We start from the raw sequence: 52,402 nt of genomic DNA on the forward strand, positions 1-52,402 counted from the left end.
GTGAGATGGATCTATCTCCTGACTTTAAGCGGCGCGCAAATCTATGGAACGAAGGTGGGAAGAATGGACGGAGCGCTAGCGTGCTTGCGCTGACCGCAGGTCTGGGCAGTTGCCAAGCAAGATGAGTGGTGATTTCTGAATGCTCTCAGTTCTAAGGAGGGCTTATCACATCAAATTTCCGGAAGTACGAAGGGGAGGATTTCTGGCATGCCAGTTCCCATAATTGATATTTTTGCTGGCCCAGGAGGGCTCGGGGAAGGATTCGCGTCCCTGCGGGGCCACAAGAGGCAGCCATTCTTCGAGATTGCCCTTTCTATTGAGAAGGATGCTGTCGCACATCGCACGCTGTCGCTCAGGGCAGTGTTCAGGCGCCTGCGTGGCACCAAGGACGTCAAGCACTACTACAGCTACATACGGCGCGAGATCGATGAGGCTGCTTTTCGCAAGATCCCTGCCGTGGCCAGCGCCTTTGAGCATGCTGCCACCGAGGCGAGATGCCTAGAACTTGGCAAGTCCGATGAAGTCAGTATAGACAAGGAAATTCGGGCTGCACTTAAGGGGCAGGAAACCTGGGTGCTGATCGGCGGCCCACCCTGTCAAGCGTATTCGCTGGCGGGGCGCTCCAGGCGTGCCAACGACAAAGACTTTCACAAGGATGAAAAGCACTTCCTCTACAGGGAGTACCTGAGAATCATCCAAGTGCACAAGCCCACCATTTTCGTAATGGAGAATGTCAAGGGTTTGCTTTCCTCCAAGCACTCCGGCAATCCGATGTTCGAGAAGATCATCGCGGATCTTTCAATGCCGACCGAGGGGCTCGAGTACGAAATCCGATCCTTCACCAAGAAGGGCGACGAGAGCTCGCTGGAACCTACCGACTACCTTATTCATTCCGAGCGACATGGGATTCCGCAAAGCAGGCATCGCGTGATTCTGCTCGGAGTGAGGAAGGGGTTGGATATTCCTCAGCATCAGTTGCTGGCACCCGTGGCAAAGCCTGTCACGGTCAAGCAGGCCATTGACGATCTTCCTCGAATCCGCAGCAAGTTGTCGCGTGGCGATTCGGTGGAGGCGTGGCGCAAAGCTGTCCAAGCTGCCCCCTCGTGCGTCAAGGGCTGGAAGACAGAGAATGAATCTGCCATTATCGAGAAAATGCGTTCCTTTGCTGCTGCGGCAACCAGCACTACCACTGGTGGCGCCTTTATTTCACGGGACTACAAAAGGCTAAAGAAGCCAACAGAGCTTCAGCAATGGCTTCACGACCGAAGTTTGGGGGGGGTTTGTCAGCATGAGGCGCGTGGGCACATGGCATCCGATCTTGCTCGGTATCTTTTCTCGGCCAGTTTTGCTCACTTATCGGGATACTGCCCGACGCTGGATGTCTTCCCTCCCAAGCTGCTTCCTGATCACATCAATGCGCATGTCGATCGGGAATCCGAAGTGATCCCATTCAAGGACCGGTTCCGCGTGCAGTGCAGGAATGAACCGTCCACCACGGTGGTGGCCCACATTGCGAAGGATGGGCACTACTACATCCACTACGATCCCTCGCAATGCAGAAGTCTTACGGTCAGGGAAGCAGCACGGCTCCAGACGTTTCCCGACAACTACCTCTTCGCGGGCAACCGCACGGAGCAGTACACCCAGGTCGGCAATGCGGTGCCTCCGTTGCTTGCCCACAAGCTAGCCAAGACCGTTCGTAGCCTTTTGAACGAAATGAATAAGAGGAGGCGAAGGCAGATTGGTTACATCTTAAAGAAGATGCCGGCGGGAAGTATGTAGCGAAACCTGCCGGAACAGCTTCCGGTACTTATTGAAGCGGGCTAGTCAGTGCTTTGACCGATCACCAAGACATCCTCGCCGCTATGCAGCCATTCCTCAACCACCTGTGCAGTCTCCTCGCGCGAGTGCTTCAAGGCACACTCCCATACGACCGCCATACGCCAGCCAAGCGCATGAATCATCTCCGCATGGCGCGTGTCGCGAGCGACATTTCCCTGGAATTTCTGCAGCCAGAAATCTTCATTGGTACTGGGAGTGGTTGTATAGCGGCACCCTTCATGTCGGTGCCAGAAGCACCCATGGACGAATACCACTGCTTTGTGCTTCGGGAACACAAGGTCGGGGGAGCCGGGCAGCCCCCGCACATGAAGTCGATATCGAAAGCCCCTGGCGAAAAGAAGGGAGCGAAGTATCCGCTCCGGCCGGGTGTTCTTTCCGCGAATGCTCGACATCATGCGGCTGCGCTGCGGAGTGGTTGGAACGCGCATGGTCTTGAGCATCTTCCGCCTGAATGTCTGCAGGAATGGCAGCTCCGCACTTCCGCTTGGCAATGCGAACGGATGAATACGATACCCGAAGCAGCAATTCGGAGCTTACCATGCGCTTGACTCACGAGAAGACGCAAGAGGAAGCCGATGGCTCGTGATCGCAGTCATCCGCCGAGCGCGGCCTGCCTTTCGGAATCGATGCGGGACCTTGGGTACTCACTCGAAACTGCGATTGCCGATCTGATCGACAACAGCATTTCCGCTGGCGCGGACACCATCGACATCATTTGCGATGCATCCGGTAAGCATCCTGTGATGGTCATCCTCGACAACGGCAAGGGGATGACAGAAGACGAGCTGCTCGGTGCAATGCGTCATGGGACCGGCAACCCCAGGCAGCATCGGTCGCCGCAGGATCTAGGGCGCTTCGGCCTTGGCCTGAAGACAGCCTCGTTTTCCCAATGCCGCTCATTGACCGTTGTGAGCACACGCGATGGAACTTTCTGCGGAGCCGAATGGAATCTGGATCGCATCGATGCTGCCGACGACTGGATTCTCTCCATCCTGGACGATGCGGACATCCATGGGTTCCCTTACGTCGAACGGCTCGGCGCCCGCGGCACGGCCGTTATTTGGCGAGAGCTCGATCGATTGATGGAGGACGAAGCCGGGCATCGTCGAGACGAGATTGTCAATGAGAAGCTTGAGGCGGTGGGCAGACATCTGTCACTTGTCTTCCACCGGTTTCTCTCGGGTGAGATCAAGGGACATGCCAGGATTTCTCTCACCGTCAATGGCCGTCCGATTACGGCATTCGATCCCTTTTGCAGGAAGAATCCTGCCACCCAGGTGCTTCCAGAGGAGATCGTCCGCATCGGCGAGGCCGAGGTGCGCCTGCAGCCTTACGTGCTTCCGCATCACAGTCGTCTGTCCGCGTCCGAGTACGACTACTACCAGGATCGTAGTGACTTCATCTCTAATCAGGGGGGCTACGTCTATCGAAACGGCCGCCTAATGGCTTGGGGCGACTGGTTCAGACTCGTGCCGAAGGGTGAGGCCACCAAGTTGGCCCGGGTACAGATCGACTTTCCCAACAGTCTGGACGAAGCCTGGACCATCGACATCAAGAAATCGCGTGCCCGCCCGCCGCATGGGGTGCGGGAGCGGCTGCGTCAGATCATCAACAGGATTACTGCCCGCAGCGTGACGGTGCATAGGGGGCGCGGGCAGAAGCTCTTTCAGGAAAGCCAGGCCCTATTCTGGGAGCGCTACGCCGATCATGGCGGCATCCGTTTCGCAATCAACGAGCAGCACCCTCTCATTGCATCCCTGGGCACAAGACTTTCGCCCGAGGATGCGGATCTGCTTCGTGTCCTGCTGGATTCGATTGCCGCCTCCCTGCCGGTGGAGATGATCTATTCCGATTACTCGACCCATCCGCGCCAGATCAACCGGAGGGCGGTGGATGAAAGCCAGACTCTGGAGCGCCTGAAGAGTCTCAGGAAGGTGCTCTACGGCGACGGGCCGGGCGATCCGAATGCCTTTCTCCAGATCGTGCGCTCGACGCACCTTTTCGATGGCCAGATCGAACTGGCCGAAAAATTCATCAGCGAGACCTTTGCATGAGCCTCACAGTCATCACGGAAGAACGAAACATCGCCAACGCGCTCATCTCAGGCCTTGCCAACATGGCCGAGACGCCGACGCGCGAGCAGGTGGAGGAGAAGGCGATAGAGATCGCCGCGATCTTCGGCTATACGGGCGATCTCCGCAATATCGTCACCGAGGCGATGATATCGGTTGACACGCGCATGGGGGCCGGTGTTTCGCTGGTGGATGTCACTGCGAAGCATGATGATCAGTGGGTCCACAAGCGTGATGATGTCGCTTGGACATATGCGGAATCCTATGGAAACTTTCTTCTCAAGGAAGGTTGGCCGCCGCAGATGGTCCAGTCGCTGAGCGATGTCACGACCCGCATTCTTGGCCACCTGCAGGATCCGTTGAGCGAGGGCACAACCTGGAACCGTCGCGGCCTTGTCATCGGTCATGTGCAGTCGGGCAAGACGGCCAACTACACCGGCCTGATAGCACGCGCCGCCGACGCCGGCTACAAGTTCATCATCGTCGTCGCCGGCATTCACAACAATTTGCGCAAGCAGACGCAGCAGCGCATCGATGAGGCCTTCATCGGCCGGTCCAGCGATCCCGAGGATCGTCGCAACATCGGCGTCGGCCTCGCGCCGGGCTATCCGCATCCGGCCACCCTCACCAACATCAACGAGGACTTCAACAAGAACACGGCGGAAAAGAGCGGCTGGAAGATCAACGACTTCAGTAAGCCGATCATTCTGGTCATCAAGAAGAATGTGACGACGCTCACGGCTCTTCACAAATGGCTGAAGGAGCTGAACGCCGAGGGCGATGGCCGGATTTCCGACGTGCCGATGCTGCTGATTGACGACGAGGCCGACAACGCGTCGATCAACACGAACAAGGAGGATCTGGATCCGACACGAACGAATGCAATGATCCGGCGCATCCTCGGGCTGTTCGCAAAATCGTGCTATGTCGGCTACACGGCGACCCCATTCGCCAACATCTTTATCAACCCCGACGCCTATGGCGATGATGTGCGTGAGGAGCTGTTCCCTCGCGACTTCATCTATTGCCTGGACGCGCCAACGACGTACTTCGGTGCCGAGAAGGTGTTCCTCGACGAGGCGACCAGTCAATCGATCGTGAGGCCGATCGACGATTGTGAGAATCTCATTCCGTACGCCCACAAGCGTGACGATGCTGTCCCCGAGTTGCCCCCCAGCCTCTATCGCGCACTCGACGAATTCATCGTCGCTCGCGCCATCCGCAACCTGCGTGGGCAGACAGGAAAGCATTGCTCAATGATGATCAATGTGTCGCGCTTCGTGCCCGTTCAGAAGGCCGTGCGTGACTTCCTGAGTCTCAGGGAGAAGAAGATCAGGGAAGCGGTTCTCGCCAACTACGCGATGCCGGAAGAGGTTTCCGCAAGAAACGCGTACATGCAGGGCCTGAAGCACGCCTTCGATGCGGAGTATGCCGATGCTGGGTTTACTTGGGCGGAGGTGAAGGCAGCCCTCAGCGGCGTCTTCGAGCACCTCCACCTCTATGTCATCAACAGCAAGAGTGACGAGGTGCTCGACTACGCCCGCTACGCGAAGGAAGGAGTCGGGCTGACCGCGGTCGCGGTCGGTGGTCTGAGCCTCTCCCGAGGCCTGACCATCGAGGGATTGACCGTCAGCTACATGTACCGCAATACGAAGATGTACGACACCCTCATGCAGATGGGGCGCTGGTTCGGTTACCGGCCAGGCTTCCAGGACCTCTGCCGCGTTCATCTCTCTCGCGATTCGATTGATTGGTACTCTCATATTGCCGAGGCAGCAGAAGAACTTGTCCAACAGGCTAAGCAGATGAGTCGGAATGGATTGAGTCCTGATTATTTCGGCTTGTACGTTCGGTCACATTCGAAGAGCCTGTTGATTACTGCGGCGAATAAGATGCGCGCGGCAGAAGAGGTTGTCATTAATCAAAACCTTACCGGGCAGCTCGTTGAGAGCACCTCGCTGCCATTTGACAAGGAAATCAACAGTGCAAATGAGCGGCTGATAGAGGATTTATGGAAAAGACTCAGCAGCCGAGCTCAGTCAACGGACAAGGGGTGGTTCATACCCAATGTTGGAGTTGGCGATATTGAGGACTTTTTGATTGAATTCAAAACACACAAGAATTCATCCCTGAAGAAGATGATGGCTCTGGATTATTTGGAAGCCATAAGAGATCAGTATCCGAATGGCGATGTTTTACTGATCTCTAAGGGGGCTGGTGATGCTGATAACTTCAGGCTTGGTCCACAGGATCGGACGGCAGAAGGGGCGACTATGGATGAATGGAAAATATCCGGATATCGGGTTGCGAGTCGAGGCGACGAGAAATTTGGGTTGAGTGAAGAGCAAATTCTTGACGCTCAGCGCAAAGCGGCCTCCGATATCAAGAGTAAAACGGGGAAGCCGTCGGATTACCATTATCGAGTGGTGCGGAATAAGCCGCTATTGATGCTTCATGTGTTGACCCCAATGGATAACGAAGAGTTTACAGGGTGTCGTATCCCTGCTTTCGGCGTGAGTTATCCAGATGGTCTCTATAGAACTGAGGTTAAGGTTGTTGTCAATCGAGTCTGGCTGAAGCAGATGCAGGGCCCTGCGGACAACCCTGATGAAGAGGATGACTACGATGCCTGATTCCTCTCCTTGGGATGACATTGCCGTCCCGGGATCGGACTTCAATGTCCGCCAAGTTGCGGTGGGAACGGCCGTGCCCTGTTTCTGGGGACGCGATGCCGGGGGCGCCTGCCTGTTCATCGTAGAGCTCCAGGGGGATCATGCAGCCCAGTACCGGAAGAATGCGGTCACGGTGAACGGCATCGACGTCGATCTCCGTGCCGGAGTTCAGGGGCAGCAGCACTTGGTCCTCGCCCTTGAAAGACAGGTCGATCGCGATCTCTTCGAAGGACTTTGCCGCACCCTTGCATCCTCGCTGGAGCACGCCACCGATTCGGCCAGCTCTCTCGCCGTCTCGCTGGCGCACATCTGCCGCTGGAAGACCTTCCTGTCAGGCCGAAGTCAGCATCTGTCCATCGAGGAGGTCCGCGGCCTCTTCGCCGAAATCGTGTTTCTGATGGAACTGATCGATCGGCAGATGTCGAGCAGGGCCGCCGTCGAAGCCTGGCTCGGTCCGGAACGATCGCATCAGGATTTCATCTTCGGCAACACAGCCGTCGAGATCAAATCGCTCTCGGGCGCGGAGCGGAGCAGCGTCCGCGTTTCGTCGGAAGACCAACTCGAATCACTGAACGACGCGCTGTTCCTCCGCGTGTACCGGCTGAGCGATCTGGCCGATACCGCAGGAGCCCGCTCGCTCAACGAGATCGTTACCGCAGTCCAGGCACGACTCGGCGAGGCGGATGCCGTCGAGGCCTTTGACCGGAAGCTGGTGGCGCATGGTTATGCGCCCCTTCTTGGCTACGATGAGCCGCGCTTTGTCGTCAGCGACGTGCGCAGCTATCGTGTTGGTGACGGATTTCCGCGTTTGATGCGGTCGCAACTGCCGCCAGGGATTACCAACGTGGCCTATGACATCAGGCTGGAAACGATTGCTCCGTACGAGTGTAACGAAGCGGCCATCTTCGGGGAGGATTGATGGAGCAGACCGAAGAAGAGTTCTTCCACGACTTCCGACAGGAACTGTTGGCGGGCGCCGAAGCCAATGGCAGCTTCCAGCTCTCCGAGTTCATGGAGACCATCGCGAACGACCTTGTCGAGACCGGCTTCACGGAAGGTTTTGAACTCTGCCATTTCCGGGCGCAGCGTGGCATGCGCGTGGATGGATACTGGTTCAATGACGAAGGAGTTCTGGACCTTTTCATCGCGGACTTCGATTCCCGGAACGAGCTGGCATCGCTCACCAGAACGGAAGTGGCCGCGGCATTCAAGCGTGTTGCCAACTTCCTCGAAGCCAGCGCCAACAAGGGCCTGGCCGGCGAACTTGAGGTCACATCGCCGGAGTACGGCCTTGCTAGGCAGATTGCGGATCGCAAGGACGCCATTCGGCAGGTCAACTTGGTTCTCTTCTCCGAACGCACGCTCAGCGAGAAAATCCAGGCCCTTCCTGATGTGGAAGTGGCAGGAGTTCCGGCTGCTCACCACATATGGGACATCTCGAGGCTTCATCGGCAGCGAAGCTCCCGCAGCCACAAGGAACCACTCGACCTCGACTTTGAACAGATGTTCGGTAAGGGCATCGCCTGTCTTCCAGCACATCTGGAGACCGACGCCTATCAATCCTATCTGATGGTCATGCCTGCCGAAGTGTTGGCAGCTCTGTACGAAAAATTCGGAGCGCGATTGCTTGAGCAGAACGTCCGAACTTTCCTGCAGGCTCGCGGCAATGTGAACCAGGGAATAAGGGCGACGATCCTGAACGAACCAGGGATGTTCTTTGCCTACAACAACGGGATAACAGCCACAGCACAGAGCGTCGAAACAGGGATGACGGATTCCGGTCTGGCAATCACGAGGGTTGTCGACCTCCAGATCGTGAATGGTGGCCAGACCACTGCATCGCTGTTCCACACACGCAAGCGCGACAAGGCCGATCTTTCCCAGATATTCGTTCAGTTGAAGCTGTCCGTCATCGACAATCTAAAGAGCGAAACGGTCGTTCCAAAGATATCGGAATATGCGAACACCCAGAATAGGGTGAATGCCGCCGATTTCTTCTCGAACCACCCGTTCCATGTGCGGATGGAAGGATTTTCCCGTCGGATCTGGGCGCCGGCGCAGAAGGGAGCCCCGCGCGAGACGCGCTGGTTCTACGAGCGCGCGCGCGGCCAGTATGCCGATGCGCACTCGAAGCTCACTCCTGCGGAGCAGCGTCGCTTCAAGGCGGAGCATCCCAAGCCACAAATGTTCACCAAGACGGATCTTGCGAAGTTCGAGAATGTCTGGGATGACCACCCCAGGTGGGTTAATCTTGGTTCCCAGAAGAACTTTGCACGCTATGCCGCCCGCATCGGCAGTGAGTGGGAGAAATCATCCGATGCGTTCAACGAGTTCTATTTCAAGAGGGCTGTCGCACGTGGCCTGATCTTCCGCGCAACGGAGCGCATCGTTTCTGCACAGCCTTGGTACAACGGCGGGTACCGAGCAAACATCGTCGCTTACACGCTGGCAGTACTCGGTGATATCACAAGGCGTAGGAAGGAGTGCATCGACTTTGTCGGCACTTGGAATGCACAGAAGGTCGACCCAGTGCTCGAAAGTGCCATCGCTGTCGTGTCGGCGGGCGTGAACGATGACATCATCAGGCCACCGCAAGGAATTTCCAACATTTCCGAGTGGTGCAAAAGGGAGGCGTGCTGGACTAGGATACAGGCCCGTACCGACGCCATTGCCAATCTTCTCCCACCCGAGTTCTACGATCGACTTGTCCCGCAGGACGATCAGGCAGCGATCGTGAAGACTGCGAAGGAGACGCAGAGGATCGACAACGGTATCGAAGCGCAGCGAAAGGTGCTGACGATTCCCGGCACGGAGTGGGCTCGCATCTATCAGTCACTACTTGAGAGGGATCTGCTCACGCCAAAGGAAGACGGAGTGCTCAAGGTTGCTATGCAGATTCCCTCCAAGCTTCCGACTGAAAGGCAGAGCGTGGTGTTGCTAGATATTCTCGAGAAAGGGGTTCTGGAAGGCGTGGTTGTAAATGCGGCACTTAGATCGTGCGACGCAGATCGAGCACCGTGATCGGCTCCAGAGGTGGGCCGCCGGCCTTGACCCGCTCTGCGACGAATTGGGTGACTTGGTTCAGAGCCGCGTGAGCCCTCCAGCGATCGGAGTTGTAGCGCGACGGCAGCATCGGTTCGGGACCGGCTACGCAGGTTTGCTGTGCGACCAAGATGCCGAGCGCATGATGCTACAGACCGACCACATACGGATTGCGTTCTTTCATCCGCTGCTTCGGAAACGTCAAGGGACACTCTGAACATGCCTTCGGGTAGTACCGGCATCCCCGAAAAGAATGACGACACAAATTGAGGAGCCATCCAGGCAGCCATCTGCTGTGGCCGTGGGATCCATTGAGCGACGCGGGCGAGGAGGAAGCATTGCGCGAGTTTGCCTCGATGCGATTATTCACCCGACTCAGCGGCCTAGATGCGATTCCGGGTGAGACCACGAGATTCCACTTCCGTCGTCTGCTGGAGAAGCGGGATCTGGTCGCTAGGATGCCCGAAGTGGCGAACGCGTATACTGCCTGCAGAGGCTAGAGGCTGCGCGCAGGCACGCTCTTGGAATGGACCATTGCCTATAAGCCCAGTTCGACCAAGAACGCGGGCGAGGCGCGCGATCCTGAGACGCATCAGCTCCGCGGAGGCAGCCGTCGACACCAGCCCATGATGGTGCATATCGGCGTGGATGAGATTTCAGGTCTGGCTCACCACGTGAAGTGCACTGCAACCAATGTGGGCGATGTCACGGTCATTGAAGCAATGCTCCACGGCAAGGACGGCTGCGTGTTGGGCGATCGCGGCAATACCGGCGCAGACAAGCGAGTGGCCTGGCCGACTGCAAAGCGCCGATCATCAACACGGCTAAGAGATCCGGGGCGAAGACAATCAGGAGCGCGCGAGCGAAAGCAGGCGCAGCTCCGGGAGGCGTGCAAAAGCCAGCTTGCGCGCCAAGATTGAGCATCCGTTCGGGGTGATAGGCAGTAGTTCGGCTGCGCCCGGTCAGCTGCCGAGGGCCGGCCAAGAGCACCGTGTGGGTGCTCACGATGTTCGCGCCGTCGAATATGGGGCGCCGGCAGCTGGTTCTACCATGGCGTCAACTGCGTCCCGAGATGCTGGTAAGGGCACTACGGGGCGTAAGAATATGCCAAGACTCTGCGTAAGATAGCCCCGGATCACTCCGGCGCTGGAGATTCAGGACTCAGCCGTGATTGGTTCAGGGCGTCCCCAAGGTTCTATTCTGAACTTTCATCTTCGCCGTATTCAACTTTCATCCATTCTCCAAATGCATTTCCAAAGCCATTTTCCATTTCGTCGACTCGCTTCTGTCCATCCAAGATAGGCTTGAGATCCAGATCTAAGAATCGGTAGCCAGACACGATCCGTAGGTACATAAGAGAGAAGCAGTCCGAAATTAGGCGTGAGAGGTGCGCTAGTTCTAGAGCATCTCGCCTCTCCTCGTCTCGGGACTCTCTGTCGTATGGGAGAGAGATTCCAATGTAATCGGCATGCTGGATATGGCTTGACAAAGAGTAATTGTGAAGCAGGGCATCATATCTAGGGACTCGATGCGGGGCGTCTTTGCGGAGTGAGTTCAAAAGTCCACCAACTCCCCAGCGCGATTCGATCGAGCGACGCTTAGTCTTGTCGTAAAGTCGGCCAAGCTCATCCAATTCTTCTTCGCTAAGAAGCCTCTCCCTAAGAGGAAGCCACTCACGTGAATCCGGTTCAGACAGTGCCGCAAGGGTACTTCTCAGTTTTGAGTCGTCCTTGAGTAAAGAAATGTTGAAATGGTCGGTGGAGTATTCAGCAACCCTCGCTTTGAATTCATCTTCACTCTGCAGTATGTATGCAGTCTTCAGTGTAGCCTCCGCCACTGCACGAAGGACCATCTCGGCATCCCACAATTGCCCGTAAGAGCAGAGCAGGAAGACGCTTTCGGTAGAGCGGGCAGAGGAAGTTAGCAGCATTGCAAGAAGAGACCGCTCTTCGTGAGACCATCTCGGGTGCACCGCAATCGGCTTGGTAAGCTGAAGTAGTTCCCGCATAAGCTCCAAGGCTTTTGAAGACCTATCTCGTTCTATCTGTAAAAGCTGATCGTGATGCATTTCCATCCTTTTTCAGGCTGAAGGCGCTACAAATCTCTGCGGGTACTGGTCAGTCTGTAGATTCGCTCATGTGAGAAGAGAATTCATCCAAGGTCGCCTCCACTTGACGCGTGAAGAGTGTGTGCAGTTCCATTGGTTAGTGAAGGAGACTGGCGCTACGCCTCAGTTCAGTACGTTATAGCGCTGCATCGATGCTTTGGCTACTTTCTCAAGCCTCCCTGCCTCGCAACATTCCCCGAAAATTCGTCATGCTGGCGGCAATTCCTCCCTGCGCATCCTCCGCGGAATGCATGCACATCATGATCCAATCTCCACTGGATCGCATAAGCTTCCTATTCTTTACCAGCAAGGATCAGGTGTCAGCACAATCCGCCTACTCCAACGCAACAGCACCGGCTCAATGCAGGGAACATCAACTTCCCTGCCCGCATACAACACAGTCAAAGGCTACTCCAACGAGTTGTCCGCCAGCATCACAGGTGCGCTACGTCAACTGACTACGAAGCATCTATCACTCGGGTGCCGCGCTTCATACATTATGCCTCCACGCGCAAATCGAATTGCTTCTTTGCATATGACAGAAAAATTTGCATCGGAGACCATGCGAAAGGTTTATAGTTTCAAGCCGGCTTGAGGGGCGTGATGGCTGGCGGTCGTCGCGGACAGCGCCGCCAGCAGAACAGCGCCATAAATCACAGGCTTCATTTGACGCTCTGCGGATAGGGGATGGACTAGAAGACGAACGATCCGCCGATAGCACCTGGATGGCCAGCAGCCACGCGACAGACGGCCAGGTCCAACTGGGCTACTCCCGCACCTGCAATCGCTCAGCAACCTGCGCAGTCAACGCCACACACGCCAACTTCAACCCCTCCATTACCCGATCCCCCAGGTACTCCTCGGGCGCACCGTTCTGTCGAGTGCGCTCCGCAGCCAGCATCAGCTCCGCCACCACACGCAGACCCGCCAGCGCGCAATCCGCGTCCGCCAACTGAAGACGCCGCCCGGGCAGTTGATGCCGCTCCGGCCAAGGCTGGCCGTCCGCAGCTGCACCAGATCCGATGCGGCGCAGCGTGGCTACGAAGGCGTTGGGATCGACGGAAGGTTCGCGCTCGGGTTCGGCGTTGTCCGGATCGTACTGCGCGTGCAGGGAACGGAAGTCCGATGTGTTCATGGCAATGCTCCGTACAGGACAGATAGCAGCGCCACCGATAAAGGTGGCGGACGGTGCGGGCTCGAAAACCGGTATGTACCAGACCGGCGGATCCGAAGATCCCCACGCACCGCCCGCCATGGAACGCGAACGGATTGCCAGCCGGCGCCACACAAAAGGGTGACGCCGGCCGGCAAGCGCATACATCTGGTACAGAGACGGGTTTTCGAGTCCCGCGCCACCCTTTTCCGGTGGCACGCCAAGGTGTACTCGCATGGTTGCGAGATGCCAAGAAACCGTAGGCCGCAGAGGCCGCAAATGCTGACGCTTACGGCATTGTTGCATGGCGCGCGCGTGGCAGAACCATTGCGGTGCAGTGGTTTCGGCCGGTGTTAAGCTACCGCCCGAATGCGCATTGAAAAGCACGGTTTGTAGCTCTTCGGGATCCCAAAAGCGACACGTAGACCACATGCCCCATTCGCGCAGCGTTCCGATTGCGACACAACTTAGCTTTACAGCGCCCCCCCCGGCCGAGGCCACAGCGCATCGTCGCGCTCCAGGTCGTAGTCGCTGCCGAACGCCAGTGCTGCTTCGCGTGGAGGAAGGTCCGCGTAGCAACTCAGCAGGTACTCATCCATGCCGGCATCGCGATGGTCGATGGCGAACAGGTGGAGAAGTTCCTTGTCGAACGCTTCCAGCCATGTGGGGTCGATCTTGGTCATGTCATCCTCCAGAGGGGAAAGGGAGGATGGCTGGAGCGCGTCTCAAGACGTGGGACGCACGCTTGACCAGGTTCGGAATCTCGCAGTGATCTGATTGCACCAGGCGCAAGGTCGGGGTAGAACGGGGCAGACTCGCTACGGCGCGTCATAGTTAAAGGAGGCGAAAGAGCATGGAAGCATTGAAGTCGAACCAGCCTGATCCTGGCGAGTTCTTCCTCCTGATGCCTGATACCACGCGTGGGGGAAAGGGGCACGGCGTCGTGTTCGAGAACGCGAAGCGGCTGCGCATCCCGCCACGCCTGATCCTGCGACCCGAAGAGGGCGGCTTTCCGCCCATGGCGGAGAAGCCGTTGCTCGTCTACTCGGCAAAGAAGGGGAGCCTCCCAGAGGATCTGGAGGGGGGCATGAGCGGGTACTGGATGGTCTCCGAACGATTACGCGGTGCTCTTGTGTCTGTAGATCCGGCTGGCTTCGAGTTTGTGGAGTGTGATTACCGTCTTGCCGATGGATCCAAGGGGCCGCAGTACTTCCTGTGTGATGTAACCCGTGAGCTCGATGCGGTGGACGAAGAAGCCTCGAAACTTCGGATCATCACTGACGCAGGCTATCGAGGTGGGAAGTTCTACGACCTTAGGGGCGGAGCCAGTCTGGCGTTCCGCAAGCAGGTCATCGGTCAAGCCAGAATATTCCGGACGCCTTACTCGGGAAACCTCGTCTTCTGCGACAGAGAGCTCCGCGACGCTGTGTGGAACGCTGGAATCGGTGGGCCGCGCGTATCCCGGGGCCTCTGGTTCACAGACGCGGCCAGCATCTGAGTCAGAGCTCTGAGGATCGTACCCTTGGATGCCTTCTGGATTCGCTTCAACTGCTTACGAGGAATCTCGATTCACATTCACAGCGTGAGATGACAAGCATGGGATCAACTTCCACCCATCAGCCGCGCAAGGGCGAGTTCTTCTAGCTACGACCGGATGCTACCCGTAGAGGAAAGGGCCACGGGGTGGTCTTTGAAAACGAAGGCGCGTTGCTTGCGACTCCCAGGCTGATCCTCTTACTCGAAGCCGGTGGCTTACCTCTACTGCGTAAAACCCCGCGCCTGGTCTATCGGGAGCGGCAGGGTGTCCCTCCACAGGACCTGGAAGGCGGGTTGAGCGGCTACTGGCTGGTCTCCGAGCGTTTGCGCCAGGTCATGGAAGAGATTGACCCTGACGCGTTCGTTTTCGCTGATACCGACTACCGCTTGGAAGACGGTTCAAAGGGGCCAACCTACTTCCTTTGCGACGTGGTCCGCACGCTGGATGCCTTGGATGAGGAAGCCTCCCAGCTCAACATCGTGATCAGCGATGAGTACACGGCAGGGAAATACTACCGCCTGACCGGTGATGTCCGGTTGGCGTTCAAACGCGAAGTGCTGGGTTCGGCTCACGTGTTCAGATTGCCCTTCCATGGCGGGGTCTTCTGCGACCGAACGTTCAAGGATGCGGTGGAAGCTGCCGGCATCGTCACGGCCAAGAGATCCAACGGGCTCTGGTTTGAAGATGTGGTGAACTGCTGAGTCGGTCCCACCGGCGCTAACCTCGCGACCTATGCTGCAAGTGTACGGAGTGCGGTACATGCCTAAAATTTGGAGAGAAACAAGCACATGCCCTCGTCAAAACGTAATCAGCCTGTGCCTGGTGAATTCTATCTGCTGATGCCCGACACGACTCGAAGGGGAAGAGGGCATGGCGTTGAGATCGAGAATGAGGACGCACTGCTGACGCCACCCAGGCTGATCATCCGCCCTGAAGAAGGTGGTTTCCCTCCTCTGGCGCAGAGACCGCGCCTGGTTCTCGAACCAAAGCTGGGGGATCCACCGCAGGATCTCGAGGGAGGAATGAGTGGCTACTGGTTGGTATCAGAGCGCCTCAAGATGGCCTTCACCGATATAGATCCCGTTGCCTTTGAGTTCGTGGAGTGTGATTACGTGCTTCCGAACGGCACAGAGGGCCCAACGTACTACCTGTGCGAGGTTGCTCGCGAGCTGGATGCCGTCGATGAGGAAGCATCGAAGTTCCGGGTCATCGTCGATGAGGGCTATCCGGGCGGAAAGTTCTACGACCTTCGTGGCGGAGCAAGCTTGGCATTCAAGAGGGATGTAATCGGGCGCAGTCATGTCTTCAGGAGCCCGTACTCCGGCGATCTTGTCTACTGCGATCGCGTGTTCCGGGATGCCATGAGGGATGTGGGAATCGGAAGTGACAGAGAAACGCGCGGTCTTAGGTTCAAGGACGTATTCAGAGTATGAGCGATTTTCACACCGCCTTGCTGTCAGGTCCAAGTGTGATCGATGTAAGCTCTCTCACAGATCGCATTGCAAGAAGCCCAAAGGAAAACGACGATGGAACCTATGGCAATCAATGGACCTGAATCGGGAAGATTCTTCCTGTTTGCGCCGGACTTGGAAAGCAATCGTCCTTTCAGAGGAGCGATCTTCGAGAACGTTCAGGCGCTGCTGTCGCCACCGCGGATAATCCTCAGGCCAGAGAACGGTGGATTTGCCGAGCTCCGGGAGAAGCCCCGAATTGTGTTCGATGCTTCTCAGGGGCCTGCGCCGCGGGATCTGGAGGGTGGCTTCAGTGGGTACTGGCTGGTCTCGGAGCGACTCCAGAGCGTAATGAACGCGCTGGATCCAGGCGCCTTTGCATTCGCCGAATGTGATGTTCGCTTTGCAGATGGCGCGAAGGGGCCACGCCACTTTCTGTGTGACGTAGTGAGAGAGCTGGACGCAGTGGACGAGGATCGTTCACGGCTGGATATCGAGGTTGACGATGACTTCGTCAATGGCAAGTTCTACTCGATTGCAGGCGGGGCCAGCTTGGCCTTCAAGAGCGATGCACTGGCAGGAGCGCATGTCTTCCTCACACCGTTCAGCACGTTCGTGATCGCTGATCGTAGGTTTGTGGATGCTGTGCATGCTGCTGGAGTGCCGGATGATCCGGAGTTGAGTGGAATATCTTTTATTGATGCATCAGATATCTGATTAAGTGCGGCTGCACGGAAGGAGCCTCCAGATGCCTCGAGTCGTTCCCATTTTTCAGCAGCATCACGCCATCGAGCAACAGACGCTTGGCAATAGTCGCTTGCTCAAGGCTCTGGCTGATGCGGGTCGCTTCAACATCGATGCCGATCAGAACCTGATCAATATGCCCCACGACAAGGCGCTCGCGCAGGCCTTGGGGGTGTCACCTCACAACGGCGGACCGATTCGTGAGTATCGAATCGGATTGGAGGCCAATCTCGCCCGCCTCGAGAGAAGCCGGGATGGCCAAGCAGCGCTGGCTGGCGACCTGGAGGCAATGGATCGCATCGCTGCCAAAGTTCATCGGTTGAGCGACATTTCACAGGTTGGCTTGGTCAACGGAGACCTGCGGACGAACACTGCTTTAGGACAAAGCACAGATCAGGCACGTGTCCAGACGAGGGAGTTCTACAGGAGGCCCGAGGAGTACGCCCAGCAGTACTCTGGACAGCTGGAGCACCACCAGCAGTCTTCCGTTCTTTCCAGGCAATGGAGCGCCGTCACACCCAACGAGAGCCGCGTTGTATACACGCTCCAGCACTTTCAAGGATCCGGACAGCCGCTGATACGTGGCGGCAACATCGAGCTGCAGCGTAACGGATTGTCGAATGCTATCGCTGATGCCCATCAAGCCGGGCGTCTCCAGATGTCTCCGGGCGGCGTTCTTGTAGTTGAGTCTGTTCTTGGTGAAGAGGCCGCGTCACGCCTTCGTGCTCCGGTCGGGCAACGCGGCGGAGTTACCCTGGACTTCCTCCTCGGCGAGGCCTCCACCAGCCAACTGATCCGCTCCGGCGGCCTGCTCGCCTCCGGCGCCGACGCTGTCATTACCGCCCGCCGTACTTCGCAGCTGCTGGAAGAAGGCAACGGCACCGCCGCTCAGTCCGAGCTCACCCACGCCCTGGCGCGCAACGGCGGTGGCTGGGTCGGTGGCATGGCCACGGCATCGGTGATCGGCACGTCCAGCTTCGTCCCTGCGGCCATCGTCGCGGGCGATGCGCTGCTGATGAGCAAGGCGTTCGACAGGGGCGCCGATCTGCTCGACAACCGCGCCATCTACCGGCAGACCGACAAGGCCGATGTCACATGGCAGTTCGATGGCCGCAACTGGCAGCGCCAGGCGGTTATGGACAGCACAGGCGACGGCCTGGGCAATCCGGCTGAGCGTAGTGTGGGCGCCAGTTACGAGAAGGCCCGCGAGCTGGGTGCGTACGCCCACGTAAAAGCGGTAGAGCTGGCGCTGGGCAGGGCGCCGCCGCCGCAGGATCCTTTCAGTATTCCGGCGAAGGACGGCGAGGGCCGTCTGGACAATCCCAACTGGCACCGCGATGCGCAGACCGGACAGTGGACGCGGCAGGTCAAGATCGGCGTGTCCGGTGCCAACGACCGGGGTGTGTATGAGACGCAGACCGCCAGCCCCGAACGCGCCAACGAGTTGAATCGTGAGGCGGTGCAACGCATCGAGAACAACATCGCCAACGGCAAGGCCGCCATTGCCGCCAGCTATCTGGAGACCTACGCCGCTACCCGTGCCAGCGACTTCGTGCCGCTGGTGCCGGAAGCAGTCGAGCAGGCGCGTGCCAGGCCAGACGCCATCCGGGGCTCGGACAACCAGCTCTACCAGCGCGATGAAGCAGGACAATGGAGCCATGCTGACCAGATCGCGCAGGGCAACATGGCGCTGGAGCTGGAGCTGACCCGCACCATCCAGCAGCCGTCGCTCGATCAGTTCAACCAGACCATTGCCGCATTGGACGCGCGAACGTTGCCATCTGCGGCGGAAGTGAACCAGAACGAGCTGCGCCACAGCTACTACGCTGCGGGCATCGCGCTGACCCCGGCGTGGGAGCAGGCCATTGCGCTGGCCACGGCGCGCACGCGCGAGCAGCACGGCATTACGGGTCCCACGCTGCAGGAACTGGGGCCTGTAGCCGAGGGCAACGCGGGCGCCTCTCGGCCCATCACCCATTACCAGGTAGGCCAGGATGGCGTGGCGCGCGCCGTCGCAACGACCAGTACGCAGGAGCTGCAGGCCGCATGGAATGAGGTGCGCGCGCGTGCCAATGAGCAGGCGCCGTTGCCGGACTCGCCCGAGCTGCGCATTGCTGCACTGTCGGCGGCTGAGCAGGAGGCGTACCGGCAGGCACTGCAGGAGGCAAATCGGCTGGGTGCTGCGCGGGTAGACGCGGGACAGGCTGCACGAGCAGCCGCGCAGGTGGCACATGGCGACAAGCCATCCGAGCAGGATGGGAACGAGGAAGTGCGGCCTGAAGAGCCGGCGACTGCGCAACCCATCGCGCCTGCGACGGTTGCGGCAGCGCCGCCAGCGATAGGGGTCCCGCCACCGCCTACGCCCGCCCCGCAGGACAAGCCCGCGCCTCAGCGGCACGCCGAGCAGCGCGATCCGCCGCGGCGTGAGGCGGAGCCCCAACCTCAGCCCCATCCAAACAGCGAGGCGCCCACCGAAAACCGTACCGCCTCACAGACGCCGGAGCCCGCTGGGCCGATGCAGGCGCACCCGGTCGAATCCGAGCGTGCGACGCCACACTCTGCCGCGCCTCTGGCAGCGGCAACGCAAGCGATGCCCACGCAGCGCACAGAGCAGGCAGCGGAACCGGAGAAGATGGCCCCGATGCCTGCGGTCGCTCCCACTCCAAAGCAGGACATGGCAGTGCAGGAGGTCGAGCCGGTGCCCTTCAAGGAGCCGCTGCCTGCTGAGCCTGCGCGCGATCCATGGCCTTTGGAGCAGGAAGCGGCACAACACGTGCCAGAGCCCGAACCGGCTCCATTGGATGACCTCCAGCCGGTCACTGCGGCTGTCCCTGTTCCTGCCGAGCCCACGATAGCGCCAAGCCCTGAGCCAGCCGCGCCCGCACCGGATGAGGCATTGGGCCCGAACCGGGCGCTGCAGGACCCCACGCAGCCCGGCCACCCCGATCACGCGCTGTATCAGCAGATCCGCGAGGGCGTGGAAGCGCTGGACGCCAAGCACGGCCGCAGCTTCGACGAAGTCAGCGAACGCATGACGGCCAGCCTTCTGGTGCTGGCCAAGGACAACGACCTGGAACGGGTGGACCATGTGCTGGTGAGCAACGCCACGCACGAACACCCGGCCGGGCACACGCTGTTCGTGGTGCAGGGCGAGCCCAGCAATCCGGCGCATCAGCGTGCTGCGATGCCGACCGAGCTGGCGGCGCAGACATCAGTTGAAGAGTCACTGCAACAGTTCGATGCGGTCAGCCGTGAAGCCAATCAGCGTGCGCTTGCGAATCAGATGGATCAGCAACTGGAAGATCAGCGGGTGCAGCACGACATCCAGATTCGTGCGGCGAGCATGTGATCAGTAGGGCATGCGCTGCACTGGCGACCTGCACGGAGGACTGAAGATGACGCCACAAGGAAAGCGCCGGATCTGCATGCTCGCGGGACTACTCGTTCTTCTGGCTACCGCCTGCCGGCCCGATGCGGCTCGCGACGCAGGCTCGATAGCAGAGGCCCATCGTCCGGATCTGGTGCCGCTTGTGCGAGCCATGCCGACTACCTCAATGGATGCACCATTGACGGTCGAGTTCGATGTGGCTGCTCCCAGCAAAAATTCCTCTCCAACGCTCATGATCGGCATTCGCGTTGACCGCACGGATAACACCGCGGCGTTTGGGGCACTGGCCGATGTTCGGGCGTCCGGGTTCCAGGCGAAGGTTTCCATGCAGCGCCTGGAATCGAGTGGATGGAAGGACGTGCCCTTGCACCGGCTGGAATGGGTCATTGGGGAACCTGCCAGAACAATTCCCATCCCCGCCGATGGTCGAGTGACAAATGCGTGGCTGGAGGATGTTGACGTGCTGGCGCTGCAGAATGCTGGGCTGGAACGACCCGATGACAACTATGCACAGCTGGCCTTCGCATGGGCACGCAATCCGTCGCCGGGCCGATACCGGGTTGAAGTGCAACTGCACTCCCCTCTGCCACAGCTTGAGCCGTACCAGCCGGAACTGCTGGTTGCTTACTTGCGCAGGCCCAAGTAAGGCAGCCTCGCCACCGCCGGTACGCTGAGTGTCACGGGTAAGTCAGCTCGGCATTCTGCCGATAGAGGGGGATCGTATTCATCGGTCTCCCCCTCCGAACTGGACCGCGTAGACGCAGGTTCTCGCTGTATCACCTTCATCGGAACGATAGGTCAACAGGCTGGTATCCATACCCTGGTTACCACCGGTGATGGGGCGCCGGTACTGCCTGATGCCCCCTCTCTGAAATGGCACTTCTGCTCCGGTCCTGTATCCGAGGGCTTCGAGCGCTCGTCCGGCACTTTCGGCTTCCCAGTAGCACACGCCATTCGGAGCATCTGTCACTGGCTGCTTGCCCAGCTGATAGAAGATCACCTCTTGGTTAGGGAACTCACGTGCCGACTCAACCGATAGATAAGTAACCCCATAGTTATAGCCGTCCGTTGTTGTCAGGTCCTTCGCGATGTGTTTGATGCTGACCTTTTCGTCTGGCACGAGTGACACACCGATCGCCGTGCCGAACTTGTCCGGACTGATGTCCGCCCTTGACCTGAGCGAATCCGCGTAGGCGAGAATCCGTTTATGCAGCTCGGCCATGGAGATGCGGGCGGGCTGCGTATCTGCGGCAGCGGCACGTTCATTGACGGCAGACGTATCCGTCGATCGGGCACATGCAGATGTTAGCGTGAGCATGGCTGACAGTCCGAAAAGAGCACCAATGTGAGCCGCGCGCAGCATAGCTCGAGGTAGCTGCGGCCGAAGCAATCTGGTCATGATGACGGAGAGCAAAACCGAAGCCTCCTTCGTTGTGATGCCCATCGGTGAGTCCCTGACGGTGTTGAAGCCACTGTACGACCCGAATGAAGAGCGCCCGGACCTCCATCGTTCACGGCTGAACGCGATATCGTTCCAGAAGATCACGAACGCTGGTTTCCAGGCGCTGCCAGTCGCTCAGCATGACGCGTGCATAGTTCATCTCGATGGCGATGCTGTCGCCCACGTCCACGATGGAATGGCGGCACATTGCGATCTGGCCTTCGCCGGCGCGTTCAAGTGTCTTTCCCTGAGCTACAAGTCCGTCAGGAATGCGGTCTGCCGGGTCGCAGCTGATGAACGTTGTCAGTTGCCCCTCCACCGAGCGGGCCGCATACCAGTCTGGCTCCATTCCCGGGTTGTGCACGTAAGGCCTGCCCAGCGCAGCCTCCGAGTCCTTTGCATAGGCTGCCATCAACGATGGGTCAATCGCATACGGCGTCAGACCCCAGCGCTCGGGTTGTGCAACGCGCAGCGCAAGGTTCTCTACCGGGTCCCTTCGCTCCAGTGATCCCGGCGCGCTGGTGGCTTCGCTACTGGACCGACGTGCCAGATAGTTCTGGATGGGAACGCGATCGATGTATCTAAGCTCGACCAGCACCTGCCGCCGGCTGTCCTGCGTGCTGCGCACCGCGCGATCACCGGGCGGCGCTGCATCGAAATCCGGCCAGAACACCGTGAGCATGACGCCCCCATCGGCCAGGGGGCCCGTCTGGTTGTAGTAGAGGTTGGCCGGGAACATGAAGCGGTTCGGGCCAAGCCGAGCCTCTACCGGCTGCGTCGTGTAGGTCTGTCCGCCCACGGTACGTGGGCTGGTTGCGGTTTCGGACATGGGGGTCCCGTTCGGGTCCTTTTCCTTGGATGGGGCCTTCGCGCAGGCGGTGGTGCTGAGCACGGCCACCAGGGCGAAGTAGGCAAGCCGGCAAGCCGGTGCTCTGCTCATGGGCGATTCCCTTGCATGATCGAAACGACTATAGAGCGGCGGAATGGCAAGCTCCAGTCGCAGCCGGGACCGCAGCCATCGCGGGGTCATTACTGCATGCTGGCTCACATATTCAGCAAGTCGCGATCGGCGTCCTCAATTCCTCCACCTGGCCCCCATCCCACCTATGCCATCATCCACCCAGGACCGCAGCACCCATCAAGGCTGAACAGGCATGGAGCAGGCAACACGCTACACCGTAACCCTTTATCTGGCCGCCCCTGGCACCCCGCTGAAAAGTGGAGGCATCTCGCCGCGCGGCCACATGTACCTGCTGGTCGCTGCGGGCGACGAGGCTCACAGCTACGGTTTCGCGCCGCCGCGCCAGGCGCAGGGCGAAACCCGCACCGGCGTGCAGTACGCGCAGGTGCGCCACGATGATGCCGACGAGCATCTGGACCCGTACTACAGCCGCACCCTGGAAATCACCGAGGAGCACTACGGCTGCCTGCGTGATTTCGCCGAGGAACCGGCCGAGTTCGAGTTCGATGTGGATCGCCCGGCCACCATCAACCGCTGCAGCGATTTCGTCTGGGCGGCGCTGCACTACGCTGGCCTGCATCCGCTGCCGGCGACGCTGGATGGCGGCAGCAATCTGGGCGAGTTCGCGGTGCTGTTCAACCTGCCGGAGATCCAGTGCATCGCCGCGCCGTTCCCGGGCAGCGACCTGAATGCCGAAACCCACCACGCGATGCCCGAGCGTGAGGCCGAGCATCATCGCCAGGGCGACCGCGCCAGCGATGAGCCGCCGCCGACGCCGATTGAAGTGGCCGGCACGCTGTTGGACCCTTCGCATCCGGACCATCACCTGTTCTCGCAGCTGATCCAGAAAGTGGCCGAACTGGACGCCGCGCACGGCCGCCCGTTCGATGCGGCCAGCCAGCGCATCAGCGCCAGCCTGCTGGTGCTGGCCAAGCAGAACAATCTCTCTCGCGTGGACCACGTGCTGCTCAGCCGACCAACCCAGAACAGCCATGCCGCCGAAAGCATCTTCATCGTGCAGGGCGACCGCAACGACCCGGGGCACCGCCGCGCCAGCATCGCCACTGAGGTGGCGGCCAAGACCGATGTGGCCGATTCGCTGCGGTTGAAGGAGCAATGACGCGGCCACTGCGGCGGGGGCTGGTGGTACTGGCGGTGCTGGGCGCGCTGGCGGCATGCCGTGCGTCACCAGCGCCTGAGGTTGCGCCGCCCCTGCTGACGCGCGCACAGGCCGAGGCCCGCACGGTTGTGCCGTTCACGCGGGCCGTGCAGTTGCAGAAGGCCGGTCGGATTGCCGAGGTCACGTTTGATTTGCCGGCAGCCCAGAAGCCCGCCATTCCGATCCTGAACATCGGGTTGCGGCTGCAGGATACCGATGCGCGACGGCTGCTGGATGCTTCGGAGAAGATCACTCACGGACGGCTGCCAACGCGGCTGCGCCTGGAGCGTATTGATGGCAGTGCACCTGGTCCTGTGCAGCTCTGGCAGCGTACTCGCGATGGACGCGATTCTCAGAAAATCGGGGAGGATGGCGTGGTAACAGACCTGACGACGGGGAGCGTGGACATCAACAGCTTGGCCGAGGCCGGGTTGTACTCTGAAGAGGTGCTCTATCGCACGTTGCAGTTGGCGCAGGTCGGAGGCATTGCACCCGGGCGCTACCTTCTGCGGGTGGACCTTGTGGAGGATCGGCCCCGGCTGGAAGGCCTGAAAGCAGAACTGATCGTTGGCTACCAATCACTAGGAAAGTAGACATGCACAAGGACGATGCCGAACGCTACAGCGTAACCATTCATCTGGCGGCCCCCGGCACGCCGCGCTACGGCCGTGATGCTGAGGGAAACAGGTTTCTGCTGGAGCCCTCGTTCGCGGGTCACATGTTCCTGTCGCTGCGCCGTTCGGGTGAACCCTTCCCGGAGAGCATGGGTTTCACCCACGCAGGCACCAAGGACAATCCGAACAGGGGCAGGGTCGATGACATGGATGTGTCGGTCTACGACAAGCCCCGCTTCGAGCGCACGATCGAGATCAGCAAGGAGCAGTACGACCGCATCCTCGAGTTCTCGGCGAACCCGAAGAAGCACGGCTTCGACATGAACTACGACTTCTTCTCCAACGCCTGCACCGATTTCGCATGGGGTGCCCTGAACCACGCAGGCCTGCGCCCGATCGGGCTGGCCGGGGAGATCACCAACTACGAGGGCGCTACCAGGGTCCTGGACAACATCCGCGCCGTCAATGCCATTCCGCAGCAGGTGAAGGGCAGCGAACTGGACAAGGTGCAGTGGAACCCGATGCCGAAGCAGACCTTCCGCGAGTGGATGTTCACCGAGAACGGCGAGCAGTGGCGCGGCAACAGTGCACTCGCGGCAAGCGGCACGCCCGCAGACCCGGCGCACGACGATCATGCCCGCCTCAACCAGATCCACCAGCAGGTGGCCGACCTCGGCGCTTTCGGTGCACGCAACGGCAATGTCAGTGCCAGCCTGCTCGCGCTGTCGAAGGAGCAGCAATTCTCGCGCGTGGACGAAGTGGTGCTGGGCGAGCAGCGCGGTGATACCGCACCGAAGCTGTTCATCGTGCAGGGTGACCGCAGTGACCCGGCACATCAGCGCGCCAGCATGCCGGCGGAGGTGGCTGCGCAGGCACCGGTGGAGGCCTCGTTCGATCGGGTCGCGCAGTTGCAGCAGAATGAGCCGCAGGGAGGCGCGCAGCGCCTGCAGGAGGAGCAGCAGCTTCAGCAGAGCCACGGCCCACGGATGGCATAGCGGCGGGCGCAGCATCGAAGTCGAGCGTCGGCCATGCCCGCGCCGGCGCACGCCACGCCCCCCACCTGCTACCATTCCCCCGCATCCCCAGCCAGCCCACCCCGCGCAGACAGATGCGGGGCGGGCCGTCGCAGTACGGCCCAGCGAGCCAGGACACCTTCCCGTGCCCATTCAAGGACGCTCGCATGTTCAGTACTCCTCTCTTCCGCTCGGCCGCCCTGGCCGTTGCCGTTTCGCTCAGCCTCGGCGCGCCTTCGGCGTTCGCCGACAACGCACCCGCCGCCAGTGCCACCGCCGCCGTACAGCGCCAGGCCGTGGCCAAGGGCCTGTACGAGCTGGCCTACAGCCCGAAGCAGAACGCAGTCTTCGTGGCCTCGTCCGGCGGCTTCGGCGATGACGCCGGCCCGGCCCAGGTGCTGCGCCTGAACCCGGCCACGCTGGCCGTGGAAACCCGTATCCCGCTGGAGCGCAAGGCCTTTGGCGTGGTGCTGGATGACGCCCACGACCGCCTGTACGTGGGCAACACCGTGGACCTGTCGGTGACCGTGGTCGACACCGCGCAGAACAAGGCCGTCGGCACCCTCCAGCTGATGGAGAAGAAGACCGGCAAGGACGGCAAGGCCGCCTACACCCATGACCTGCGCGAGCTGGTGGTCGACAGCGCGGCCAACCGCCTGTACGTGACCGGCCACAGCAGCCAGCCGGACGTGAGCAGCGTGCTGTTCGTGATCGATACCACCACGCTGATGGTGATCAACACCATCGACGGCCTGGGCAATGCCAAGGCACCGGGCCTGGCGCTGGATGCGGCCAACAAGCGCGTCTACACCAGCAACCTGCTGGCCGACCTGGTGGTGGTGGGCACCGATTCGAACAAGGTGGTGGCGCAGCACAGGATCGCCGCCGAGCAGCCGATGAACATCGCGCTGGATCCGGACGGCAAGCGGCTGTTCGTGACCGACCAGGGCTCGGAATTCCTGCGTGGCTACCAGGCCAAGAGCAGCGGCCTGGTCAGCAAGCATCCTGGCCAGCGCGTGCTGGTGCTCGACCGCAGCACCGGCAAGGAACTGGCCAGCATCCCGACCGATGCCGGCCCGCTCGGCATCCTGCTGGATGCACCGCGTAAGCGCCTGTACGTGACCAATCGCGAAGCCGGTACGGTGACCGCGTACAACAGTGACAGCTACCAGAAGGTGGGCACCTACAAGGTACCGACCCACCCGAACAGCCTGGCGCTGGATGCGAAGAACAACGTGTTGTTCGTGAGCATCAAGAACGGCGAGAAGGACGACAAGGGCGCTGACGAGAGCGTGGCGCGCATCCAGCTGTAAGGCGCTGACGCCGGGCTCGCCCGGCAGCGTGCCGCATGAAGAAGGCAGGGTGCCGACCCTGCCTTTTTCTTTGCCGGGTTGCAGTGCCGAGCGCCAACCCGCTAGGGTTGAACCCTAGGGCAGGGAGCCAAAGGGTCTGAATCATGCTGGGTAATCACCGCTGGTTGCGCGCCGGCCTGTTGATCATGTTGAGCACCGGGCTGGGCGCCTGTTCCGGGCGTGATCCTGTCCCACCCGAGCCGCTGGATCTGGCGCAGCCGATCGCTGTGGATCAGCCAGGTCAAGGGGTGAGTTTCGAGTTCGAGATGAGCGCGCGAAATTACATCCCACATCGCACCTACGCCGTGGAGCTGGAATTGCAGCGCCAAGAGGCGCGCAAGCCCGACGAGCCTGACGTGGGCACAATGAGGGTCCCGTTCGAGGTGACCCTGCAGCAACGGGTCGCCGATGCCTGGAAGGATGTTCCCACCTACGACAGCTACCAGGCCGGGGTACTTAATGCAGGTGAGCCGCTTCCAGAATGGCATGCATCCAGCGAATGGCGGTATACGTCACCGCACATGGGCAGTGACGGCCAGTACACGCTGAGCCTGGTTGCTCTGCCAGTGGAGCCTGACACCCGCTATCGCGTTCGGGTTCGCACGGTACAGGCCACGCCGGAATTGCAGCATTACTCGGCCCAGTTGCGCGTACACGCCGCCCGACCATCAGGAAAGTAATCAACCTCACCACCGGACCCGGAGAAATTCGGCTTCAGCAAGCACTATCAGGACGTGCGCAACAACTGCGTGGACTTCACCTGGGAAGCCTTGAACCACGCAGGCATCGAGCGGAAAAGAAGTATCGACGTGAACGCGCTGGGAGGTCCTGCTGGGCAGCTTCTTCCGGATGTCCGCATTCCCCTGGACATCAAGGGGGCAGGCAAGGATGGATTCCGACCGCTGCGCAACATCCATGGCGTGGACAGCATTGATCCGCCGTTTCCGGACAGCGAGCTCACGCTGAGGGCATGGGCGAACGAAGCGGTGATCGTCTGGCCCGGCACGGTAACGATCTGCTGCTCTCGCAGATCCACCAGGGCGTGGCCCGGCTTGATGCAGAGCGGGGCCGCGACTTCGACGCCACCAGCGAGAACATCAGCGCCAGCCTGTACGTCCTGGCCAAAGCGAACGGCCTGACCCAGGTCGACCATGTGTTGCTGAGCGATCGCACCGCGCAGGCTGACGCAGCGCAGAACATCTTCATCGTGCAGGGCGAGCGCAACGATCCGGCACAGCTGCGCGCCAGCATGCCAACAGCGGTGGCTGCGCAGACACCGGCAGAAACTTCGTTCGAGCGTGCCGAGCAGCTGTCGCAGTCTGCACAGGTGCGCACGCAGGATGAGCTGCAGCAGCGCCAGGTGCAGGAGCAGTCCGGTCCGCGCATGGCCTAGCACAGCAAGCGCCACGGCGAGCCGATGTACTCGCGCTGGGCCGCCAGTAACACTGGAGGCGGCTCAGCCCAGACGGTGTGCCGGGTTCTGCTGCTGCTCCTGCTCACGGGTCTGCTGTTCGGGCACTAACCCCACGGCCGGCTGCTGCGGGGCCAACCCCAACTTCTGCATCGACTGCTCCACCGGCGTCTGCGCCGCCACCGCGGTTGGCATCATCGCGCGCAGGTGCGCCGGATTGGCCGGGTCGCCCTGCACCACGAAGATGTTGTGCCCGGCCGGGTGCTGGGCCGTGGCGTTGCTGACCAGCACGTGGTCGACCTGCTGCAGGCCCTGTTCGCGGGCGAGCACGGTCAGGCTGGCGGTCAGGCGTTCGCTGGTCTGGTCGAACGGACGGCCATGCTGGGCGTCCAGTGCGGCCACGCCCTGACGGATCTGCTGGTTGAGGCCGTAGTCGGGGTGGTTGGGGGTGATTTCTGCCATGGCGATCGAACGGTAGCGGTGGGTCGGGGTGAACCCCGCCAGTATAGATCCGGCCGGTGAAGGGCGCCGGAAAGGTCAGTCCGCCGGCCGATGGTCATAGCTGATCACCCGTTCGGCCAGCCAGTGCCCGTCCACGCGGCGCCAGACCTGGATGAAGCGGGCCTGGCCGGTCCAGCGTTCCACGCCGTCCTTGCCGCGCTCGTAAAAGCGGTGGTCGCCGATTTCCAGGGCTCGCTCATCGTGCAGCGGAAACACCTGCAGCGAAGATTCCACGAGCTCGCGGCGCAGCTGCCAGCCACCCTTGCGCGCGTTGTCGCACATATTGGCCACGCTGCGGCGGAAGTCCTCGCGGCTGCTGGCCGACTTGCCATCCTTGTCATGGAAGAACTCCATGTCGTCGGTCGTCATCGCCGCAGCCTTGTCGGCATCGCAGGCCTCGAAGGCCGCAGCGAAGAGCTGGGTATCGGCCTGGCGGATCTGCACGCGCAGGCTGTCGGCGGGCGCTGGCGTGGCAACGAGGCCGGCGGCCAGCAAGGGTAGGGTGAGCGGCAGCATGGTGAGGCTCCAGGGAGGGTTTACGCAGGCTCGCATGGCGTTTGGGCCACTGCAGCCGGCTTCCGACGAAACGGTCCTGCCACGGAATGAATGCCCATATTGGCGGCCCGGTTCCAGCCTTGAGGCCGTTGCCTGTGCAGGGGATGTCATGAGCGGCCGGGATTCCCTCACAGCCGCCACAGGTGACGGCCATTAGCCTGCACTCCTTCCCTTCCACAGGAGCGCCCATGCCTGCTTCCCGCATCCGCCTGCACGTTGAAGACACGGGTGGCGATGGCCGCCCGGTCATCCTGATCCACGGCTGGCCGCTGTCCGCCGATGCCTGGAGGACGCAGGTGGCGATCCTGCGCGACGCCCAGTATCGGGTGATCAGCTACGACCGGCGTGGTTTCGGCCGCTCTGACAAGCCGGCCGAAGGTTATGACTACGACACGCTGGCGGCGGACCTGGCGGGGCTGATCGAGGAGCATGACCTGCACGACGTCACTCTGGTCGGTTTCTCGATGGGCGGCGGCGAGGTGGCGCGCTACGTGGCCAACCATGGCCAGGATCGCGTGCACAGTGTGGTGTTCGCGGCCGCTGTGCCGCCATTCCTGCTGCGTAGTGACGACAACCCGCAGGGGCCGCTGACCCAGGACAAGGCCGATGAAATGCGCAACGGATTGGAGAAGGACCGCGAAGCGTTCTTCGATGACTTCACCCGCGACTTCTTCAGCGCCAACGGCCAGTTGATGGTGACCGAAGACACGCGCCAGGCGGCGATCGCGCTGTGCCATCAATCCGACCAGGCGGCGGCGCTGGGCTGCATGAAGGCGTTTGCTACGACCGATTTCCGGGATGACCTGAAGAAGATCTCGGTGCCGACGCTGGTCCTGCACGGTGACAGCGATGCCATCGTGCCGTTCGAGGGCTCCGGCCAGCGCACCCATGAGGCGATTGCGGGCAGCGAAGTGGTGATCCTGGAAGGCGCGCCACATGGCTGCAACACCAGTCACGCCGACCGCTTCAATCTGGCGCTGCTGAACTTCCTGAAGCGGTAAGCTGCCGCGATGCGCGAGCCAAAGACACCCCCGTGGAAAAAGCCCAGGCCCAAGGGGCAGACGTCGCAACCGCTGTCGGATGCGCAGAAGGCCGCGGCGCGGCAGCGGGCGGAGGAGAACGGGCGGCGCTATCCGAACCTGGTGGACAACATGTGGGCGGCGAAGCTGCCGCGTGGGTCGTGATTCACAGGCCGGGTGGGGACGTGGTGTAGCACCGAGCCGATGCTCGGCTGGCGCGCGCAGCGCGTGCCGTTCGGGGAAGGGGCAAAGGGCCGCCGAGCATGGTCTCGGCGCTAGGGGCCGGGCAGTGGCCGCCAGCCCGACTCCCGCCATGGCGCTACGTCGCGCCTCTGCACGTTGATCGCCTCGACCGGCAATCCTGCCTGTCGCGCCAGTTCGGCACGCAGTACGTCGCTGTCCACCGGCAGCGCGATGGCCACCTGCAGCTGGTCGCCCTGCTGACGGACCTGGGTGGGCACCACCGCATGGGCTTCATGCTCGCCGCCGGTGCGAGCAATCGGATAGCGCATCGCCACGGGCCTTCCCAGGTGTGCCAGTACAGGGCGCCATGCCTGCAGCACGACAGGCTGTGCTGCTGCGGGAACCCGCACCTCGATGATCGTTCCCGGGTAGCCAATGACATTGCCCACCATCACCTGGAAGCGCGCGCCATCGGGGATGGCGACCACAGTGGCGGCCAGCACGCCTATCGACAGGACAGCTGCGGCGAAGCGCCAACTGCGCGGCGCGGCGGCGGCGCGGGTCGCCGTGCGCAGCCCCGGCTTGCGCCGCAGCTTGCGCGCGTAGATGCGCCGATCCTTCCTGCGCGGGCTGCTGCTGTGCGCCGGCAGGTTCAGCGGGACGCGTGGCAGCCGGGCGGCGCGCGCGTCGATCAGGCACGCGAGCAGCCACCACGCGAGCACGAATGCCAGCAGGCGCAGCAGCGTTCGTACGATCAGGTACAGCATCACCATCGGGAATACCAAGGAAAATTCGCATTCAAACAACCGTGCCATCGTAACGGCGCCGCGTAGTGTGTGTCGCATCCGCCAGCCGACACGTGCGAACTGCTTGGTTAGGATGGCTCTTTGCTGTCATGGATGAACCGATGAGCGCTGCCACCTCCCGAATCCGCCGCATCTGTGGGCAGGGGCCGATCCTGCTGATGCTGCAGCTGGTCGCGTTGCTGTCCGTTGCACTGGCTTCCGGGTTCTTCCATTGCCGCGTCGACCTGCTGCTGGAGCCGATCACCGCGGCGTGCGGTGGCCCGGATGAGCAGGCGCGGTTGCAGATGGCCGAACAGGTGATGGCGCGCGCCGGTGCATTGGACGACTGGCAGCCATTGAGCTGGATTCCATTGGCGGGCATCGTGCTGGCGCTGCTGGGTGCGATGGCGGTGTGCGCGAGCCGCGCGCTGTGGCTGCGCGATGGGCTGCGCACGGCGAACGTGGCGCTGCTGCTGCTGCATGGCGGCGCACTGTGCTTGGCCGGGTGGACGCTGCACCTGTACGAGAACGCATGGAACAGCGTGGCGCGCTTGTCACCCACGGCATGCCTGATGGACCTGGTGGCGGAAGGCGATACCCCGCTGGTGCAGGCGCAGTCCGTGGTGTTCCACATCCTGGCGCGCGAGAACGCAACGCTGATGCGCAATCCGGACGACCTGGCGCTGGTGCTGGTAGCGTTGCTGATGGCGACGATGGTGGGGGGCATCTCCCTGTGGCGGGCGATCGTGCGGGTTCGGGCGGCACGATCGGCAGTGGCCTGACGGGCCTCCGCGGCCGACCGGATCCGAGACATGCAGAGCGCACGCTCGGCGGCGCGCGGCAATCGCGCTACAGTCGACGCCTCGCCACTCCAGGGAAGACCTGATGCGCTTGTTGCTGCGTGCGTTGCCGTTGTTGCTGTGTTCGCTGGCCGTACACGCCGCCGAGGTGGACCGTCGTATCGCGGTGACCATCGATGATCTGCCATGGGCACGGCTGGACCAGATCGTGCCGCCGGATCTGCAGGCGCGGCACGAAGCGTTGATGGCCCAGCTGCGCGAGGCCGGCGTGCCGGTGGTGGGCTTCGTCAATGAGAACAAGCTTGAGGTGAATGGACAGGTGCAGCCGGCGCGGGTGCAGATGCTGCGCGACTGGCGCGATGCGGGCTATGTGCTGGGCAACCACACGTACTCGCACATGGATCTGAATGCGAAAGGCGTGGCGGCGTTCCAGAAGGATTTCCTGCGCGGCGAAACGGTGCTGCGGCCGCTGCTGGCCGAGAAGGGGCAGGCGCCACAGTGGATGCGCCACCCCTACCTGCGGGCCGGGCGCACCGCGGATGAGCGCGTGCAGATGGAGGCGTTCTTCAAGCAGCAGGGCTATCGCGTGGCACCGGTGACGGTGGACAACGGGGAATGGGTGTGGGCGTTCGCCTATGCCAACGTGATGAACGAGCAGGCGGATTCGCCGGCGAGCGACGCGACGCTGGCGCAGCTGCGCAAGGGCTACGTGCCGTACATGCTGAACAAGCTGGATTACTACGAGAAGCAGTCGCAGGCGCTGCTGGGGTACGCGCTGCCGCAGGTGTGGCTGATGCACGCCAACGAGCTCAATGCGGCCACCCTTGCCGAACTGGTGGCGGCCACGAAGCGCCGCGGCTATCGCTTCATTTCACTGGACGAAGCGATGCGTGACCCGGCGTATGCGCGGGGTGCGGAAGGCTACAACGGCCGCTATGGCCCGAGCTGGCTGCATCGCTGGGCGATGGCGGAGAACAAGCCGAAGGACTTCTACGCCGGCGAACCGGAGGTGCCGGCGTGGGTGATGAAGCTGGCCAAGGTTGATTCGGAGTGAGGCTCAGCGCTTGACGGCCAGCACGCCGTCCAGCGCCAGTTCGGCCTTGAAACCAGCCTTTTCCAGGCGTTTGGCCACTTCACGCGGCACGTCGCGGCCGCTGGTCAGCTTGTTCGGCGCGCCGGTGTAATGGAACAGGCGACCGCCCTTGCGGATGACGCGGGCGAGGTGGTCGTAGAACACCTGCGAGTACAGCTCGCCGGCGATGCCGAAGCGCGGTGGGTCGTGCAGGATTGCGTCGACACTGTTGCTGGCCACCCGTTCGATCTGCTGCGAAACGTCACCGTGGCTGAACTGCAGGCGACCACCGGCGGCAGCCGAGTCTGGATCCGGCGACCACGGGTTGAGCGTGCGCAGCCACATCACATCGGCGTTCTTCTCGAATGAACGGATCTGGCCGACACCGGCCTCCAGCGCGCAGGCGGCGAAGTAGCCCAGGCCACCGCAGGTATCGAGGATGACCTTGCCGGCCGGGGCGACCAGCTCCACCTTGCGGCGTGCATCCTCGAACGGCGACAGCTTCGAGGTCGGCAGCATCTTGATGCCGTCGATCTCGAAGGTCGGTGCGCCCCATTCGGTGGGCACCAGCTTGATCAGCGAGCCGCTATAGCGCGAGATCGGTGCGAATTCCTCGCCATCCCAGTAGTACAGCGTGCGGTCCTTCAGCTTGCCCGGCCAAGGGTAGGGCTGGCCCCGGAAGTGGAAGCCGTCCGCATCCAGCGCCACGCTGTCCTGGCTGCGGCCGAGGTCGAGCGAGCCCTGCCAGTCGGCGGCGGCCTTGTCATGGGCACGGCGCAGGGTGTCGGCGCTGTCGCGGGTCAGCAGGGGGCCGGTGTAATGGGGCACGGCGGGTACCGGGGCGGTTCGGGGGAGGGCATGGTACCGCAGCTGTTGTAGAGCCAAGCCGATGTCAAAGCAGGTCCACGCCATGCGTGGATGCAGGCAGGGAGGAGTCGGGCGTGGGCCCGACGCTAGCGCTGGTGCAGCTGTAACCGTGTGTGGTCCCTTCCCCCGCGATCATGCCGACGCCACGCGACGGCTGCATGCCCTGCCGCGCGCACGATCGGCGATGGACCTCCTGGGTTTGCGGTGGCTGCCGATCGAAGTCGTAGCGCATGCGGCCGTCCTCCTGCAGCAGCCAATGCACGGTAACGCGCTCCTTCGTGCCATCGCCGAGGTCCCAATCCAGAGTGCGCATTATCAGGATCTGGCCATCGGGCAGTTCCCGGACTTCGTCATAGGCGCCCTGGGTCTTCAGGGCGCTCGCCGCAAGCAGCAGGAACAGCAGCATCCGCATCGATCCTCAAAGAAGACAGGATGTTCCCACTCCGCTCCAGGCAGCTATCAGAATCGTTGCGGATTACGGGCACTTCACCGCATACACCGGCCCGGCCCCGATCAGCATCAGCGCCATGTAGTCGCTGTCGCTGGCCTTGCCCTTCAGCGTCGCGCCCCTGTTGAAGTGGAAGATGCCGAAGCCGCCGGCCATGCGGATAAGCGCACTGTCGATCTGGTCGGCGTCGTCGCGGAAGTAGCGGCTGATCTCGCTGGACGTGGCCTTGTGCAGGGCATTGGGTTCGCGCTGCCACTGCTCGCCACGGCTGAAGGAAACGAAGTACTGGCCACCTTCCTTGTCGATGCGGAAGTCGGCGGGTTTGCGCGCGCTGGTGGCGAAGCAGCCCTGCAATGGGTCGGCGGAGAAGGGAAGCCGTGCATCGTCGCCGCAGGCAGTGAGCAGCAGGAGGGCACCGGGCAGCAGCAGGCGGAGCGTGCGCATGGGATGTCCCTACAGGGCAGGTGCGGCTAGTGTAGGCGGCATGCGGGCGTGGCCCGTACAGAAATTCGGCAAGAACACAGGGGTTTTTCGGATGGCGCAGGGCAAGGCACCGTGGTGCGGCGTGGCCAGTTGGCTGGGTATTGCAGTGGGGTGGGGGGCAGGCACCGTGGCGGCACAGGCAGCGGTCGCTGCGGGTGGCAATGGCATGGCCGCAGGGCTGGGCGTGGGCGTGCTGGGTGCGGCGCTGGTGGGTTGCGGCCTGGCGGTGGCCTCGCGCGTGCGCGGCGAGCGCTGGCCGTGGATCGGTATCGGCGGTGCGGTGCTGAGCGCGCTGCCGCTGCTGATGTACCTGCTGCGGATGATGTTGAAGCTCTGACTGTAGAGCCGAGCCCGTGCTCGGCTGATGGCCTGCGACAGCCGAGCATGGCTCGGCTCTACAGATTCGACCGCATTCGCGCAGGATCAGCTGCGGTGGATCTCCACCGTTACGTGCACCAGCTCTTCATGGATCGCCAGCGCGTTGCGCACGGTATCGGCATCCAGCGTGGCGTCACTGGTGACCACGCTGGCGCTGACCGCGTACTTGCCGCGACCCACCTGCCAGACGTGCAGGTCGGCCAGGCGCGCCGGCCACGGGCCCTGTTCGATCACCTCGCGTACTTCGGCCACCACCGGCGCGTCCATCTGCGCGTCGAGCAGGATGCGGCCGCTGTCGCGCAGCAGGCCGATCGCCCACACCGTGACCAGCACGGCGCCGACCAGGCCCATCACCGGGTCCAGCCAGGTCAGGCCCAGCAGCTTGCCGCCGAGCAGGGCGATTATGGCCAGCACCGAGGTGGCGGCGTCGGCCAGCACGTGCACATACGCCGAGCGCAGGTTGAGGTCGTGACCGTGCGCATGGGTGTGATTGTGGTTGTGGCCGTGGTGATGGCCATGGTCATGCCCGTGGTGGTGATGCACGTGGCCCGGGCTGTCGTGCAGCCACCAGGCGCACAGCAGGTTCACGCCCAGCCCGACCGCAGCAATGGCGATGGCTTCGTTGTAGTGGATCGGTGCCGGTACCCACAGCCGCTCCAGCGATTGCACCGCCATCAGCGCGGCGACGCCAAGCAGGGCGATGGCGCTGGTATAGCCGGCCAGGATCTCGATCTTCCAGGTACCGAAGGCGAAGCGCGGGTCGTGCGCGTAGCGGCGCGCGCAGCGGTAGGCGAACACTGCCAGGCCCAGCGCGAGTGCGTGCGAACTCATGTGCCAGCCGTCGGCGAGCACGGCCATGGAGTTGAACCACCAGCCGCCGATAATTTCCACCAGCATCATGCTGACGGTGAGCCACAGAGCGCGGCGGGTATTGCGCTCGGCCAGCGGGTTGCCGTCGTCGAAGCGGTGTTCGTGGCGACGGGCGGCGGCGAGGGCGTCCAGATGCATGGGAAGACCAGAGGGTGGAAGGATACCCCCATAGGGTATACGATCCATCCATGGCCCATGTACACAGGAATCGAAAGCAGCTGCTGACCCGGGTACGCCGTATCGGCGGCCAGGTGGCAGCGTTGGAGCAGGCGCTGGACAAGCCCGAGGGTGAAGCAGGTGACTGTGCGGACGTGCTGGTGCAGGTTGCTGCGGTGCGCGGCGCCGCCCACAGCCTGCTGATGGAGCTGCTGCACGAGCACCTGCAGGAACATGTGGTCGGCGCCGACGACCCGCAGCAGCGGGCGGCCGAGGCCGAAGTGCTGGTCGAGCTGCTGCGCCGCTACGGCAAATGAGCGGGTGTTGCCGGCCGCTGGCCGGCAACTGCAGGTTGCGTCCGAAGCTCACGCAGTTGCCGGCCAGCGGCCGGCACTACCCATGCCGGTGCCGCGCGTTCCAGATATGCGTGGCGGCCAGCAGCAGGCTGCCGGTGACGGTCATCGGTGTTTCCCAGTCGTGCGAGGGCAACGCCAGCGCGCCGGCCAGCAGCAGGCCGAGCCCGGCGCCGGCGGTGGCCCAGGCCAGCACCGGCAACGGATGGCGGCGCTCCGCCCGCCATAGTGCATACCCGGTCAGCGGCAAGGCGATGGCCACGAACAGCAGGTGCACCCATTCGGCTTCGGCCCAGCTGCCGAACAGCGGCAGCGCGGCTGCAAGCAGGGGCAGCGCCAGGCAGTGCAGCAGGCACAGGCTGGACAGCGCGACCGCGCCGGCATCGAGCAGGGCGGCAGACGGCGACTTCATCAGGGGACGCTCCTTGCGAAGATAGTGTTATACAGTAACATTTCCGTTCCGTAGCCAACCCGCTCCGACATGAACACTGTTTCCCGCGCCGACCGTCGCCTTCCGGTCACCGTGCTGTCCGGCTTCCTCGGGGCCGGCAAGACCACCCTGCTCAACCAGATCCTGCGCAACCGCGCGGGCCTGCGTGTGGCCGTCATCGTCAACGACATGAGCGAGGTCAACATCGATGCGCAGCTGGTGCGCGAGGGCGGCGCCGAACTGCGCCGCACCGAAGAGACGCTGGTGGAATTCAGCAATGGCTGCATCTGCTGCACGCTGCGCGATGACCTGCTGCAGGAAGTGCGGCGCCTGGCCGACGCCGGGCGCTATGACTACCTGTTGATCGAGTCGACCGGCATCGGTGAGCCGATGCCGGTGGCGGCCACGTTCGCGGTACGTGACGAGCAGGGCTTCAGCCTGAGCGACATCGCGCGCCTGGATACGATGGTGACGGTGGTGGATGGCAGCGCGTTTCTCGCCGACTTCGGCTCCACGTTGCGCCTGGCCGAGCGCGGCCAGCAGGCCGGGCCGGATGACGACCGGGGGGTGGTCGACCTGCTGTGCGAGCAGGTCGAGTTCGCCGACGTGATCGTGGTCAGCAAGGTCGACCAGGTGGATGACGACGTGCTGCAGGACACGCTGGCCGTGTTGCGCGGCCTGAACCGCGACGCGAAGCTGCTGCTGTCCCGCTTCGGCGATGTTCCCCTGGCCGAGCTGTTGGACACCGGCCGCTTCGATTACGAGCGTGCGCAACGTGCGCCGGGTTGGGTGAAGGAACTGCGTGGCGAACACACGCCCGAAACCGAGGAGTACGGCATCGCCAGTTTCGTCTACCGCTCGCGGCGACCGTTCCATCCCGCGCGTTTCGCCCACGCGCTGCAGTCGGGGATGCCCGGCGTGATCCGCAGCAAGGGCTGGTTCTGGCTGGCCAACCGGATGGACTGGGTGGGCGAGCTGAACACCGTGGGCGCCGCGACGCGGACGCAGGCGGCGGGGTTCTGGTACGCCGCGCGTGATCGCGTGCGGGCTGGGCTGGAGGACACCGCGCCATTGCTGCCGCCCACGCCACTGCCGTACAGCGACCTGGGCTGGGCGCGGCAGCAGGCCGACTGCTGGAGCGCTCCGTTGCCGGGTCTGGAAGACTTCCCGGATGCGGCCGCGCATTCGGCGATGCAGCGGCTGTGGCACCCGCTGTGGGGCGACCGCCGCCAGGAGCTGGTGGTGATTGGCGTGCACATGGATGAGCGCGCGGTGCGTGCGGAGCTGGACGCGTGCCTGCTCAACGATCAGGAACTGCGTGCGGGGCCGCTGCTGTGGCAACAGCTGCCGCAGGCATTCCCGGTGTGGAAGCGGTGACGGTGCACTGAGGATCCATGGGTTGCCGGCCAGCGGCCGGCACTACCCCTGGTCGATAGGCCACGCGTGGATGGATGCATGGCGGAGTCGAGCATGGCTCGACTCTACAGTGCGATCCGTTGCGGACAATCCTGTAGAGCCGAGCCGACGTTCGGCTGCTGCAGCAGGTCCACGCTTGGCGTGGATCTACAAGCCGTCACGCCACTGCCAACCCCCGGTGCCCACCTGCAGCACGTGGGTCGGCCGCAACGCCTGCAGCAGGTGCCGGTCGTGGCTGACCATCACCAGGGCACCCGGCCACGCCGCCAGCAGTTCTTCCAGTGCCTGCAGTGCGCTCAGGTCCAGTGCGTTGCCGGGCTCGTCCAGCAGCAACAGCTGCGGTGCGGGGTCGGCATACAGCACGCTGGCCAGGGCGCCCTTCACCCGTTCACCATCACTGAGGCTATGGGCTGCCCGCTGGATGCGCTGCGCGTCCAGCCCGAGCAGGGCCAGCCGTGTGCGCAGTTCACCCGCATCCGCCACCGGGTTGGCGGCCTGCACGGTGTCGAGAATGCTGCGTTCGCCGGACAATCCCAGCAGCTGCTGGTCGAGCAGCGCCAGTGGTGCATGGCGCTGCACGATGCCGCTGCGTGCAGGCAGCTGGCCGGCCAGCACGCGCAGGAGCGTGGACTTGCCACTGCCATTGTCACCGACCACGGCGATGCGCTGGCCGCGGCGGATCTCCAATTGCAACGGTGCACTGCAACCCTGCGGCAGCACCAGCGACTCCGCCTGCAGCAGACGTGCGTTGCCGCGTTCACCGTCACCGGCGAACAGCGCCAGCTCCGGCGCGGCGTGAACTGCCGAAGCCGCTGCGCGCAGCTGGTCGGCGCTGGCCTGAAGACGATCGGCCTGTACCTGTTGCGCGCGCCCGTGGCTGGCCTCTGCACGCTGTTTCTGCCGGCCAAGCAGGATCGGTGCCTGGTTGGCCTGCTTCGCATCGCGATTGCCACGTGCCTGGCGCTGCTGCTGGCGTTCGTGCTGCTCGCGCGCGCTGCGCTGTTGCTGCCGGTGCTGGGCGCGGGCGTGGTCGAGCTGTGCGGCGGCCGCTTCGCGTTCGGCGGCCCGCGCGTCGGCGTAGTGCTGCCACGGCCCGCCATAGCGATGCAGCCCGCGCGCGTCGAGCTCGACGATCTGCTGCATCTGCGCCAGCAGCTCGCGATCATGGCTGATCACCAGCAGGCCGCCGCGCCACTGCTGCAACCGTTCGTACAACTGTTGGCGATGGCGGCCATCGAGGTGGTTGCTGGGTTCGTCCAGGATCAGCCAATCGGCGCCGCTGGCCCAGGCGCCGGACAGCGCCACCTGCATGGCCTGGCCGCCACTGAGACGCGCGGCGGGTTGGGCGGGATCGAGATCGTCGGGCAGGCGGAGCGCCTGCCATTGCTGCTGCAGGCGCTCGCGCAGATCCCAATGGTCGCCGACGCAGGCGAAGTCGGCCTCATCCACGCTGCCGGCTTCGATGCGTTGCAGCGCGGCCAGTTCCGCGCCGACGCCGGCCAGTTCACCGACCGTGCCGGCGGGGGGATAGCCGGGCGTCGGCAACAGGAACACGCGGCCGCTGCTGCGCACCTGCCCGTTCTCTGGCCGCACCCGACCGGCCAGCAGGCGTGCGAGCACGCTCTTGCCGGTGCCATTGGCACCGACCAGACCGGTGGCGACCGGATCGAAGGAAAACGACAGATCGGAAAACAGCGGGCGGCCGTCGGCCAGCCGATACGACACGCGATCGAGCGTGAGGGAATGTGTGGTCATGCGACCTCCATGGATGCCGGTTCTCCCCTGCGCGCAGGGGCGGGAAGAGTCAGGCCGTCTGTTGGGAAGACGGCGGCATCAATGGCGCATTGGTCGCGAGCCTCTGGGAGGAATGAGCGGCCAGTATAGCGGGGTTGGCTGAATGGTCGGGTTGGCACCGCCGAGCATGGCTCGACTCTACAAGAAGCATCCACGCATGGCGTGGATCTACGGTGGGCCGGGCATGCGGTGGATCGATCGCGGCTACGGCACGGTGTCCAGGCGGGCGCCGACGAAGTCGATGAACACCCGCAGCTTCGGCAATACGTGTCGGCCCGACGGCCACAGCAGGTGGAAGGTGCCGCAGGAGTGCACATGATCCTCCAGCACGGTGACCAGGCGGCCGTCGGCCAGCGCATCGCGTACCGAGTGCACCGGCACGAAGGCCAGGCCGGTATCGCGCAGCGCCAGCGCCACTCGCGCCTCGATGGTGTTGGCCACCATGTGCACCGGCAGCTCCTGCGGTGTTTCGTGGTCGGGCCAGTGGATCGGCCACGGCTCCAGCTTGCCGGTGCTGGGGAAGCGGTAGTGCAGCAACGTGTGCTGCAGCAGGTCGGCCGGCGTGCGTGGAACGCCGCGACGCTGCAGGTAGCCCGGCGAGGCGACGACACGCCGCGGGAATACCCCCAGCCGGCGTGCGTTCATCCGCGAGTCGCTGGGTTCGCCAACGCGCAGCACCGCATCGAAACCTTCCTCGATGACATCGACCAGCCGGTCGCTGAAATCCAGGTCGAGGCGGATGTCCGGATACGCGGCCATGAATTCGGCCATCAACGGCAGGGTAAGGTCGCCTACCAGTGGCAGGCTGATCCGCAGCGTGCCGCTCGGTGCAGCGTGCGGTTGCGCCAGTTCGGTGCGCGCGGCATCGCGTTCGTCGAGGATGCGCCGGCAGCGCGCCAGGAACAGCTGGCCCTCGGCGGTGAGGGTGATGCTGCGCGTGCTGCGGTGGAACAGGCGCACGCCCAGTGCGTGCTCCAGCCGCGCAACGCACTTGCCGGCGGCCGATGCGGAGATGCCCTGCAGGCGCCCGGTCTCGACGAAGCTGCGGGTGTCGGCGGCGTGGACGAAGGTCTGCAGGTTGGCGAGGTTGTCCAGGACTGACATGGGCGTACCGGCAATGAAAACGGCAGGGTAGGGGCGGGTGATCGCGGCACGCGGCGCGGCCATCGCAACACTGTGGTGCGGGGCCTCGGGCAGCCCTTGCGGCGTTGCAGTTCCGGGCATGATGCCGATTGCGGACTGCACGGTCCATGATGCCCGGAGCGGCAACCGGCTTTTTGCAGCGCCGCGCGCTGCCTAACGTGGCGGGCCTCTCCTCAGGGATCACCATGATGAATGCCGCTCTTTCCCTTGAACCTGCACCGACGCTGCCTTCGGTGCAGCGGCTGCTGCAGCAGGTCCATCCGTTGCGCCTGGTTGGTGCGGTGGTGCTGGTGCGCGAGCACGGCGTGCTGCGCCATGCCAGCGCGAGCGGGCTGGCCGATCGCGAGTCGGCCAGGCCGATGCAGCGCGATCAGCTGTTCCGGCTGGCATCGGTCAGTAAGCCGTTGCTGGCCACGGTGATCCTGCGCCTGGTGGCTGAAGGCGTGCTCGACCTCGACGCGCCGGTGCAGCGCTGGCTGCCGGACTTCCGCCCGGCGCTGGCCGATGGCAGCACGCCGCCGATCAGCCTGCGCCAGCTGCTCAGCCACAGCAGCGGACTGGGCTATCGCTTCCTGGAGGCGGATGCGGAGGGCCCCTACGCGCGCGCTGGCGTCAGCGATGGCATGGACGCCAACCCGTTGACCCTGGCCGAGAACGTGCGCCGCATCGCGCAGGTGCCACTGCTGTTCGCACCGGGCAGCCAGTGGCTTTACTCGTTGGGCGTGGACGTGGCCGGTGCGGTGGCCGAAGCCGCGACCGGTGAAACGCTGCAGGCGCTGTTCCAGCGCCTGCTGGCTGCCCCGTTGCGCCTGCGCGACACCGCGTTCGTTGCGCGCGATGCAGAGCGGCTGGCCACGCCGTATGTGAGCGACAGGCCGCAACCGCATCGCCTGCAGGAAGGCGAGGTGGTCGCACCTTTCGAGGGAACGCTGGGCATCGAGTTCAGTCCCGCGCGTGCCACCGACGCCAGTCGGTTCGCTTCGGCCGGCGCCGGCCTGGTCGGTACCGCCGATGAGGTGATGGCGGTGCTGGAGGCTTTGCGCGACGTGCAACGCTCCGGCCTGTTGCCGCCCGCGCTGGCGGCGCAGATGGCCAGCCCGCAGGTGGGCGAGCAGGGGCCGCCGGAACCGGCCGGCTGGGGCTTCGGGCTGGGCTTTGCGGTACTGCGCGATGCCGCCGCCAGCGGCACACCACAGCGCGAAGGCAGCTGGCGCTGGGGCGGTGTCTACGGGCACAGCTGGTTCGTCGACCCGTCGCGTGGGCTGAGCGTGGTGGCGCTGACCAACACCCTGTACGAAGGGATGGATGGCGTTTTCGTCGATGACCTGCGCGATGCGATTTATGCCGACCTGCGGGCAACGCGATGAGCGGCCATGCCATCGATGCCGCCAGTCCGGCCGGCGAGGCCACGCGCCTGCCGTGGGCGGGCCTGCTTGCCTTGGCCGGTGGTGGCTTCATCACCCTGTTGACCGAGACCCTGCCGGCGGGTGTGCTGCGGCCGATGGGCGAAAGCCTGGGCGTGAGTGATGCGGCGGTCGGCCAGCTGGTGAGCGTGTATGCGCTGGGTTCGGTGATGGCAGCACTGCCGATGACCGCGCTGACCCAGCGCCTGCCACGGCTTCCGCTGCTGCTGGCGGCCATCGCCGGCTTCGTGGTGGTCAATACGCTGACCGCGTTGAGCAGCAGTTACGCGCTGATCCTGGCTGCGCGCTTCCTGGCCGGTGTGAGCGGTGGATTGCTGTGGTCGCTGGTGGCTGGCTACGCCGCACGCATGGTGGTGCCGTCGCTGCAGGGACGGGCCATCGCAGTGGCGATGGTCGGTTCGCCGCTGGCGCTGTCGTTGGGGGTGCCGGCCGGAACGCTGCTTGGCCAGCAGATCGGCTGGCGCTGGGCGTTCGCGTTGATGAGCGTGCTGGGTCTGCTGCTGCTGGCCTACGCGCGCTGGGCGTTGCCTGCGCTGCCGGCCGCTGGGGCCGGGCAACGCACTTCGCTGGCGACCGTGTGGCGCCTGCCCGGTGTACGCAGTGCGCTGCTGGTGATGGCGCTGTACGTGCTGGCGCACAACGTGCTGTACACCTACATCGAGCCGCTGGCCGTCGACGCGGGTGCCGGTGCGTGGCTGGACCGGCTGTTGCTTGCGTTCGGCATGGCGGCGATTGCTGGCATCGCGATGGCCGGCTGGGGCGTGGATCGCTACCTGCATGCGCTGGTGTGGGCGGCGGTGATCGGTTTCATCGTTCCGGTGCTGGCCTTGCTGGTGTGGCCAGGCGTGGCGAGCGCGCTGCTGCTGGCGACGATCCTGTGGGGCGTGGCGTTCGGTGCCGTGCCGACCCTGTTCCAGACCGCCTTGGCAAGGCGCGCCGGGGCCGCTGCGGACCTGGCGCAATCGATGCTGGTGACCGGCTGGAACCTGGCCATTGCGGCCGGCGGCGTGGCAGGCGGGGTGCTGCTGCAGGCCAGCGGCCCACGCCAGCTGGGATGGCTGCCGTTGCTGTTGCTGGCGGTGACCGCCGCGTGGTTGCTGGCACGGCCGAAGGCGTGGGCGTAGCTATTGATCAGTGATGACGCGGTGCCGGCGAGCGGCCGGCACTACCGTGGGCCTTGCTTTTGCCTTGCTAATCCAGTGGTACCTGCTCGATCGGCACGCTGCGCGGGTTCTGCATGTGTTCGCGTGCAGCGCCGTACTGCTGTTGCCGCTTCTGATGGAAGGCGACGAACTCATCGCGCGGCAGCGGCCGCGAGAACAGCCAGCCCTGTCCGAATTCCACATGCCGGCTGTGCAGGTAGGCCAGCTGCGCTTCGGTTTCCACGCCCTCGGCCACCACCCACAGGCCCAGCTCCTTGGCCATGTCGATGATGTGCGGCGTGACCGGGCTGGTGGCGCTTTCGGTACCGATCGCATCGATGAATGATTTGTCGATCTTCAGCGCATCCAGTGGCAGCTGCTGCAGGTATTGCAGGCTGGAGAAGCCGACCCCGAAATCATCGATGGCCACGCTGTGGCCGGCGCGGCGGGCGGCGGCGAGCATGGTGCGCGCGCGGTCCAGATCGAGGAAGCCACGTTCGGTGGCCTCCATCCAGATCTGCTGCGGCAGGATGCCGCTGCCGGCCATGTGCCGGGAGATCATCTTCAGGGCGCGACCGCTGCTGATGTCTTCGGCGGCGAGGTTGATCGCGATGTGCGCGCTGCGGTCGGCGACCAGCAGCTCGCGCATGTCGCGCACCACGTTCTCGATCACCAGGTCGGTGACGTCGGCGATCATGCCGGCCTCTTCGGCCAGTGGAATGAACAGGTCAGGGCGCACCTGGGTGCCATCCGGGCGTTGCCAGCGCACCAGCGCCTCGGCGCCGACGCAGATGCCGGTGTCCAGTTCGATGATCGGCTGGTAATGCAGGTACAGCTCGCGGCGACGGATGGCGGTGGCCAGTTCGCCGCGCAGGGAAAGGCGGCGCCGCGACAGCCAGATCACCAGGCCGGCCCCGGCGGCGGCCAGCAGCAGGCCCGCCGGCACGTACAGCCAGGCCTGTTGGCGGAAGGCCGCGGCAAGCGCGGTGCGCGGTGTAGTGGCGACGGCCAGCCATTCCTCGTTGCGCGCGGTAGCGAACAGCGTGGTGTGGTCCAGGCCTTCGCCCGGGTCGCGCAGCAGTGCCTGCAGCAGGTCCGGATCCAGGCCGGGCTGTTTGGCCAGCAGGCGTCCATCGGGGCTGGCCAGTGCCAGCCGCACATTCGGGTCGGCGATGACATCGACGAAGCGGCGTGGGTCCACCAGAGCGTCGTAGGACCCATACAGGATCGCCAGCACCTGGCGTCGCCCGCTGATTTCCGGGCGCACGTCCACTGCGATGCCGGCGCCGTCGCTGGTGACGTGGTCCGGCCTGGGCTGATCCACATCCGACAGGAACGGCCCCCAGGAGGTGCAGCGCAGCTTGCCTCCTTCGAAGTAGCCCATCTGGTCAATCGATGGGGTGGTCATTACCAGGGTCTGCATGCGCCGGATGTGCTCGGGGCTGCAGGACACGTAGGCACCGGCTTCGGCGGATTTCAGCGCCGCCAGCGCCTCCTGGTAGGACAGGTCGGAGCGGCGCAGGGTGCGATCGGCGATGTCGCGCAGGCGCTGCTGTTCGACGCTGACCGCGCGGTCCCAGGTGGCGTAGGCCATGACCGCGATCGGCACCGCAGCGGCCAGCAGGGCCAGTGCGGTACCGCCGATGATGACGCGCAGGCGGCTCATTGCCGGGGCTCCAGCAGGGCGGGCGGGGCAGGGCGCATGGTCGGGCCGGTCCTTGGGCAGGTGCGGCTATCTGAGCATGGCACCGGGCCGGGCGGAATGGGATCAATACGGTATTCGGTCACATTGTGGTGAAAGCGGCCTGCTTTGACGCAATGGGGCCGTCTGGCGCTGGCGCTCGGCGCCGCGGAGGACTACCGTCGAACGCTTCGCCCGCCCCTTCCCGCGCCCATGACCGAGCCCGCCACGCCCCCCGAGCACCTGCGCCGCAGCCTGTCCAACCGCCACCTGCAACTGATCGCCATCGGCGGTGCCATCGGCACCGGCCTGTTCATGGGCTCGGGCAAGACCATCAGCCTGGCCGGCCCGTCCATCGTCTTTGTCTACCTGATCATCGGCGCGATGCTGTTCTTCGTGATGCGTGCGATGGGCGAGCTGCTGCTGTCCAACCTGCAGTACAAATCCTTCATCGACTTCTCCACCGACCTGCTCGGCCCGTGGGCCGGGTTCTTCTGTGGATGGACCTACTGGTTCTGCTGGATCGTCACCGCGATTGCCGACGTGATCGCGATTGCCGCCTACGCACAGTTCTGGTTCCCCGGGCTTGAGGCCTGGAAACCGGCGCTGGCCTGCGTGATGCTGCTGCTGGCGTTGAACCTGGTGACGGTGAAGCTGTTCGGTGAAATGGAATTCTGGTTCGCGCTGATCAAGATCGTGGCGATCTGTGCGCTGATCATCACCGGCGCCGGGCTGGTGGCGTGGGGCTTCACTTCACCCAGCGGCCACACCGCGTCGCTGTCGAACCTGTGGAATGACGGCGGCATGTTCCCGATGGGCCTGGTCGGCTTCTTCGCCGGGTTCCAGATTGCGGTGTTCGCCTTCGTCGGCATCGAGCTGGTCGGCACCACCGCCGCCGAAACCGCCGATCCCGAGCGCAACCTGCCCAAGGCAATCAACTCGATCCCGGTGCGCATCATCATCTTCTATGTGCTGGCGCTGATCGCGATCATGGCGGTCACCCCGTGGCGCCAGGTGGTGCCGGACAAGAGCCCGTTCGTGCAGCTGTTCGTGCTGGCCGGCATTCCCGCCGCCGCCAGCCTGATCAATTTCGTGGTGCTGACCTCGGCCACGTCCTCGGCCAACAGTGGCATCTTCTCCACCAGCCGCATGCTGTACGGCCTGGCCGAAGAGGGTCACGCCCCGCGCGGGCTGTCGAAGTTGTCACGCGCTGCCGTGCCCGCCCGAGGCCTGCTGTTCTCGTGCCTGTGCCTGCTGGGCGGCACGCTGCTGATCTACCTGATTCCGAACCTGGTGACCGCCTTCACCCTGGTGACGACGCTGGCCACGGTGCTGTTCATCTTCGTCTGGTCGCTGATCCTGGTGGCCTACATGGCCTATCGCCGCCGCTACCCGGAGCGCCACGCTGCCTCGATCTTCAAGATGCCCGGCGGCGTTGCCATGTGCTGGGCCTGCCTGGTGTTCTTCGCCGCCGTGCTGGTGCTGCTGAGCCTGCAGGGCGACACCCGCCAGGCGCTGATCGCCAGCCCGGTGTGGTTCGCGCTGCTGGGCGCGGGGTATTGGGTGCGCCGGAGGGCCGCGAAGTGATCCGAAGTGGGGTCAGATCCCGTTGCTCAGCAACGTGATCTGACCCCGGCAGGTCGCGGGACCCACCCCGCCTCCTCGCGGGAAAACGGCTGTTGCTGTTGAGGTTGCCGGCCAGCGGCCGGCACTACCACGGGTGCAGGGCGCAGCCCTGCCAACCGCCCATTCACCCAACATTCGCGGGCGCGGCCGGATCATCCGGCCGCCATGTTCCATCGACCTCTCCTGCTTGCACTGGTGCTGCTGCCCATCCTGTGGCCCGGGATGGCTGCCGCGCGCACGGTCTATCGCTGCGTGCAGGGCAACACCGTCAGCCTGGCCACCGCACCGGAGCCGGGATCGCGGTGCACGCCGAAGGAGATCGACGACAACGCCATCCAGGCCCCGAACCTGTGGGGCAACATGGGCGTGTTCAGTGGTGTGCTGTACGAGCGCGAGCAGGACGGCGTGCTGGTCTATTCCACCCGCAACCTGCCCGGCTCGCGGGTATTCCTGAAGTTCACCGTGGCCACGCCGCCGGGCGAGCCGGCGCACGAGGGCCTGGGCAAGGTCGGCAAGCCGCAGCTCGCGCAGCACGCCAGGCAGTTCAAGGCCGCGTCCAAGGCCACCGGCGTCGATGATGCCTGGCTGCGTGCCATCGCCCATGCCGAAAGCAATTTCGACGCGCTGGCGGTATCCAGCAAGGGCGCACAGGGCGTGATGCAGTTGATGCCGGAGACCGCACAGGAATATGGCGTGCGCGATCCGTTCTCGCCGCAGCAGTCGATCGAGGGCGGCGCCCGCTACATGCGCGCGCTGCTGCGCCGTTACAACGGCGATCGCCCGTTGGCGGCGGCTGCCTACAACGCGGGCATCGGTGCGGTCACCCGCTACAAGGGCGTGCCGCCCTACGCCGAAACCCTGGCCTATGTGGACAAGGTGATGGCGCTGTACGCGCGCTACCGCGAAGCGATGGGCATCCGCACCGAAGTGCCAGCCCGCTAGCAGGGACTCAGCGCGAGGTGGAAGTGCTGACCAGGTCGTAGCGCTCGATGCGGCCGACGCGTGCCACCTCCGCCTGCACGTCGGCACGCTGCTTGAGTGCACGCCACGCGGCATCGATGCGCACATCGCCCGGCAATGACGGATAGGTGCGCATGTCCTGCAGGCTGGCCAGGGTTTCACCGCGTTCAACCGGCGAGCGCAGCTGTTCGATCAGCACGGCGGCGGCACCGTCCAGGTCGCCTTCCTCCAGCAGCATTTCGCGATGGAACAGGCGGGCATCGTCGCGCTGGGCCAGGATCACCGCGCGTGCTGCATCGCGCGCCTTGGCATCGCCGCGCTCGCGGGCGGCGGCGAACTGCAGCAGCGCCTGTGCGGCCTTGCCGTAACCGGCGAGGCCCGGCATGTCATTCACTGCCTGCGCAGCGTCCTGCATGCGCCCCAGCGAACTGAACACGAAGCCGACATTCATCTGGTGCTCGACACCATCCGGGCCGAGCGCGCCGATGCGGGCGGCCTGTTTCGCCGTGGCCAGTGCCTCATCGGTGCGGCCCAGCCGGCGCAGTGCGGTGAGCCGGCTGTTGAGCAGCCAGGCCACCCATTCCGCCTCCGCAGCGGCAGGCGATTCGCCGTTGCTGGCGGCACCGGCCATGCCCTCGGTCAACGACAGCACCTCCTCGTTGCGGTCCAGCATCAGCAAGGTGGTGCTGAACTCGGCCATGCGCGCGTCCAGTGCGCGGTCGAGCAGGCCGGAAACACGCAGTTCATCGAGGTGGCGCTGTGCCGCCTGCACCGGATCGAAACGCGCGTCACCGCGATCGACATAGCGATCAAAGCGCTTGTCGCTGCGCAGGCGGATGATCTCGGCCGGGCTGTCGATGCGCGCCAGCGTGGCCGGAATGCTGTCGCCACGGCCGTTGTCGGCCTGCAGCGTGGCCAGCGCCAGCCACAGCCCGGTGGGTTCCAGGCCGCCACTCTTCCAGCCGTTGTCAAACAGCGCCTGCAGCAGGTCCATGCGCTTCTGCGGTTGCTCACGCAGGCGGTACTGCAGGTAGTTGATGGCGTGGTGATCGATCGGCAGCGGTGCGTCGGCGTGCTGCAGTGCCTTCACCAGGAAAGTGGTGGCTGCGGCCGGCTGGTTGTCCGACAGTTCCACCGACACCTGGGTGAGCAGGATCTGTGCATCCTCCGGCAGGGCCTCCTGCGCCCGCTGCAGGTAGCGGCGGGCCTGGTCCGGCTTCTTCTGCATCAGCGCGGTCCAGCCGGCGACCTGCGAGGCGCGGCCGCGATGCTCGGCATCGAAGTCGTCCAGCAACGGATCTTCCATCAGCCGCTCCATGCTGATCAGCGCACCCAGCGTGTTGCCGTCGCGTGCCTGCTGGATGGCTTCATCCCAACGCGTGGCGTACGCCGCGTGTACTGCATCGGCGGTGGCCGATGGCGTCTGCGGGGCCACCGTGATCGAAGCGGAGGCGGGCGCGCTGGCCAATGCGGCCAGCAGCAGGGCGGTGAGGGGGAGAACGCGGGGCATGGAGAATCTCCATCCGTGGGAACCGCATTGAACCTGCTCCGGCCAGCGAGGACAAGCACGACGAAGCGAATCCTGGTGTTCAGCCGCATGATCGGCCGTGGCGGATCGCACGCTCAGCGTCTATTGTCGGTGCCTCTTCAAGCAGCAGGCAGAGGCAGCGCAACACGATGGCACGGTGGCAATGGATGGCGGCAGGGGTGGCGTTGGCAACGGCGGTGGGCTTGGCTGCAACCTGGTGGGATACCCCGCTGAAAACGCTGGCCGGCCCTGCCGGCCCGGTGCCCACGCCGCTGGCCTGGACCGCGCAGATCGAGCCGCTGGCCGGCGATGGTCACCCCGGCGACCGCGACGGTGCGTCCGCGCAGGCGCGCTTCGCCGACCCGTATGCACTGCTGCGCGGCACCGATGGCAGTATCTATTTCACCGATGCCGGTGACAACAACCGGATCCGCCGCCGCCTGCCCGATGGCCGCGTTGAAACCGTGGCCGGGCAGGGCGAGGGCCGTATCGATGGCCCTGCGCTGCAGGCCAGCTTCAATACGCCTTCGGGCATTGCCGGTGATGCGCAGGGCAACCTGTACGTGGCCGACACGGGCAACCATGCGATCCGCCGCATCGGCACCGATGGCCAGGTGACCACGCTGGCCGGTGGTGAACAGGGCTTCGCCGATGGCCCTGCCATGCAGGCCCGCTTCGATGCACCGATGGGCGTTGCGGTGGACGCGCAGGGCCAGGTCTACGTGGCGGACACGTTCAATGACCGCATCCGGGTGATCGGTACCGATGGCAGTGTGCGCACCCTGGCCGGTGGTGATCGGCCAGGCTTTGCCGATGGCGCGGGCGCCGCTGCGCGTTTCGATACGCCGGTGGCGCTGGCCTTCGACGCGCAGGGTGCGTTGCTGGTGGCCGATCTGTTCAACAACGCCGTGCGCCGGGTGGGGACCGATGGCACGGTCAGCACCGTGGTCGCCGGCGGCGGCGTGATCAATGGGCCGCTGTCGCTGGCCACCACCCACGATGGCGTGCTGTACGTGGGGGATATGGATGGCCGCATCGTGCAGGTGACGCCGCAGGGCCATCAGATCGCACTGGTCGGCAACGGTCGCCTGCCACGCCTGGCCCGCCCCAGCGGGTTGGCGCTGGATGCCGATGGCAGCGTGCTGGTGGCCGACGCCGCAGGCTACCGCCTGCATCGCCTGCGTCCGCTGCCGGTGGGCGAACTGCCGGCGCCGGCACTGGTCGGCCCGGCCGCCGATGCCGCGCTGCCGAAGACGGGCGGCCGTTGGCCGCTCGCACCGCAGGACGGCTGGCACGAAGTGGTCGGCACCCTGGGTGAAGTGCGCGGCAACTTCAGCGGTGAGAGCCGCCACCACCTGCATGGCGGCTTCGACGTGCGCGGTGATGTGGGCCAGACCGTGCTGGCGATTGCCGATGGCAAGATCAGCAGCCCGGTGGCGGCCTGGAACCTGGGCGAGCAGGCCGAGGGCCTGGCGGTGGACCGCCTCAAGTACATCCACATGCGTGTCGGCCGCACCCCGCGCGATGTGCCGTTCGACGCGCGCTGGCAGGCGCTGTATGACGAGCAGGGCAAGCTGCAGCGGATGCGCGTGCGCCGTGGCATGCGCATCCACGTGGGAGACCGCCTGGGCAGCATCAACAACCAGGCGCACGTGCACCTGGCGGTGGGCACCGGTGGTTTCGAAACCAATGCGGTGGCGCTTGGCTTCCATAACTACGCCGATCACTTCGCACCGCGCATCACTGATGTAGCACTGCTGGACGACAACGACCAACCGATGGCCGCCGGCAGCGATGGCGTGGTGATGGTTGCGCGGCAGGGGCGTGGCGTGCAGATCGTGGTGGAGGCCTGGGACCAGGTCGACAACAATCTGCCACGACGCCGGCTGGGCATGTACCAGGTGGGTTACCAGATTCTCGATGCTACGGGACATCCGCTGCAGGGCTACGAGCAGCCGCGCTGGAACATCGTGTTCAACCGCATGCCGCCGCAGCGGGAAGCGGTGCGCGTGGCCTACGCACCGGACAGCGGCATCACGGTGCATGGCAGCGCGGTGACCCGGTTCCGCTACCTGGCCACCAACACCGTGCGTGATGGCCTGATGGAAACCGGACGCTGGCAGCCGGCGGCGTTGCCGCCGGGCGAGTACATCGTGCGTGCCAGCGTGCGCGACTACAGCGGCAACGAAGGCGTCGGCCCGCGCGAGATCAGAGTACGGCTGCTGCCATAGCCGCAGCCGGGGCGCCGCAGCGTTCGCGCTCGGCGTCCATGTCTTCCAGCGGCCGCACTTCGATGCTGCCGAAGCGTGCCCACGGGAAGTCGCGGGCGATGCGCATGGCGTCGTCGCGGTCGCGCGCCACGATCAGGTTGAAGCCGGCCAGCAGCTCGCGGGTTTCGGCAAACGGGCCATCGAGCACGCGGCTGTGTCCATCGCGCACGCGCAGGGTCTGTGCGGTATCGACCGGCTGCAGCTTCTGGGCGGCCAGCAGCGTGCCTTCGGCCTGCAGCTTGTCGGCGTGGGCCAGGCAGTCGCGCATCAGCGCGTTGAATTCTTCGGTGGGCAGCGCCTGCAGCAGGGCAGGCTCGATATAGATCAGAAGCAGGTACTGCTGCATGGCGTGGTCCTGGCGGGGGCGGGGGACCATGATGGCGCAGGATGGCGCGCGGGCATGTTGCAGCGCGGAAGCGCGCCTTCGGCGGGGGGCGGCGAACGGCGGAGCCCCTCCGTGGTGGCGCTACAGCGTGATTCTTGGGCTTGGCCGGGTGGGTAGGCGGGTCGGGGGACGCCGTAAACCCATCCATGGGGGCTTGGCCGCGGCATCCATGCC

Annotated in this window: 48 protein-coding genes and 1 pseudogene; 30 read left to right on the forward strand and 19 right to left on the reverse strand. The window is 63.9% G+C overall.

What is annotated here, in order from left to right:
* Positions 1-207 precede the first annotated feature (207 nt).
* Positions 208-1,782 (forward strand): DNA cytosine methyltransferase, encoded by a 1,575-nt coding sequence (locus HMPREF3114_RS16730; protein ID WP_070490038.1) that lies wholly within the window; start codon positions 208-210, stop codon positions 1,780-1,782.
* A 41-nt stretch (positions 1,783-1,823) separates the two neighbouring features.
* Here HMPREF3114_RS16730 and HMPREF3114_RS16735 read toward each other — a convergent pair whose 3' ends face one another.
* Positions 1,824-2,282, reverse strand: coding sequence for a very short patch repair endonuclease (locus tag HMPREF3114_RS16735; protein WP_070490040.1), 459 nt, complete (start codon positions 2,280-2,282; stop codon positions 1,824-1,826).
* Between the two features lie 135 nt (positions 2,283-2,417).
* Between HMPREF3114_RS16735 and HMPREF3114_RS16740 the strand changes: the two genes are divergently transcribed.
* The 5 genes from HMPREF3114_RS16740 (at position 2,418) to HMPREF3114_RS21080 (ending at position 10,548) form a co-directional block, all read left to right on the forward strand.
* Complete coding sequence (locus tag HMPREF3114_RS16740) at positions 2,418-3,896, forward strand: ATP-binding protein (protein WP_070490041.1); 1,479 nt, start codon at positions 2,418-2,420, stop codon at positions 3,894-3,896.
* On the forward strand, positions 3,893-6,547 hold the full coding sequence (locus HMPREF3114_RS16745) for a Z1 domain-containing protein (RefSeq protein WP_070490043.1): 2,655 nt from the start codon (positions 3,893-3,895) through the stop codon (positions 6,545-6,547). Before HMPREF3114_RS16740 ends, HMPREF3114_RS16745 begins: the two co-directional genes overlap by 4 nt.
* Positions 6,540-7,505 (forward strand): PD-(D/E)XK motif protein, encoded by a 966-nt coding sequence (locus HMPREF3114_RS16750; protein ID WP_070490045.1) that lies wholly within the window; start codon positions 6,540-6,542, stop codon positions 7,503-7,505. Before HMPREF3114_RS16745 ends, HMPREF3114_RS16750 begins: the two co-directional genes overlap by 8 nt.
* Positions 7,505-9,607, forward strand: coding sequence for an AIPR family protein (locus HMPREF3114_RS16755; protein ID WP_070490048.1), 2,103 nt, complete (start codon positions 7,505-7,507; stop codon positions 9,605-9,607). The genes HMPREF3114_RS16750 and HMPREF3114_RS16755 overlap by 1 nt, the downstream gene beginning before the upstream one ends.
* A gap of 542 nt (positions 9,608-10,149) precedes the next feature.
* Positions 10,150-10,548 carry a transposase gene (locus HMPREF3114_RS21080; RefSeq protein ID WP_141750834.1) on the forward strand — a complete coding sequence of 133 codons (399 nt, stop codon included), beginning with the start codon at positions 10,150-10,152 and terminating at the stop codon, positions 10,546-10,548.
* Between the two features lie 275 nt (positions 10,549-10,823).
* On the opposite strand, the gene HMPREF3114_RS21085 is transcribed toward HMPREF3114_RS21080, so the two are convergent.
* From HMPREF3114_RS21085 to HMPREF3114_RS16765, 3 genes are all read right to left on the reverse strand, one after another.
* Positions 10,824-11,696: a DUF5677 domain-containing protein gene (locus tag HMPREF3114_RS21085; RefSeq protein ID WP_141750835.1), complete on the reverse strand. Its 873-nt coding sequence runs from the start codon at positions 11,694-11,696 to the stop codon at positions 10,824-10,826.
* 805 nt (positions 11,697-12,501) lie between these two features.
* Positions 12,502-12,870 carry a hypothetical protein gene (locus HMPREF3114_RS16760; RefSeq protein ID WP_070490050.1) on the reverse strand — a complete coding sequence of 123 codons (369 nt, stop codon included), beginning with the start codon at positions 12,868-12,870 and terminating at the stop codon, positions 12,502-12,504.
* A gap of 491 nt (positions 12,871-13,361) precedes the next feature.
* The gene (locus HMPREF3114_RS16765) at positions 13,362-13,571 is read right to left on the reverse strand and encodes a hypothetical protein (protein WP_070490051.1); all 210 of its coding nucleotides are present in this window, start codon (positions 13,569-13,571) and stop codon (positions 13,362-13,364) included.
* Between the two features lie 170 nt (positions 13,572-13,741).
* Here HMPREF3114_RS16765 and HMPREF3114_RS16770 point away from each other — a divergent pair, with 170 nt between their 5' ends.
* From HMPREF3114_RS16770 to HMPREF3114_RS21090, 6 genes and pseudogenes are all read left to right on the forward strand, one after another.
* Positions 13,742-14,386, forward strand: coding sequence for a DUF1629 domain-containing protein (locus tag HMPREF3114_RS16770; RefSeq protein WP_070490053.1), 645 nt, complete (start codon positions 13,742-13,744; stop codon positions 14,384-14,386).
* A 98-nt stretch (positions 14,387-14,484) separates the two neighbouring features.
* Positions 14,485-15,126 (forward strand): annotated as a pseudogene (locus tag HMPREF3114_RS16775) (DUF1629 domain-containing protein).
* 87 nt (positions 15,127-15,213) lie between these two features.
* Positions 15,214-15,858: an imm11 family protein gene (locus HMPREF3114_RS16780; RefSeq protein ID WP_070490054.1), complete on the forward strand. Its 645-nt coding sequence runs from the start codon at positions 15,214-15,216 to the stop codon at positions 15,856-15,858.
* A 93-nt stretch (positions 15,859-15,951) separates the two neighbouring features.
* On the forward strand, positions 15,952-16,593 hold the full coding sequence (locus HMPREF3114_RS16785) for a DUF1629 domain-containing protein (RefSeq protein ID WP_070490057.1): 642 nt from the start codon (positions 15,952-15,954) through the stop codon (positions 16,591-16,593).
* A 31-nt stretch (positions 16,594-16,624) separates the two neighbouring features.
* The gene (locus HMPREF3114_RS16790; protein WP_141750836.1) at positions 16,625-19,969 is read left to right on the forward strand and encodes an XVIPCD domain-containing protein; all 3,345 of its coding nucleotides are present in this window, start codon (positions 16,625-16,627) and stop codon (positions 19,967-19,969) included.
* Between the two features lie 46 nt (positions 19,970-20,015).
* Positions 20,016-20,654, forward strand: coding sequence for a hypothetical protein (locus tag HMPREF3114_RS21090; protein ID WP_141750837.1), 639 nt, complete (start codon positions 20,016-20,018; stop codon positions 20,652-20,654).
* Between the two features lie 78 nt (positions 20,655-20,732).
* On the opposite strand, the gene HMPREF3114_RS16800 is transcribed toward HMPREF3114_RS21090, so the two are convergent.
* Positions 20,733-21,452, reverse strand: a complete 720-nt coding sequence (locus HMPREF3114_RS16800; protein ID WP_070490061.1) for a hypothetical protein — start codon at positions 21,450-21,452, stop codon at positions 20,733-20,735.
* 67 nt (positions 21,453-21,519) lie between these two features.
* Positions 21,520-22,389, reverse strand: coding sequence for a hypothetical protein (locus tag HMPREF3114_RS16805; RefSeq protein ID WP_070490063.1), 870 nt, complete (start codon positions 22,387-22,389; stop codon positions 21,520-21,522).
* 214 nt (positions 22,390-22,603) lie between these two features.
* Here HMPREF3114_RS16805 and HMPREF3114_RS16810 point away from each other — a divergent pair, with 214 nt between their 5' ends.
* The 6 genes from HMPREF3114_RS16810 (at position 22,604) to HMPREF3114_RS21515 (ending at position 27,941) form a co-directional block, all read left to right on the forward strand.
* Positions 22,604-23,530: an XVIPCD domain-containing protein gene (locus HMPREF3114_RS16810; protein WP_070490065.1), complete on the forward strand. Its 927-nt coding sequence runs from the start codon at positions 22,604-22,606 to the stop codon at positions 23,528-23,530.
* Positions 23,527-24,162: a hypothetical protein gene (locus HMPREF3114_RS16815; RefSeq protein WP_070490067.1), complete on the forward strand. Its 636-nt coding sequence runs from the start codon at positions 23,527-23,529 to the stop codon at positions 24,160-24,162. The genes HMPREF3114_RS16810 and HMPREF3114_RS16815 overlap by 4 nt, the downstream gene beginning before the upstream one ends.
* A gap of 2 nt (positions 24,163-24,164) precedes the next feature.
* Entirely contained in the window at positions 24,165-25,178 is a 1,014-nt protein-coding gene (locus HMPREF3114_RS16820; protein WP_070490069.1) for an XVIPCD domain-containing protein, read from the forward strand.
* Positions 25,179-25,363: 185 nt separating this feature from the next.
* The gene (locus HMPREF3114_RS16825; protein WP_070490071.1) at positions 25,364-26,509 is read left to right on the forward strand and encodes a YncE family protein; all 1,146 of its coding nucleotides are present in this window, start codon (positions 25,364-25,366) and stop codon (positions 26,507-26,509) included.
* 143 nt (positions 26,510-26,652) lie between these two features.
* A complete protein-coding gene (locus HMPREF3114_RS16830) occupies positions 26,653-27,228 on the forward strand; it encodes a hypothetical protein (protein ID WP_070490073.1) in 576 nt (191 codons plus the stop codon).
* A 290-nt stretch (positions 27,229-27,518) separates the two neighbouring features.
* Positions 27,519-27,941 (forward strand): XVIPCD domain-containing protein, encoded by a 423-nt coding sequence (locus tag HMPREF3114_RS21515; protein WP_070490075.1) that lies wholly within the window; start codon positions 27,519-27,521, stop codon positions 27,939-27,941.
* 63 nt (positions 27,942-28,004) lie between these two features.
* On the opposite strand, the gene HMPREF3114_RS16845 is transcribed toward HMPREF3114_RS21515, so the two are convergent.
* Together HMPREF3114_RS16845 and HMPREF3114_RS16850 are read right to left on the reverse strand one after the other, a co-directional pair.
* Positions 28,005-28,421: an XVIPCD domain-containing protein gene (locus HMPREF3114_RS16845; RefSeq protein ID WP_070490077.1), complete on the reverse strand. Its 417-nt coding sequence runs from the start codon at positions 28,419-28,421 to the stop codon at positions 28,005-28,007.
* A gap of 75 nt (positions 28,422-28,496) precedes the next feature.
* Entirely contained in the window at positions 28,497-28,976 is a 480-nt protein-coding gene (locus HMPREF3114_RS16850) for a nuclear transport factor 2 family protein (protein ID WP_070490079.1), read from the reverse strand.
* Between the two features lie 227 nt (positions 28,977-29,203).
* Between HMPREF3114_RS16850 and HMPREF3114_RS16855 the strand changes: the two genes are divergently transcribed.
* Both HMPREF3114_RS16855 and HMPREF3114_RS21235 read left to right on the forward strand, forming a co-directional pair.
* Entirely contained in the window at positions 29,204-30,016 is an 813-nt protein-coding gene (locus HMPREF3114_RS16855; protein WP_070490081.1) for an alpha/beta fold hydrolase, read from the forward strand.
* 9 nt (positions 30,017-30,025) lie between these two features.
* On the forward strand, positions 30,026-30,199 hold the full coding sequence (locus HMPREF3114_RS21235; protein WP_088496194.1) for a hypothetical protein: 174 nt from the start codon (positions 30,026-30,028) through the stop codon (positions 30,197-30,199).
* A 110-nt stretch (positions 30,200-30,309) separates the two neighbouring features.
* On the opposite strand, the gene HMPREF3114_RS16860 is transcribed toward HMPREF3114_RS21235, so the two are convergent.
* Positions 30,310-30,990, reverse strand: coding sequence for a hypothetical protein (locus HMPREF3114_RS16860; protein WP_070490083.1), 681 nt, complete (start codon positions 30,988-30,990; stop codon positions 30,310-30,312).
* Between the two features lie 134 nt (positions 30,991-31,124).
* Between HMPREF3114_RS16860 and HMPREF3114_RS16865 the strand changes: the two genes are divergently transcribed.
* Together HMPREF3114_RS16865 and HMPREF3114_RS16870 are read left to right on the forward strand one after the other, a co-directional pair.
* Positions 31,125-31,784: a hypothetical protein gene (locus HMPREF3114_RS16865; RefSeq protein ID WP_171956381.1), complete on the forward strand. Its 660-nt coding sequence runs from the start codon at positions 31,125-31,127 to the stop codon at positions 31,782-31,784.
* 103 nt (positions 31,785-31,887) lie between these two features.
* The gene (locus HMPREF3114_RS16870; RefSeq protein WP_070490085.1) at positions 31,888-32,856 is read left to right on the forward strand and encodes a polysaccharide deacetylase family protein; all 969 of its coding nucleotides are present in this window, start codon (positions 31,888-31,890) and stop codon (positions 32,854-32,856) included.
* A gap of 3 nt (positions 32,857-32,859) precedes the next feature.
* On the opposite strand, the gene HMPREF3114_RS16875 is transcribed toward HMPREF3114_RS16870, so the two are convergent.
* The 3 genes from HMPREF3114_RS16875 to HMPREF3114_RS16885 all read right to left on the reverse strand — a co-directional run bounded on the left by HMPREF3114_RS16875 (position 32,860) and on the right by HMPREF3114_RS16885 (position 34,633).
* Positions 32,860-33,702, reverse strand: a complete 843-nt coding sequence (locus HMPREF3114_RS16875) for a class I SAM-dependent methyltransferase (protein WP_070490087.1) — start codon at positions 33,700-33,702, stop codon at positions 32,860-32,862.
* Positions 33,703-33,766: 64 nt separating this feature from the next.
* Positions 33,767-34,147, reverse strand: a complete 381-nt coding sequence (locus HMPREF3114_RS16880; protein WP_070490103.1) for a hypothetical protein — start codon at positions 34,145-34,147, stop codon at positions 33,767-33,769.
* 69 nt (positions 34,148-34,216) lie between these two features.
* On the reverse strand, positions 34,217-34,633 hold the full coding sequence (locus HMPREF3114_RS16885) for a hypothetical protein (protein WP_070490089.1): 417 nt from the start codon (positions 34,631-34,633) through the stop codon (positions 34,217-34,219).
* Between the two features lie 91 nt (positions 34,634-34,724).
* On the opposite strand from HMPREF3114_RS16885, the gene HMPREF3114_RS16890 reads away from it, so the two are divergent.
* Complete coding sequence (locus HMPREF3114_RS16890) at positions 34,725-35,009, forward strand: hypothetical protein (RefSeq protein ID WP_070490091.1); 285 nt, start codon at positions 34,725-34,727, stop codon at positions 35,007-35,009.
* An 86-nt stretch (positions 35,010-35,095) separates the two neighbouring features.
* Here the strand turns inward: HMPREF3114_RS16890 and dmeF are convergent, their stop codons facing one another.
* Positions 35,096-36,058 (reverse strand): CDF family Co(II)/Ni(II) efflux transporter DmeF, encoded by a 963-nt coding sequence (gene dmeF, locus HMPREF3114_RS16895; protein WP_070490093.1) that lies wholly within the window; start codon positions 36,056-36,058, stop codon positions 35,096-35,098.
* A 50-nt stretch (positions 36,059-36,108) separates the two neighbouring features.
* On the opposite strand from dmeF, the gene HMPREF3114_RS16900 reads away from it, so the two are divergent.
* Positions 36,109-36,393 (forward strand): metal-sensing transcriptional repressor, encoded by a 285-nt coding sequence (locus HMPREF3114_RS16900; protein ID WP_053499003.1) that lies wholly within the window; start codon positions 36,109-36,111, stop codon positions 36,391-36,393.
* A gap of 76 nt (positions 36,394-36,469) precedes the next feature.
* Here HMPREF3114_RS16900 and HMPREF3114_RS16905 read toward each other — a convergent pair whose 3' ends face one another.
* A complete protein-coding gene (locus tag HMPREF3114_RS16905; protein ID WP_053499005.1) occupies positions 36,470-36,841 on the reverse strand; it encodes a MerC domain-containing protein in 372 nt (123 codons plus the stop codon).
* A 69-nt stretch (positions 36,842-36,910) separates the two neighbouring features.
* Here HMPREF3114_RS16905 and HMPREF3114_RS16910 point away from each other — a divergent pair, with 69 nt between their 5' ends.
* Positions 36,911-38,236: a GTP-binding protein gene (locus tag HMPREF3114_RS16910; RefSeq protein ID WP_053499007.1), complete on the forward strand. Its 1,326-nt coding sequence runs from the start codon at positions 36,911-36,913 to the stop codon at positions 38,234-38,236.
* Positions 38,237-38,422: 186 nt separating this feature from the next.
* On the opposite strand, the gene HMPREF3114_RS16915 is transcribed toward HMPREF3114_RS16910, so the two are convergent.
* Both HMPREF3114_RS16915 and HMPREF3114_RS16920 read right to left on the reverse strand, forming a co-directional pair.
* Entirely contained in the window at positions 38,423-40,030 is a 1,608-nt protein-coding gene (locus HMPREF3114_RS16915) for an ATP-binding cassette domain-containing protein (RefSeq protein ID WP_070490095.1), read from the reverse strand.
* Between the two features lie 243 nt (positions 40,031-40,273).
* Entirely contained in the window at positions 40,274-41,173 is a 900-nt protein-coding gene (locus HMPREF3114_RS16920; protein WP_032953875.1) for a LysR family transcriptional regulator, read from the reverse strand.
* Between the two features lie 227 nt (positions 41,174-41,400).
* Between HMPREF3114_RS16920 and HMPREF3114_RS16925 the strand changes: the two genes are divergently transcribed.
* Positions 41,401-42,579 carry a serine hydrolase domain-containing protein gene (locus HMPREF3114_RS16925; RefSeq protein ID WP_070490104.1) on the forward strand — a complete coding sequence of 393 codons (1,179 nt, stop codon included), beginning with the start codon at positions 41,401-41,403 and terminating at the stop codon, positions 42,577-42,579.
* The gene (locus HMPREF3114_RS16930; protein ID WP_070490097.1) at positions 42,576-43,760 is read left to right on the forward strand and encodes an MFS transporter; all 1,185 of its coding nucleotides are present in this window, start codon (positions 42,576-42,578) and stop codon (positions 43,758-43,760) included. The genes HMPREF3114_RS16925 and HMPREF3114_RS16930 overlap by 4 nt, the downstream gene beginning before the upstream one ends.
* Before the next feature lie 67 nt (positions 43,761-43,827).
* Here the strand turns inward: HMPREF3114_RS16930 and HMPREF3114_RS16935 are convergent, their stop codons facing one another.
* Positions 43,828-45,444 (reverse strand): EAL domain-containing protein, encoded by a 1,617-nt coding sequence (locus tag HMPREF3114_RS16935; protein ID WP_005415082.1) that lies wholly within the window; start codon positions 45,442-45,444, stop codon positions 43,828-43,830.
* Positions 45,445-45,672: 228 nt separating this feature from the next.
* Here HMPREF3114_RS16935 and cycA point away from each other — a divergent pair, with 228 nt between their 5' ends.
* Together cycA and HMPREF3114_RS16945 are read left to right on the forward strand one after the other, a co-directional pair.
* On the forward strand, positions 45,673-47,046 hold the full coding sequence (gene cycA, locus HMPREF3114_RS16940; protein WP_070490099.1) for a D-serine/D-alanine/glycine transporter: 1,374 nt from the start codon (positions 45,673-45,675) through the stop codon (positions 47,044-47,046).
* A 204-nt stretch (positions 47,047-47,250) separates the two neighbouring features.
* The gene (locus HMPREF3114_RS16945) at positions 47,251-48,027 is read left to right on the forward strand and encodes a lytic transglycosylase domain-containing protein (RefSeq protein ID WP_053499015.1); all 777 of its coding nucleotides are present in this window, start codon (positions 47,251-47,253) and stop codon (positions 48,025-48,027) included.
* Between the two features lie 7 nt (positions 48,028-48,034).
* On the opposite strand, the gene HMPREF3114_RS16950 is transcribed toward HMPREF3114_RS16945, so the two are convergent.
* Positions 48,035-49,555 (reverse strand): tetratricopeptide repeat protein, encoded by a 1,521-nt coding sequence (locus HMPREF3114_RS16950; RefSeq protein WP_070490100.1) that lies wholly within the window; start codon positions 49,553-49,555, stop codon positions 48,035-48,037.
* Between the two features lie 167 nt (positions 49,556-49,722).
* Between HMPREF3114_RS16950 and HMPREF3114_RS16955 the strand changes: the two genes are divergently transcribed.
* Positions 49,723-51,804 carry an NHL repeat-containing protein gene (locus HMPREF3114_RS16955; protein ID WP_070490101.1) on the forward strand — a complete coding sequence of 694 codons (2,082 nt, stop codon included), beginning with the start codon at positions 49,723-49,725 and terminating at the stop codon, positions 51,802-51,804.
* Here HMPREF3114_RS16955 and HMPREF3114_RS16960 read toward each other — a convergent pair.
* A complete protein-coding gene (locus HMPREF3114_RS16960) occupies positions 51,782-52,189 on the reverse strand; it encodes a YciI family protein (RefSeq protein ID WP_053499021.1) in 408 nt (135 codons plus the stop codon). The genes HMPREF3114_RS16955 and HMPREF3114_RS16960 overlap by 23 nt on opposite strands.
* Between the last annotated feature and the right edge of the window lie 213 nt (positions 52,190-52,402).

This window comes from Stenotrophomonas sp. HMSC10F07, assembly GCF_001807895.1.
Taxonomy (GTDB): Bacteria; Pseudomonadota; Gammaproteobacteria; order Xanthomonadales; family Xanthomonadaceae; genus Stenotrophomonas; species Stenotrophomonas sepilia.

Coding starts and splice junctions, on each gene's coding strand:
- HMPREF3114_RS16730 (WP_070490038.1), top strand. CDS start 208: ATGCCAGTTCCCATAATTGATATTTTTGCTGGCCCAGGAGGGCTCGGG.
- HMPREF3114_RS16735 (WP_070490040.1), bottom strand. CDS start 2,282: ATGCTCAAGACCATGCGCGTTCCAACCACTCCGCAGCGCAGCCGCATG.
- HMPREF3114_RS16740 (WP_070490041.1), top strand. CDS start 2,418: ATGGCTCGTGATCGCAGTCATCCGCCGAGCGCGGCCTGCCTTTCGGAA.
- HMPREF3114_RS16745 (WP_070490043.1), top strand. CDS start 3,893: ATGAGCCTCACAGTCATCACGGAAGAACGAAACATCGCCAACGCGCTC.
- HMPREF3114_RS16750 (WP_070490045.1), top strand. CDS start 6,540: ATGCCTGATTCCTCTCCTTGGGATGACATTGCCGTCCCGGGATCGGAC.
- HMPREF3114_RS16755 (WP_070490048.1), top strand. CDS start 7,505: ATGGAGCAGACCGAAGAAGAGTTCTTCCACGACTTCCGACAGGAACTG.
- HMPREF3114_RS21085 (WP_141750835.1), bottom strand. CDS start 11,696: ATGCATCACGATCAGCTTTTACAGATAGAACGAGATAGGTCTTCAAAA.
- HMPREF3114_RS16760 (WP_070490050.1), bottom strand. CDS start 12,870: ATGAACACATCGGACTTCCGTTCCCTGCACGCGCAGTACGATCCGGAC.
- HMPREF3114_RS16765 (WP_070490051.1), bottom strand. CDS start 13,571: ATGACCAAGATCGACCCCACATGGCTGGAAGCGTTCGACAAGGAACTT.
- HMPREF3114_RS16770 (WP_070490053.1), top strand. CDS start 13,742: ATGGAAGCATTGAAGTCGAACCAGCCTGATCCTGGCGAGTTCTTCCTC.
- HMPREF3114_RS16780 (WP_070490054.1), top strand. CDS start 15,214: ATGCCCTCGTCAAAACGTAATCAGCCTGTGCCTGGTGAATTCTATCTG.
- HMPREF3114_RS16785 (WP_070490057.1), top strand. CDS start 15,952: ATGGAACCTATGGCAATCAATGGACCTGAATCGGGAAGATTCTTCCTG.
- HMPREF3114_RS16790 (WP_141750836.1), top strand. CDS start 16,625: ATGCCTCGAGTCGTTCCCATTTTTCAGCAGCATCACGCCATCGAGCAA.
- HMPREF3114_RS21090 (WP_141750837.1), top strand. CDS start 20,016: ATGACGCCACAAGGAAAGCGCCGGATCTGCATGCTCGCGGGACTACTC.
- HMPREF3114_RS16800 (WP_070490061.1), bottom strand. CDS start 21,452: ATGGGCATCACAACGAAGGAGGCTTCGGTTTTGCTCTCCGTCATCATG.
- HMPREF3114_RS16805 (WP_070490063.1), bottom strand. CDS start 22,389: ATGAGCAGAGCACCGGCTTGCCGGCTTGCCTACTTCGCCCTGGTGGCC.
- HMPREF3114_RS16810 (WP_070490065.1), top strand. CDS start 22,604: ATGGAGCAGGCAACACGCTACACCGTAACCCTTTATCTGGCCGCCCCT.
- HMPREF3114_RS16815 (WP_070490067.1), top strand. CDS start 23,527: ATGACGCGGCCACTGCGGCGGGGGCTGGTGGTACTGGCGGTGCTGGGC.
- HMPREF3114_RS16820 (WP_070490069.1), top strand. CDS start 24,165: ATGCACAAGGACGATGCCGAACGCTACAGCGTAACCATTCATCTGGCG.
- HMPREF3114_RS16825 (WP_070490071.1), top strand. CDS start 25,364: ATGTTCAGTACTCCTCTCTTCCGCTCGGCCGCCCTGGCCGTTGCCGTT.
- HMPREF3114_RS16830 (WP_070490073.1), top strand. CDS start 26,653: ATGCTGGGTAATCACCGCTGGTTGCGCGCCGGCCTGTTGATCATGTTG.
- HMPREF3114_RS21515 (WP_070490075.1), top strand. CDS start 27,519: ATGGGCGAACGAAGCGGTGATCGTCTGGCCCGGCACGGTAACGATCTG.
- HMPREF3114_RS16845 (WP_070490077.1), bottom strand. CDS start 28,421: ATGGCAGAAATCACCCCCAACCACCCCGACTACGGCCTCAACCAGCAG.
- HMPREF3114_RS16850 (WP_070490079.1), bottom strand. CDS start 28,976: ATGCTGCCGCTCACCCTACCCTTGCTGGCCGCCGGCCTCGTTGCCACG.
- HMPREF3114_RS16855 (WP_070490081.1), top strand. CDS start 29,204: ATGCCTGCTTCCCGCATCCGCCTGCACGTTGAAGACACGGGTGGCGAT.
- HMPREF3114_RS21235 (WP_088496194.1), top strand. CDS start 30,026: ATGCGCGAGCCAAAGACACCCCCGTGGAAAAAGCCCAGGCCCAAGGGG.
- HMPREF3114_RS16860 (WP_070490083.1), bottom strand. CDS start 30,990: ATGGTGATGCTGTACCTGATCGTACGAACGCTGCTGCGCCTGCTGGCA.
- HMPREF3114_RS16865 (WP_171956381.1), top strand. CDS start 31,125: ATGAGCGCTGCCACCTCCCGAATCCGCCGCATCTGTGGGCAGGGGCCG.
- HMPREF3114_RS16870 (WP_070490085.1), top strand. CDS start 31,888: ATGCGCTTGTTGCTGCGTGCGTTGCCGTTGTTGCTGTGTTCGCTGGCC.
- HMPREF3114_RS16880 (WP_070490103.1), bottom strand. CDS start 34,147: ATGCTGCTGTTCCTGCTGCTTGCGGCGAGCGCCCTGAAGACCCAGGGC.
- HMPREF3114_RS16885 (WP_070490089.1), bottom strand. CDS start 34,633: ATGCGCACGCTCCGCCTGCTGCTGCCCGGTGCCCTCCTGCTGCTCACT.
- HMPREF3114_RS16890 (WP_070490091.1), top strand. CDS start 34,725: ATGGCGCAGGGCAAGGCACCGTGGTGCGGCGTGGCCAGTTGGCTGGGT.
- dmeF (WP_070490093.1), bottom strand. CDS start 36,058: ATGCATCTGGACGCCCTCGCCGCCGCCCGTCGCCACGAACACCGCTTC.
- HMPREF3114_RS16900 (WP_053499003.1), top strand. CDS start 36,109: ATGGCCCATGTACACAGGAATCGAAAGCAGCTGCTGACCCGGGTACGC.
- HMPREF3114_RS16905 (WP_053499005.1), bottom strand. CDS start 36,841: ATGAAGTCGCCGTCTGCCGCCCTGCTCGATGCCGGCGCGGTCGCGCTG.
- HMPREF3114_RS16910 (WP_053499007.1), top strand. CDS start 36,911: ATGAACACTGTTTCCCGCGCCGACCGTCGCCTTCCGGTCACCGTGCTG.
- HMPREF3114_RS16915 (WP_070490095.1), bottom strand. CDS start 40,030: ATGACCACACATTCCCTCACGCTCGATCGCGTGTCGTATCGGCTGGCC.
- HMPREF3114_RS16920 (WP_032953875.1), bottom strand. CDS start 41,173: ATGTCAGTCCTGGACAACCTCGCCAACCTGCAGACCTTCGTCCACGCC.
- HMPREF3114_RS16925 (WP_070490104.1), top strand. CDS start 41,401: ATGAATGCCGCTCTTTCCCTTGAACCTGCACCGACGCTGCCTTCGGTG.
- HMPREF3114_RS16930 (WP_070490097.1), top strand. CDS start 42,576: ATGAGCGGCCATGCCATCGATGCCGCCAGTCCGGCCGGCGAGGCCACG.
- HMPREF3114_RS16935 (WP_005415082.1), bottom strand. CDS start 45,444: ATGAGCCGCCTGCGCGTCATCATCGGCGGTACCGCACTGGCCCTGCTG.
- cycA (WP_070490099.1), top strand. CDS start 45,673: ATGACCGAGCCCGCCACGCCCCCCGAGCACCTGCGCCGCAGCCTGTCC.
- HMPREF3114_RS16945 (WP_053499015.1), top strand. CDS start 47,251: ATGTTCCATCGACCTCTCCTGCTTGCACTGGTGCTGCTGCCCATCCTG.
- HMPREF3114_RS16950 (WP_070490100.1), bottom strand. CDS start 49,555: ATGCCCCGCGTTCTCCCCCTCACCGCCCTGCTGCTGGCCGCATTGGCC.
- HMPREF3114_RS16955 (WP_070490101.1), top strand. CDS start 49,723: ATGGCACGGTGGCAATGGATGGCGGCAGGGGTGGCGTTGGCAACGGCG.
- HMPREF3114_RS16960 (WP_053499021.1), bottom strand. CDS start 52,189: ATGCAGCAGTACCTGCTTCTGATCTATATCGAGCCTGCCCTGCTGCAG.